The following is a 57,671-nucleotide window of genomic DNA, read 5'->3' as shown; positions in this document are numbered from 1 at the left end:
GTGCTGCGGCGGGGTACGGCGACGCGGGTGCGGTCGGTGAGGGTGGAGCGGAGCATCCGCCGGATGCCCTTCAGGTCATCGAGTCGTCGAGGGCGATGCGGAGGATGTCGACGCGGCTCTCGGGTCGTCGCTCCGGTCGACCGGAACTTCGTGGACCCGCAGTCCGTTGCGCTGCGCCAGGACCAGAAGTTCGGTGTCGAAGAACCAGGCGGTGTCCTCGACATGCGGGGAGAGTGCGCGGAATCCGTCGGTGCGAACTGCCCTGGATCCGCACTGCGCGCCCGAGAAGCGCGCCCCCGGACCGGCCGGCCCTGAGCAGCAGGTCGTAGGAGCGGGGGACGAACTCCCGCTCGGCGCCCCGGACCACGGCGGCCGGCGCCCCGGATCACGATGGCCCGGCGGTGCGGCCGGCTGCCGATCGCGAGGTTGCCGCGGCCGGACAGCAGCTGAGACACCAGCGGGCCCACCGGCGGGGCCACCCTTGTGCATCGGCACCACGATCTCGACCGACCGCTGCCGGACGACTCCCGCGTTCGTTTCGTTCATGGCCCCGACGATGGGGGCGGCGTCTGGGGGATCTCTGAGCCGTTGCTGAGCGCGGGGTGAGAATCAGTGAACTCACAGGTCGCACACAGAGGAAGCGCTCTCACGTGCTTTCCCGGGCCGGGGACGCCGGGTCCAGGGTCTCGCCGTGCCCTCGAACAGGCTCGAAACACAAGAGGTCTAGACTCTCCCCGCAATGACCTGAACTCGTGTGGTCGAGTGCGGGCGGAAACGGCCAGACCCGAAGGGTATTCGGCGTTTTGATACGGATAGATTCAGTCACCAAGCGGTATCCGGACGGCACGGTGGCGGTCGACCGGCTCTCCCTCGACATACCGGACCGTGCGATCACCGTCCTCGTCGGCCCGTCCGGCTGCGGCAAGACGACCACCCTGCGAATGATCAACCGGATGGTCGAGCCCACCGAGGGCGCGATCCTCATCGACGGCGTCGACAGCCGTCAGCAGCCGGTCAACTCGCTTCGCCGGTCCATGGGTTACGTGATCCAGAACGCCGGGCTCTTCCAGCACCGCACGATCGTCGACAACATCGCCACCGTCCCGCGGCTGCTGGGCTGGAGCAAGGACAAGGCCCGCGCGCGGGCCAGGGAGCTGATGGAACGGGTGGGGCTCGACGCCTCGTTCGCCAAGCGCTACCCCTATCAGCTCTCAGGCGGCCAGCAGCAGCGCGTCGGCGTGGCGCGGGCGCTCGCCGCGGACCCTCCGGTGCTGCTGATGGACGAGCCGTTCTCTGCCGTCGACCCGGTCGTCCGCAAGGGTCTTCAGGACGAACTGCTGCGCATCCAGGAAGAGTTGGGCAAGACCATCGTCTTCGTCACCCATGACATCGACGAGGCCGTCAAGCTCGGCACCATGGTCGCCGTGCTGCGCACCGGCGGACGGCTCGCCCAGTTCGCGCCGCCGGCCGAGCTGCTGTCCGACCCCGCCGACGCGTTCGTCGAGGACTTCCTCGGCGCCGACCGGGGCATCCGCCGCCTGTCGTTCTTCTCCTCAGCCGAACTGGAGTTGCTCACCGCCCCGATCGTCGCGGTCGACTCCACCGCCGAGCAGATCACCGCCAAGGCCACGGCCGACGTCCCCTACCTCCTCGTCACCGGCCTGGACGGCCGCCCGCTCGGCTGGAGCGAGCCGGACGCGCTGACCGCGGGACAGATCGACGCAGGCCGGCTGCTGTCGTACGGGCGGCCGTTCGTCGCCGGACAGGACTCGCTGCGCGCCGCGCTCGACTGCGCCGTCCTGTCGCCCACCGGGTGGGCCGTCGCCGTGGACACGGAGGGCCGTGCCGCCGGAGTCGTCCCGCAGGCGGCGATCGCCGAGGCGATCCGCGGCGCCCACGCGGCGGGCCGGCAGGAGCGGCGGGAACGGCAGGAAGAACAGCCCGCCGTGGAAACCGTTTCGAAGGCCGTCCGGTGAACCGCTTCTTCGACATTCCCAGTGACCTGCAGCACGACTGGCTCGGACTGATCGGGCTGCACCTGCGCGAGGCCCTGCTGCCGGTGCTGGGCGGGCTGCTGCTCGCCCTCCCGCTGGCCCAGCTGTGCGTGCGGCTGCGCTGGCTGTACCCGCCGGTGCTGTGGGTGACGACCGTGCTGTACGCCATCCCGTCCCTGGCCTTCTTCGTCGTCCTCATCGACTACACGGGGCAGACCGAGCTGACGGTGATGATCCCGCTCACCGTCTACACCCTGGTGGTGCTCGTCCCGGCGATCGTGGACGGTGTGCGCTCGGTGCCGCAGGAGACCCTCGCCGCGGCGACCGCCATGGGCCTCGGACCCGTACGCCGTTATCTGCAGGTTCAGTTGCCGATCGCGGTGCCCGCGATCATCGCCGGCCTGCGGGTCGCGACGGTGTCCAGCATCAGCCTCGTCAGCGTCGGCATGCTGATCGGCAACCAGGGCGCCCTCGGCAACCTGCTGCACGACGCGCAGATCTACAACCGCCCGGAACTGGCCTGGAACTCGGTGATCACCACGGCCGTCCTCGCGGTTCTCGTGGACGCAGCGCTGGTCCTCGTACGGCTCCTGCTGACCCCGTGGATGCCGAGCGCCGCCGGCCGACGGCGGGCCGCGCAGACGGCGCCCGTCCTGGAGGGGGCAGCCCGGTGAACGTACTGAACTTCGTCAACGCCTTCTTCGGCGACGGCGCCCACTGGCACGGCTACGACGGCATCCCCACGCGGCTGCTGGAGCACCTCCAGTACTCACTCGAGGCGCTCTTTCTCGCCGCCCTCATCGGACTGCCGGTCGGGCTCGTCACCGGCCACTACGGCAAAGGCGGAAACACCCTCACGCTGATCGCCACCGCGGGCCGGGCCCTGCCCACCTTCGGTCTCCTCGTGCTCATCACCATCACCACCGGCTTCGGCATGATGCCGGTGATGATCCCGCTGGTCGTCCTCGCCGTGCCGCCGATCCTGGTCACCACCTACGAGGCGGTGCGCTCGGTAGACCCGTCCCCGGTGGACGCTGCGCGGGGCATCGGCATGGCCGGACCGCGCATCCTGCTCCAGGTGGAGCTGCCCGTCGCGCTGCCGCCCATCCTCGGCGGACTGCGCTCGGCGGCCATCCAGATCGTGTCCACCGCCACCATCGCCGCGTACGTGGGCCTCGGCGGACTCGGCCGCTTCATCGTGGACGGCCTCTACCAGCACGACTACGAGAAGGTCGTCGGCGGCGCCACCCTCGTCGCCGGTATGGCCCTTGCGACCCTGGGCGTCTTCTGGGCTGTCGGCCGCGCGACGGTCTCGCCGGGGGTGCGACGCGCCCACTAGGACCCGTCCGCGCCGCCGGTGCCACCGGTCCTCGGCAACCAGGATCGGTGGGTTCCAGGCGCGTTGCCGAAGTCGGCACAGGGTCGGAGTTTGTCACTGTCGGTCCGGTGCCGAACGCGGCTCGAGCGGGATCGACTTCCTCGAAGACCAGCGGACGTGAAAGCGGCCTTCGTCTGATCCTGCGCTCCCGTCACGGAGCGGATCGGCGCGAAGGCCGTGATCGTGAGCTTGGTGCATCAGGGCGTCCCGAGGGCGTCCTGCGGGATGCGTTCCGCGAGGAACCGCTTTCCTCAGCCTTCCGTGCGGGCCAGCGCCTGTTCCAGGACGACGAGCAGGGCGTCCCGGACCGAGCCGCGCTCACGGGCGTCGAAGACGAGCAGCGGCACGCCGTCCGACACGTCGAGGGCCCAGCGGACCTCGTCCAGCGTGTGCGCCACCTGACCGTCGAAAGCGTTTACGGCAACGGCGAACGGGATCCGTTTGTGCTCGAAGTAGTCGACGGCGGCGTAGCAGTCGTCGAGACGCCGGGTGTCGACGATGACGAGGCCGCCGACCGCGCCCTCCACGATGTCGTCCCACATGAACCCGAACCGCTCCTGCCCGGGCGTGCCGAACAGGTACAGCTTGAGCGTCGGGTCGATGGTGATGCAGCCGAAGTCCATCGCCACCGTGGTGGTGGTCTTGCGCGGGGTGTGGCTGAGGTCGTCCACGCCCGCCGCGACCTCGGTGATGGCCGCTTCGGTGGTCAGCGGCTCGATCTCGGAGATCGAGCCGACGGCGGTGGTCTTGCCCACGCCGAAGCCGCCCGCGATCACCAGTTTCACCGGCAGCGGAGGCCGAACGGCGGCCTGTCCGGCCGAGGTGCGGACCAGCGGTTCAGTCGGTGTCACGGAGTACCCCCCGGGAGTCGGGGATGGCCCGCAGGCCATCGATAACCCTGCGCAGTACGGATGCGTCGTGGGTGATGCCGGAGTCGGGCACGTGCACCGACAGCTGTCCCGCCGCCCGCAGGTCCTCGGCCAGGACCCGCACCACGTTCAGATGCAGCCGCAGCCGTGCCGCGATCTCCGCGATGGACTGCGGCACGCGGCAGGCAGCCACGATGTCGTGCTGTTCGAAGGAGAGCCGGTGCAGGGCGTCGAGCCCGTCCGTCGTGGCGACCAGCTGGGTCTCCACGGGCATCGTCCGGCCGGACGACGCCTCACCCGGGGCGCCCGCGACCCGTCCGGCGGTGACGAGGAAGGGCCGGACGGCGGGCGCGGGCCCGACGGAGGCGACGCCGTCCTCGCCGGCCCCGTGCGGGGTGCGGCCGTCCGCCATCGGTGTTCGCTTTCTCTGCGGTGGCGCGCGGTCAGCGCGTACGTGTGGCGCCGACGCTGTTCTTCAGCTCCAGGACGAGCTGTGGGTTGAGCGCGCTGCCGGCGCGGTTGGCGAACACCGTCATCTCGTAGGCGATGTTGCCCAGCTTTGCCTCCTTGTCGGTGACCACGCCGAGCACGGCGCCGCTGCCGATCGCGGAGACCAGCACATGACCGCCTTCGAGATCGATGATGACCTTGTTCAGGCCGCCCAGGCCGTAGTTGCCGGAGGCCCCCGCGGCCAGGCTGGTGATGCCCGACACGATCGCGGCCAGCCGCTCGGAGTCGGCGTGCTCGCGCAGTTCCGACACGGCGATCAGCAGTCCGTCGGAGGACACCGCGATGGCGTCCACGACCCCTGCGGTCTCGGTGGCGAAACGGTTGAGCAGCCAGGTGAAGTCGGCTGCGGCGGCCCGCAGATCGGTGGGCGTGGCGTCTCCGGCGGGAGTCTCACCTGTCGACGTGCTCACTGCTCGGCTCCTTCCGGAAGGTGGTTCTGGTGGTGCGTGCGGTCCAGGCCCGACGGGTCGGACGTCGCTGTCCGGTCGGTCCGGTCGGTCCGGTCGGTCCGGTCGGGGTCACCGTCGGGACGGTGGTCGCGACCGTGGTCGCTGCGGCCGTCGTGCCCGCGCTCGCCGCGGTGCGCGGCCGGGTCGGCGGGACGCGGGTGTTCGCCGGTGTCGCGGTGCGCGCGCGCCACGGCCGCCTCGAACTCCTCCAGCGCACTGCGCACGGCGTCCGCGTCGGCGGGCCGGGCGGCCTGCCTCGCCGTCTGCTGCGCGGCGGCGTCCACGCCCGTTCGCAGCGTGGCGCCGCGCACCCGGCGGCGCAGGGGCCGGGCGGCTTCGGCCTCGCCGGCCGGGCCGGCCGCGAGCGGTCCGGCGCCTCGCGGCCCACCGGGCGGCGGGGACGGCGTCGATGCCGACGGCGGTGTCACGGCGTCGTGCTCGGCGGGCGTCGGCTCCGGCGCATGGGCTGCCGGAGGGGCCTTGGCCGTGTCCACGGCCCGGCGTTCCGCCGAAGGGGTGTGTGCCCGCGGCTCCGCCTCGGCGCGGGCGCCCAGCGGGCGTTCGGCCGTGCGGGGCGCGGGGATGCCCGGCGCGCCGACGCGGGTGGGCGGCTCGGCCTCGGGGGTGCGGGAGCGTGCCGCGGGGGACGCGTCGGACGCGGCTCCTCCCGGCTCGTCCCCCGTGCCCGCGGTGGTGCCGGAGCCGGAGTGGGAGTGGGTCGTGCGGTCCCCGTCGACGACGCCGGTGCCGGGGGAGCCGTCCGACTCCGTCGCCGGGGCCGGGCCACGACGGGGGACCCGGCGGGGGAGCGCGGTCGGGTCGTCCTCGCGCGCCGCCCAGGACGGGACCGAGGCGGAGGGGGACGGACCCGCCGCGGGAGCCGACGGAGCGCTCTGCCTGGCGGAGGCGGGGCGCGTCGGCGAATCCGGGGCGCCGGACCCGACGGTCGGGCCGACCTCGCTCATCGTCACCAGCAGCGTCGACGGGATCACCACCTCCGCCGTCACACCCCCGCCCGGGGTGCGGGTGAGGGTGACGTCGACGTCCCAGCGGCGGGCGAGGGCGCCGACCACGAACAGGCCGAGCACCTTCGTCGGCACGAGGTCGAGGCGCTCGCGGCGCACGAGACGCGCGTTCTCCTCGGCGAGGCGCTCCGCGCTCATGCCCAGGCCGTGGTCGGAGACGGTGACGGACGCGCCGTCGTCGTCGGAGCCGACCACCACCTCGACGGGACTGTCCTCGGGCGAGAACGAGACGGCGTTCTCCAGGAGTTCGGCGATCATCAGCGTCAGGTCGCCGATGATGTCGGGCTCCACGACGGCCTCGGTCGCGACGCGCAGCCGGACTCGCTGGAAGCCCTCGATCTGGCCGAGCGCTGCGCGTACGACGGTGGTGAGCGCGGTCGGGCCGCCGTCCAGGACGGTCTCGCGGATGCCGGCGAGCAGCATCAGGCTGTCGGCGTTGCGGCGCAGCCGGACGGCGATGTGGTCGATGGAGTAGAGGCGTTCGAGCAGCGCGGGGTCGGTCTCACCGCGCTCCACCGCGTCGATCAGGGCGAGTTGACGGGTGGTCAGGTTGCTGACGCGGCGGCCGACGTTGCCGAACATCTCGGCGACGTTGCGCCGGCTCAGCACCTGGCGCTCCAGCAGCGCGGCCGCGGTGGTCTGGACGTTGTTGAAGGCCTCGGCGAGTTCACCGATCTCGTCGTCGGCGGTGACCGGCAGTTCGCGCAGCCGGGGGGATCCGGACTCCTCGGCGTCGTCGTCGGCGACACGGGCCAGTTCGCGGCCCGCGACGTCGGCGACCTCCTGAGCGGCTCCGGTCAGCGCCAGCACCGGACGGACCACGGAGCGGCGGACCAGGACGGAGAGGGTGATCCACAGGGCGAAGCAGAGCAGCGCCAGGCTCAGCAGCAGGACCGCGCGCCACTGGGCACTGGAGGCCGCGTCGTCGGCGCGGTCGGCGATCTGGCCGATGAGCGACGCCGTGATCGCGAGCCGGGACCCGGCCTGCGCGCTGTAGTCGGGGTAGCGGGCGATGGCCGCCCGCAGCGCCTCCCGGATGTCGGCCTTCGACTCGGCCTGCAACGCGCTGGGGTCCACCGCCAGGTCGGCGTAGTGCCGGCTGATCGAGGCCTGCGAGGTGTTGTGCTCGATGCGGCCGAACTCGTCGGACTGCGCGGGGCTCGCGAACCGCTCGAACCGCGCGGCCTGGTAAGTGAACAGCTCGTAGGAGCCGACCGCGCCGGTGAACTCGATGAGCGCGTTGCTGTCGCCGGTCCCCGCCGAGAACACGCCGGTCTCGTAGGCGCCGTGGGCGGCGTCCGCGCGCAGCAGCGCGTCGAGGAGGCTGCCGGTGAAGGTCGAGGCGAGCGCGGAGTTGTGCTCCAGGCCGAGGCCCTCGATGAGGCCGTCGGCGGCGCCCGAGTACGCGGGGTCGATGTTGTCGGCGGGCAGATAGCTCTGCTCGATGGTCTGCCGCAGCCCGGCCAGTCCCTGGACCTGCCTCAGGGCCTGGGCCTCGGTGTCCGGCAGCCGGTCGCCGAAGGCGTCGACCACCTTCTGCACCTGCTCGTCGACGGCGGCCTGGGTCTGCCGGTAGCTCTCGGCGGAGGGGGCGTCGACGCCGGAGGCCGCCTCGAACCGCACGGAGAGCAGGATCGCCTGCTGGTGCTCGGCCTGCAGCCGGGCGACGAGCTGCGCGACCTGCGTGCTGTCGCGGACCAGTCGGGCGGCGCTCTCGGCGCGTTCGGACTCCTGCACCAGGTCGACGATGAGGTACGTCAGGAGCAGGGCGATCACCGCCAGCGGGATGCCGACGAGCACGTTCAGCTTGCGCTGGAAGGGCCATCGGTCGGCGAAAGCCCGCAGACCCCGGGGCGCGGACGGCGATGCCGAGGACGCCGAGCCGGCGGGCGCGTCCACCTCTTTCGTGGACACCGGGCCTCCTTCAAGAGGGTGTTGCATGCACGCAACGGGGGCATGTGCGCTGTTTCGTCTACTTTGTGCGCGCATATGTCCGTATGGCTATGACACGTGAGCGGCCCCCGTATGCCGCTGTGGCTGACGCCGACTGCTGTGGCGAACGTCAACTACGGCGACACTATCGCTAATTCGAACGGTCGAGAGCGTCGCCCCGCGTCAAGAATCCATCACGAAGAGAGAACCCCCGAGGTGCGCGGGGCGTCTCCCGGTCCACCTGCCGTCGATCACGGATCGACGCCGATCGGTAACACGGCTGCTCTTGACCGATCGAGAAGCGGATGGATTGGATCAGGACACAAGTGTTTGAGTTCTCATCAACCCCCCAGCTCGGAACGGGAACCGTGACTTCCAACGCTCACAGCAGCAGGTCCTTGAGGAACCACCCCGGCGCGGCGGCCGTCGCCCTGGCCGCGATGACGGTCCTGCTGGCGGGATGTGGTTCGCAGAGCGGTGACACCGACGACCCGCTCGCCGGCGACAAGGCGGCCGGCGACACGGTGGTCGTCGGCTCCAACAACTTCCCCGAGAGCATCCTGCTCGCCGACATCTACGGCGAGGCCCTGAAGGCCAAGGGCGTCAAGGTGTCCTACAAGCCCAACATCGGCAGCCGCGAGACCACGTACGGGCTGCTCAAGAACGGCTCCATCACCGTCCTGCCGGAGTACAACGGCTCCCTGCTGGCCTACCTGGACAAGGACGCCGCGCAGGCCTCGCTCGCGACCGTGAACGCCACGGTGAAGACGAAGCTCGACTCCAAGCTGACGCTGCTGGAGTCGTCGCCCGCCGAGGACAAGGACTCCGTCACGATCAACGCGGAGACCGCGAAGAAGTACAGCCTCACCTCGGCGTCCACGCTCGCCGACCTCAAGGACGCCGCCCCCGACCTGGTTCTCGGCGGTTCGCCCGAGTTCCAGACCAGGCAGCAGGGCATGGTCGGTCTGGAGTCGGTGTACGGGCTGAAGTTCAAGAACTTCAAGGCGCTCGACGCGGGCGGGACGCTGACCCGGGCGGCGTTGAAGAAGAACACCGTGCAGGCCGCGGACATCTTCACCACGGACCCCACCATCACAAAGGAGAAGTTCGTCGTCCTCCAGGACCCGAAGAACCTCTTCGGTTTCGCGAACGTGACGCCCCTCGTCTACAAGAGCGGCCTGTCGCAGGAGGGCGTCGACGCGCTCAACGCCGTCTCCGCCAAGCTGGACACGAAGGCGCTGCTGGACCTGGACTCCCAGGTGCAGCTGGAGAGCAAGGACCCGCTGGACGTCGCCAAGGCGTGGCTGAAGTCCGCGGGCCTGGACTGAGCCCGGCCCGACCCGTTCGAACCTACGCACTGAACCGTTGGACACGCCGGCAGACGGAACGGCCCGGGTCCCCCCGCACCGCGAGGGCACCCGGGTCGTCCTGAACGGAAACGCCCTCACGGTCGGCGAGCTGATCGCGCTCGCCGACGGTGAGGGCGTGCCCTGGGTGGCCCCCGAGGCCCGTGAGCGGGTTGTCCGCTCCTGGCGCACGGCCCGGCGGCTCGCCGCCGCCGGGCGGCTGTACGGCCGCGGCACCGGCGTGGGCGCGCAGCGCTCCATGGCGGTCGACGAGGGCGACGAGGTCGCGCACGGGCTGCGCCTGCTGCGCAGCCACGCAGGTGGTGCGGGCGACCTGCTGCCCGTCCGTCAGATCCGGGCGATGCTCGCGATCCGCGCCAACCAGCTCCTCGCCGGCGGCTCCGGCATCCAGCCGGCCTTCGTCGACGCCCTCACCGAGGCCCTGCGGCTTCGCGTGCACCCGATCGTCAACGAGTACGGGGGCGTCGGCACCGGCGACCTGACGGCGCTGGCCCAGACGGGACTCACCCTCCTCGCGGAACGGCCCTGGGCCGGCGAGGGGTTGGAAGGCACGACCGATGCGCCTGCGCTGCCCGAGACGACTGCGGTGCCTGCGATGCCTGTGGCGCCTGTGGTGCTTGCGGTGTCGGAGGCGCCTGCCGCGCTCGCGGAGTCTGCCGTCCCCGTTGCGGCGATCGCCGCGGGCGAGGCGGACGGGGACGCGGCTTCGGACGGCGGCAGCGGCACAGGGGCGACCGACGAACCGGTCGGCCCTGTGCCTGTCGTCGTGGACGCCTCCACCGGTATCGGCGCGCCCTCGGGCATCGGCGCGCCCTCGGGTACTGGCGCGCTCTCAGGTACTGGCGCGCTCTCGGGCACTGGCGCACCCGCCCCTACCGACGTCCCCGCCGAGCCCGGCGCAAGGCCCGTCGACGGCGCTCGACTCGCCTTCGTCCACTCCCCGTCGTCCGCCCCGCCGTCAGAGCCGGTGACCCGGCCCGGGCGCGCTCCCGTCGCCTTCGCGCCGGGCCACCCGCGCGCGCCGCTCCCCGGCCGCGTCCCGGTTCCCGTCGTTCTGCAGGCCGGGGACGCTCTCGCGCTGCTCAGCAGCAATGCCCTGGCGTTGGCGCAGGCGGCGCTGGCGCAGGGGGAGGCCGGGATGCTGTTGCGGGCCACGCACGCCGTGGCCGCGCTCTCGCTCGTCGCGGTGTCCGGGTCGCCGGAGGCGTACGCGGCGCCGGTGCACGCACTGCGGCCCTATCCCGGCGCCGCCCACGCGGCGGGTGAGGTGAGGCGGCTCCTCGGACTGCCCGGCCGGCCGCCGCCCCGCCCGGGCGGCCGGGTCCAGGACCCCTTCGGGTTCCGTGCCTTCCCCCAGGTGCACGGCTGCGCCCTGGACGCCTGCGAACGGCTGCGCGAGATCGTGGAGGTGGAGATCAACTGCCCGTCGGAGAATCCCCTCATGGACCCCGAGGGCGCGGCGGCCTACCACCACGGCGGGTTCTTCGCCGCCCCGCTGGGCCTCGCCCTGGACGCGGCCGGACTCGCACTGCTGCAGACCGCACAGCTCTCCGCCGCCCGCCTGGCGGCGCTCGGCGACCCCGGGCTGACCGGACTGCCCCCCTTTCTCGGGGGCGGGCCGGCGAGCAGTTCGGGCGCGATGATCCTCGAGTACACCGCCAACTCGGCGCTCGCGGAGCTGCGTTCCTGCGCGACGCCCGCGTCGGCGGGGCACGCGGTCCTGTCGCGGGGCCTGGAGGAGGCCGCCAGCTTCGCCGGTCAGGCCGCCCGCCAGGCCTTGCGCGCGGCGAACGCCTACCGCGTCGTCCTCGCCTGCGAACTCGTCGCCGCGGTGCGGGCGTTGAGGATGCTGCCCGGGTCGCCGCCGGTCGCCGCGTTCGCCGTGGCGGCGGCCGCCCTGCCCGCAGGCACGGACGACCGCCCCCTGACCGACGACGTCACGGCGGCCACCGAACTGCTGCCGCTCCTCGCGCGGTTGTGAGAGCCGCCGCAAGCGGACCGGCTCAGTACCCCACGTAGAACGTCGCGTCCTGCTTCTCCGTCGTCGTCGAGACGGGATCGATGCGCAGGACGTAGTTCGCGTGCCGGATGTAGCGGGTGGGGTTGTTGTACGAGCGGAACGACGACCAGCCGGCGTCCGCCAGTCCCGCCGTCCGGTAGAACGTCGCGTCCCCGGCGAACGTCGAGGTGCCGTCGTTGACGTCGAGTCGGAGCGCGTAGTTGTAGTGCCGCAGGTACCGGGTCGGGTAGTTCACGGACCGGAAGGAGACGCCGGCGCTGTCCGCGAGGCCCGGCACCAGGGTCCACTGCGAGTCCTTGTACGGCTCGACGGGGTACTCGTCGATCCGGCCGACGTAGTCGGAGTGCCGCACGTAACGGGCGGGGAAGTTGTAGGACTTCAGACGGTTCCAGGCCGGCGCGCCCCACTTGGCCACCAGGTTGTCGTACTGGGTCGACGTGATCGTCGTGATGCCGCAGTGCTTGGAGTTGACGGGCTGGGTGTAGGCCTTCTGGTCCAGTGCGGTCCAGGTGCCGGCCGACAGGTCCGTGGACTGCCAGGCGTAGAAGACGCCGTTGGGGGTGTAGGTGTCGCCCCACAGGTACCAGGTGCCGGAGGAGAGGGACTTGACCAGGGTCGGGGCCTCGGTGCCGCCGTGGGAGACGGCCGTGCTGAAGGGTGTGAAACTGCCGGGGTTCAGCGAGGTGGACCTGGCGCCGAGGAGGGTGCCGTTCTTCTTGAAGTAGAGGTAGTTGACGCCGTTCACGCCCACGGCCATGTCACCGTCGATCACGTCGTAGCCGGGGTCGAAGAAGACCTCGGGGGCCGAGACGGAGACGAAGTCGGTCGTGTAATTGACCATGATGACGTTGTGCCCGCTGCTGTTGACCGCGGAGTAGATGAGCGCGTACTGGCCGCGGCCCGCGTCCCAGAAGGCCTCCGGCGCCCAGCTGTGAGTGTTCATGTCGTGCAGCTTCAGCCGGTGGTATCCGGTGAAGGTGCGCAGGTCGGTGGAGTTCCAGACGTGGACGTACTGGCTGACGTAGTTCCAGTCGGTCCCCTTCAGGTCGGTGGCGAGCACCACGAAGGTGCCGTCCTGCTTGCGCAGGATGAAGGGGTCGCGCAGCCCGAGCGCGCCCTCGGTGGGGGTGACCACGGGGTTGTTCTGGTTCAGCGGCATCCAGCGCAGCCCGTCCGTGCTGACGGCCAGATGCAGGCCGTAGTCGGTGCCGTCGCCGAGATTCGTCGATTCGGTGAAATAGGCCATCACGTACGCGGAGTCGGCCGCGCGGGCGGACGGGACGCCGAGAGTGAGGGCCAGGGGGACGGAGGCGGCGGCGCCGAGGAAGAGGCGGCGCGACGGGTTGGGGGTCATGTGCGCTCCAGGGGGATGCAGCGGGGTGCCCGGATACAGCCGACATGATTCGATATTTCGAACCGAGTTCGGTGAGTCGGTCAGAAGGTAGGGGCGGGAGGGACGCAGGTCAATCACTGGGACACGCTTGGCGGTTTCCCGCCGCTTTCCTGTGCGACGCTCATGAGAAATGCCGGCGACGCCTGCGCCGCACCGGGCTATGGTCCTCACCCGTGAACAGAAGACGACAGAAAAAACTGACCGAGCGTCTGGTCAGCGCGGCCAGGTTCGAGGGCGGGAAGAACGTCGACCGACTGCTCGGAGCCGGCGCCGACCCGGCGGCGGCCGACGCCGAGGGGACGACTCCGTTGTATGCGGCCTGCGTGCAGGGCGAAGCCGACACGGCCCGCAGACTCCTGGAAGCCGGTGCGCCGCCCGACGCCGAGAGCGCCGGCCTCGGCGCCGAGGGAACTCCCCTGTGCGCGGCGGCCTGTTGGGGTTACGTCGACACCGTCCGCGTCCTCCTCGCCCATGGCGCCGATCCCCACCTCCGCGAAGACCACGGCACAGGCATGACGCCCCTGCAGTGGGCGACCGCGGGGCCCCACCCGGAGACGATCGCCGTACTGCGCGAGGCCGGAGCCCGTTGAGCGCGCCGAGGGCGATGGGCTGACTGCGCCCCCTGCCCATGAACCCTTGGGCCCTGGGCCCCTTGGCCCCTGCGTCCACTTCACCTCGGTGCTCACCGCACCCCCTGTCTCCACCGCACACCACGCACCCACTGCGTCCGTGAGCGCGCTGACGCGGACGAGACGCCCTAACCCCGCCGAGCCCCGGCCGTGACGTCGTCGATCAGATGGTCGATCAGCGCGATCAGCACCTCCCTGCACGATTCCCGCTCGCGCGCGTCGCAGAGCAGCACCGGAACGTGCGCCGGCAGCGCGAGTGACTCCCTGATGTCCTCCGTGGGATAGGGATGCAGCCCGTGGAAGCCGTTCACCGCGATGACGAACGGGATGCCCCGGCGTTCGAAGAAGTCGACGGCGGCGAAACTGCACTCGGGCCGGCGCACGTCGATGAGGACCACCGCCCCGAGCGCACCGATCGCCAGGTCGTTCCACATGAACCAGAAACGTTGCTGGCCCGGCGTGCCGAAGAGGTACAGCACCAGGTCCTCGCCCATGGTGATCCGCCCGAAGTCGAGGGCGACCGTGGTGGACCGCTTGGCCTCGATGCCCTTCAGATCGTCGACGTCCAGCCCGGCGACCGTCAGCGGCTCCTCCGTGCGCAGCGGCGCGATCTCGCTGACCGCCCCGACCATCGTGGTCTTGCCGACGCCGAAGCCTCCGGCGACGAGGATCTTCACGGTGTCGGGCGCCGCCGCCGACCCGGTGGCGGGAGCGGCGCCGTCAGATCCGGCCAAGGCCGTCCCTCACTTTCTGCAGCAGGTCCAGGTCCAGGTCCGCGGAGCCGGTGACCGAGCGGGGCGGCCGGGCCGTGATCAGGCCCGCCTCCAGCAGGTCGCAGAGCATGATGACGACCACGCTCACCGGCAGGTCGAGATGGGCCGCGAGCTCCGCCACGGCGACGGGCCGGGCGCACAGCCGCAGGATCCGGGCGTACTCCGGCTGCGGCCGCGCCACCCGGGCGGGCGGCGGCTGCACCGCGGTGACCGTCGTGATGAGCGTGAAGTCGGCGCGGCTGGGCCGGGTCCGCCCACCGGTCAGAGCGAACGGTCGGACGAGCCGGCCCGCTTCGTCGCCTCCGCTCACCTCACCCGCCGTGGGTGCGCACGGCGGGACCGACATGGGCCCGCGGCGCCGCGCTGAGGTGCTCGCCGATCTTCTTCACCAGCATGTTCATCTGGTACGCCACCACGCCGACGTCCGCGTTCTTGCCGGCCAGCACGACGAGATGGGCGCCCGGACCGGCCGAGGTGAGGATCAGGTAGGTGTGGGCCATCTCGATGAGGGCCTGGCGCACCGGGCCGCCCCGGAAGTCCATGCTGACGCCCTTGCTGAGGCTCATCAGCCCGGACGCCGTCGCCGCCAGCCGTTCGGCGTCCTCGCGCAGGAAGCCGGTGGACTTGCTGACGACCAGCCCGTCCTCGGAGAGGACCACGGCCTGGTTGACGTCGGCGACGCGGTCCACGAGACCGGTGAGCAACTGGTCGAGCTGGGTGTTCGTGCCGGGGAGGGAGGGTGTCATCGCGGTGTCCTTCATGAGCGGTCGGCGGGCGGTGTCGGGGTCTTGGCGGCGCCCGCGGCGGTGACCGGCGGGCCGGGGGCCTCCGCGGCGGTGGTCTCCGAAGGGGCGGGCGGCGGTTCGTCGGGGTCGGCGTCGGCGTGAGCCCGCAGCGTGCCGCGCTGGAATCCGGCGAGGGACGACGCGGCCCGCTCGGCCGTGAAGTCGTCCAGGACACGGTCGTCCTCGAAGGCTCCGGTGGACGTGGGGTCCTCGCGCAGTTCGCCGGCGAGGCTGGTCTGCGGGACCCGGCGCGGCAGCGGGGTGAGGCCGCCGAGGGGGGAGCCGGCCCCCGCGGGCACGCCCGCCACAGGGGAGGACGACCCGTGCTCGGGGACGGAGGCGTTGCGAACCGGGACGGAGGGCGACCGGTGTGCCGGGACGGAGGTGTTGCGTACCGGGAGGGAGGCCGTGGTCCGGCGTCCGGGCCGGTCTTCGTCCCCACCCCGGTCTTCGTCCCCGTCCGGGGTTTCGTCCCTGGCCCGGTCTTCGTCCCCGCCCGGGTCTTCGTCACCGCCCAGGTTTTCGTGCCTGCCCGGGTCTTCGGCCCGGCCAGGGTCCTCGTCGCCGCCCGGTTTCCGGGCCGCGTCCGGGGCGTTCCGGTCCCCGTTCCCGCCGCTGCCGCGCTCCGGCTCCAGGCTCTGGTCCCGGTCGCAGCCGGGGGGCGTGCTCCCGTCGGGCCGGCGGCGGCCGTGCTCGTCCTCGTTGCCGGACACGCGCCGCGCCTCACGGAGGGACTCGCCCGCCGCACCGAGGCCCTCCTGCGGCGCACCGGAGTCGCCGTGCGTCGCGCCGGCAGCCTCGGTCGCCGCGCCGGTGGACTCCTGCGGATCCTCGCCGACGGCTTCCCGCGCACCGTCGCGCCCCTCCCGCGTCGCGTACGGCGCGCCTTGTCCGGGAGGTGGGACCTCGGACACGCCCCGGCCGAAGCCGACGCCGGCCGCGGCGTCGGCCGCGGGTCCGACGGGCGTCGCTGCGCGGGATATCCCGGCAGCCGGGTCCTCGGCGTCCGGGGACTCGCGGACCACGACCTCGTGCGGCAGCAGCACGATCGCGGTGGTGCCGCCGTACGGCGAGGAGCGCAGGGTCACGCCGATGCCGTGCCGGGTCGCCAGCCGGGCGATCACGAACATGCCCAGCCGCAGGTCGTCCGCGAGCGCCACCACGTCGAACTGGGGAGGGACCGCCAACTGCGCGTTGAACGAGGCGTAGTCCTCCTGCGACATGCCGAGGCCGCGGTCCTCGACCTCGATCGCGAGCCCCCTGGCGACCAGGGTGGCCCGCACCCCGACCGGCCCGGGCGCCGGCGAGTAGGAGGTCGCGTTGTCGATGAGTTCGGCGAGCAGATGGATCACGTCCGCCACGGCCGGCGGCGTGATGCACACCTCTTCCTCCGTGTGCACCTCCACCCGCTGGTACTCGGCGACCTCCCCGACGGCGCTGCGCAGGATGTCGATCAGCGCCACCGGCTCGGACCAGCTGCGTCCGGGCCGGCCGCCGCTGATGATGACGAGGTTCTCCTCGTAGCGACGCAACTGGCTTGCTGTGGAGTCCAGTTCGTACAGACCGGCGAGGACGTCCGGGTCCTGGTGCCGGCGTTCCAACGCGTCGAGTTTGCTGAGCTGGAGGTTGACCAGGTTCTGGCTCTGCCGGGCGATGCCGAGAATGACCTTCTCGAAGCCGCGCCGGGTGTCGGCGAGTTCCACCGCGGTGAGCACGGCGGTGCGCTGCGCCGTGTTGAACGCCTTGGCCACCTGGCCGAGTTCGTCGCCGCCGTAGTCCAGCGGCGGGGTCTCCGCGTCCACGTCGACGGTCTCCCCGCGATCCAGCCGGGCCACCACGTCCGGGAGCCGCTCGTGCGCGAGTCCCAGCGTGGCGATGCGCAGTCCGCGCAACCGCCGGGAGAGCGAGCGGGTTATCCGCCAGGACATGCCGACGCACAGCAGCAGGGCGACGAGACCGCCGGCGCTCAGCGAAGCGGCCGTGATCAGCAGTCCGCGCGCTTCGTCCGCGCTGCGCTGCAGCAGGTGCGCGGTCTGCTGCCGGATCAGCTTCTCGTACTGGGCGGAGACGTCGATGAGGGCGGCGCGCCATTCCTTCTGCACGTCCGGCAGCGCGATGTCGCCGTTCTCGCTCTGCCGGGCGCGGGCCGCGAGCACCTTGTTCTCGACGGCCTCCAGGGTCTGCCACTGGTAACTCGTCAGGATCTCTTCGGTCTGCGTCTTCGCGGCGCCGGTCAGCGAGGGCACGATCTGGTCCTGCACGAGCCAGCGCCGGCTGTTCACCAACTGCGCGAACTCGGCCCACGCCTTGTCGTCCATCCGGCCCGCGGGACCGGCCAGCGTCAGGTTGAGGTCCTCCTCGGAGACCAGCTCGGCCGCGTGCTCGAGGGCGACGAGCGGTCCGGCCTGCGAGGTGAGGTCTCCGTCGTCGACCTGGGACAGCTCCTGGAAGGCGTGGATCTGGTCGTCGATGATCGAGGTGTACTGGTCCAGTGCCTGCGCGGCGGTGATGTCGACCGGGGCGTCCACCTGACCACGGTAGTACTCGAGACTGCCCACGGAGGCGACGACCGAGTAAAGCCGGTCCCGCACGCGGGCCGGCGCCCGCTGGATGTCGTCCGCGCGGGCGACCAGTTTGGCGACCGCCACGTCCGTCTTCCCGCGCTGCGCCTCCAGTGCGGCCCGGGATCCGGCCGGCCCCGAGGCCAGCCACACGGCCGACAGACTGCGTTCCTGCTGCAGCGCGAGGGTCGCCTCGGTGCCCATGGCGCCGGTGGAGCGGCTGAGTTCGGTCTGCTCGCGCAGTCGCAGACCCTCCGAGAACATCTGCGTCGTCGTCACACCCCACATGGCGGCCAGGGTGACGCTGGGCACCAGCGCGAGGAGGAACAGCGAGAGACGTATGGAGCCGAGACGGCGGCGCCGGGCACCTGTCCGTGGAGACATAGTCGTCCTAGGGCGATCAGCGGGGGAGGGGGGCGGTCGAAGACGGGTCAGCGGGTTCCGGCGGCGGCCAGGCGGGCGACGTCGGAGACGTTGGTCTTCGTGACGAAGGCCGGGCCCGTCAGAACGGGCGCGACACCGCCGCCGCTGACGTTGCCGTTGGTCTTGTGGAGCCACAGCGCGTCCACGGCCAGATACCCCTGCAGGTAGGGCTGCTGGTCGACCGCGAACTGCACGCGGCCGTCGCGGACTGCGGTGACCAGGTCCTTGTCGAGGTCGAAGGTGGCGACCTCGGCCTTGCTGTCGGCCTTGCCGGCCGCCTGTACCGCGGCGAGCGCGAACTGCGCGCCGAGCGTGATGACCTCGTCGATGTCGGGGTCCTGCCGCAGCCGGGTCGTCAGCGCGTCGGTCATGGCGTCCATGTCCGTCCCGTCGGCGTAGAGCATCTGGGTCTCGCCGTCGAAGGTCTTCTTCACGCCCGCGCAGCGCGCCTCCAGCGCGACGTTGCCCTGCTCGTGGATGACGCACAGGGCGTGTCTCACGCGCAGAGCGTCGAGCTTGTCGCCGACCGCGCGGCCCGCGACGCTCTCGTCCTGGCCGAAGTATTCGAGGACCCCGAGCGAACGCCAGGCGTCGATGCCGGAGTTGAAGCCGACGACAGGTATGCCGGCCGCCTTGGCCTCGGCCACCGGACTCCTCATGGCCTGTGGCTTGGCCAGGGTCACCGCGATGCCGTCGACGTGGTCGCGGACCGCGTCCCGCACCAGTTCGGCCTGCCCGGCGGGGTCGGAGTCGCTGGCGTAGGTCAGGTCGATGCCGTCCTTGGCGGCCGCGGCCTGCGCGCCCTTGCGCACCAGTTCCCAGAACGGGTCCTTCTCTGCGCCGTGGGTGACCAGGGCGACCTTGATCCGGCCGCCCGTGCCGTTCGCACCGTCCGCGTCCGTGCCGGACGACGCGTCGGCGGTGCAGCCGGCGAGCAGGAGGCAGCAGGCCGCGGCGAGGGCGGCCAGACGCAGGGATCCGCGGGGACACGGAACGACGGGAGCGGGGACGGGAGTGTTCATGGGGGGCTGCACCTCGCTGTGCGGCAGAGCAGGAGGACGGGGCGAGCGCCGCCGGAACGCAGGGGTTGCACCGACGGAGGACATGCGTTGGCTCGGAGCCAACCGTGTGTGACCACTGGTAGTCAAGTGAGCACCCACCAGGTGTGAACAGCCGCTGCCGCATTGTGATCCGGAACGCGGTGGACCGGGGCGTCCGGACGTAAGTGCGCAGGTGAGTTGACCGTTGGTCAGTCCAGGCGGAATCCGTTCCCGAGCGCCGCCGCCCCGTCGCTCCGCACGTCACGCACTCCCGGGCAGGCGTGATCTCCTCGCGGCGCGGCGAGCCGGGCCCCGGCGTGCGGCGGCCCGACACCCGACGTGCGGTGCGCAGTTCTCGTTGCCGAGTGTTGCCGATTGCCGAGTGCCGAGAGCGGACGCCCTCCGGGTGCCGTGTCCCGGGTGCGGGTGAGCGCGGCCGGGACCGTGTCGGCATGGACGCCGGGGGCCGTCGCACGACCGGCGGGGCCGGCGCGCACGACCGGCGGGTTCGGCACACGACCGGCGGGGCCGGAGGCGGCCTGCAGTGCGCAGGTCGTCCCGGCCCCGCCGGTGAGGTGAGGTGCGGCCGTCGTCAGGCGGTCTTGCCCGCGTCGGGCAGCGGTCCGCTCTTCAGGAACGTCTCCGTCGTCGACGGCCCCTGGTTCTGCGCGCGCCGCTTGCGGCGGCTCACGCGAGGCTCCTGGTCGGGCAGCCAGCCGAAGGCCACCGAACTGCCGAGGACGCCCAGCAGCAGGCCCACGACGAAGCCGCCGATGTTGGAGGTGAGCCAGGTGCCCAGGGAGAGCAGGATGGCGATGATCGAGTAGAACAGCCGCTGAGCCGGGTTGAACAGGATCAGCAGGCCGCAGAGCACCATCAGGGTGGGCAGGAGGTAACCCGCCAGACCCTGCATGCCGACATGCAGGATGACCGGGAGCGGAGCCTTCATGGTCACCAGGATCTCGGCGCCGCCCAGGACGAGCATCAGGCCGCCCGCGAAGGGCCGGCGGCCTCTCCATGCGCGGAAGCGGTCCCGCCACTGGGTGAAGGTCATTACTTACAGCCCTCGCTGGAGAAGCTCATCTTCAGTCCGGGAAGCTTGAAGACGGCGGCGGTGGCCGCGTAGTTGTGCTGGTACAGGTTCTTGATGACGACCGTGTCGGCCTGCTGGCCGTAGACGCCCGCGGGACCCTGGATCGGGACCTTGTCGAAGGTGCTCGAGTCGCGGCCGATCTCGATGTTGGTCATCTCGGCGTCACCCGAGACCTCGTCGGAGTCGATGGCCAGGTTCTTCACGCTCACCGGGCTGGAGCCCCCGCCGGCCCGGAGGACCAGCTGGATGCCGCCGAGGTCGACGCTCTGGCACATGTTGGTGATCTTGCCGCTCTTCACGACCGAGGTGATGACCAGGACCTGGCCACCGGTGTCACCCTGGTTGGGGCTGTTCTCGATCATGTTGTCGAGTGCGCCGAACTGCGCGAAACCCTCACCGTCGAGTCGGTCGGCGGTCACCACGAACGGCATCCCGGAGATCGCGAACTGCACGCCCAGGGCGCCCTGAGCGGTGAGGACCGCGAGCCCCGCGGCGACGAAGGTGGCGGGCACCGCCATGACGGCGGCCCGGCGCAGCCGGACCCGGCCGCGTCTCTCTGCGGAACCGCTTTCGGGGTTCTCGGGGGTGTTGTCGACGGACGAACTGATGTCCGGGGACGAGGCCATTTCTGCTCCCATGCGCTAAGTCGTGCGGGTTGGGCTTCAGCGGCACGTTGTCCTGGCGCGGACAGCGGCTGCTGCGCACGCCCCCTCGCAACTCCCGGAAGCCGCAAGGGCTTTCTCGTTACGCAGCAGTAGCCTTCGAGGAAGTTACCGATGGTTACACCGACGGGTCAAGGGAGATGTGGAAAAAGAGTGTTCATTATGTGCCATCCCTCGACCGGGTGCATCGCCGACGGGTTTCGTATACCTCCGTCAGGCCCCAACTTTGTTTCTTGGTCTTGACGTTGACTGACCATCAGGTCTACAACTGCCCTGGCCCAGCCCGGATCCGTGGCGCCGGATCCGCAGCGCGACCTCGTTCGCGCTCCCGGACTCATTTCAGCCAGTACGGGCCCTCGGTCCCGCGCTCGATCCCTTCATGGCCGCCGGCACGGCCGCTTCCCCCAGCGGCCCGCGACCGGCGGCCCTCTCCCGCCCGGCCCGTGCGGAGTCACTCACCAGTGACCTCCGGACGGTCACCGGCCGCCTGCCGTTGCCGGTCCGTCGCGTACGGAGAAGGCGTCACGGGCCGGCAGCGGTGGACGCCTCCCGGCGTCCCCCCACGTCGTCACCAACGACACGCCGGTTCACACCCACCGAGCAACTCCCCCCAGTACAGCCCCACTTCCGAAAGAGGCACTCGAATGCGCACCCGCTCCCGCTCCCTCCTCGCCCTCGCCGGAACCGTCGCCGCGCTCTCCCTCACGGCCGTCACCCCGGCCTCCGCCGCGGGCGCCGTGCTGACGACGCCGACGGGCGACGTCGCCGTCGGCGACGTCCTCAACGCCTCCCTGGCCAGCGGCACGGCCGCCACCCTCTACTCCAGCGCGACCGGCACCAGCGGCCTGTCCTGCGCCGCGTCCGGGTTCACCGCCACCGTCACCGACAACCCCACCGCGCCCGGCACCGCGACCGAGGCGCTCAGCGCGCACACGTTCGGCAGCTGCACCACCAACGTCTTCGGCGTGCTCGGCGTCACCAGCATCACGGTCAACGCGCTGCCCTACACCAGCAGCGTGTCCTCCGACGGCACCGTCGTCGTGACCCCGGCGTCCGGCTCCGTCATCCAGACCACGGTCGTGCTGCGCACCCTGCTCGGCAGCATCAACTGCGTCTACCAGGCGCCCAGCCTGTCCGGCACCGCGAGCAACACCGACAACAGCATCTCCTTCGTCAACCAGCAGTTCACCAAGTCGTCCGGCTCGTCGCTCTGTTTCGCCAACGGCTTCTTCACCGCGAAGTACGCCCCGGTGACCGACGGGGGCCAGGCCGTCAACGTCAACTGACGAACTGACGTGAACCACTGAACGCCGTGCGACCCGCGTCTCAACGCCGACGCAGGCGCACGGCCAGGGCGGCGCCGCCGGTGAGCAACAGCACCGTCGCGGCGCCGCCCGCCAGCATGGGCGCGGACGGCCCGGACCCATCCGTGTCCGAGGCCACCGGGGTGCTCTGCGGCGCCGCGGCGGCCTCGGCCGGCGTGGCGCCGGTGGCGGCCGACGCCGACGGGCCGGCGGAGACGGGGCTCGCCGTCGGCGTCGGACTCGAGGACGCCGTCCGCGTCGCCGCAGTGGCGGTCGCCCCGGTCGCGGGCGTGCTGCCCGCCTTCCCTTCCGCAACCGCTTGTGGGAACACCACGTCCGAGCACGAGTAGTACGTGTCGGGCGTGCTGCTGTTCTGCCAGATCGTGTACAGCACCTGACGTCCCGTCCGGTCGGCGGGCAGCTTCGCGGTGAAACGGTAGGCGCCGTTCGTCAGCGCCGGGTTCCTCACCTGCGCGAACGGACGCTCCGGCAGATCGGACCAGGTAAGCGGTTTCGACGGGTCGTACCCCGGCTTGGTCAGGTACAGCTTGAACGTGCCCTCGTGCGCGATCGTCGAGGCGTACGTCATCCGCAGCGTGCCCCCCGGCTTCAGCCGCGTGGACGGCCAGTCGGCGCGGGCCAGGTCCAGCCCCCGGTAGGCGGCGAGCCCCCCGCTGCACAACTGCCCGTCGGGGACGGTCTGCCGGTCACGGCCGTTCACATCGGCCACGCGCAGGTTGTCCCAGGCGGCGAAGGACGTGCCGCCCGCCCTGACGGCCGCCCGGCAGGCCGCCGAACCGGCGTCGGCGCCGCCCTCGGGCGAGCAGGCGTACACCCGGCTGACGGGGTCGGTCGGCGCGCCGTGCGCCTGGGCCGGCGCGGCGGCCCACAGGCCCAGCAGGAGCGGCCCTGCGACGGCGGTGGCCAGCGCTGCGGTGCGGTGTGCGGTCGTGCGGGGCATCGGGGACGTCTCCTCGGCCGGCGCGGGAACGGTCTGCCGTCAGTACGGGAACGCGACCGCCGGCGTTCAACCCGCCCGCACAGGTCCCCATTGGCCTGTACCACCAGGTTCCCATTGGCCTGCACCACCCACGCCAAATCGGTCGATCACCGGCCGATGGCGCGCGCCGCGGGGGAGCGGTCGGACGGGTCGAGGGTTTCCCCTGTATCCGCATGACTGTTCCTTTGCCTATCGTTCGTTCACAGCCGAACTACAGGTGACCCCGAGCGGATCGGCTTCCCCGCGCCCGGCCGGCCTTCTGCGCTGCTCTTCGATTCACCCCCCGCCGATTCACCCCTGCCGCTTCGACGCCGAAGCGAATCGACCGCCGCTCCGCCCTGTCCGGGGCCGGCCACCGAAAGGCACGCTCTTGCGCACCTCACCTGCCTTGAGACGGAAGCTCATATCCGTCGCCGCGGTCTCCGCGGCTCTGCTGACCGCCGCCTCGACCGCCTCGGCCGTCGCCGTCCAGGAAACCGCTTCCGCGGCCTCCGGCATCCCCGCGGCGCAGACCGAGGCCGCTCCCGGCGCCCCCGCAGAGCGCCTCATCGTCGGCTACAAGTCCGGCGTCGCCGAGGCCACGTCGAACCCGGCAGCCGAGGCCGACGCCGCCGCCAAGGGCAAGGAGGCCGGCGAGGACGTCGACTTCCAGCGCCGCCTCGGCACCGGCGCCGCCCTGGTCGACCTGGGCGAGGACCTCACGAAGGCGGACGTCGCCGACGTCGTCGCCCGCTACAAGGCCGACCCCCAGGTCGCCTACGTGGTCCCGGACCGCCTGAACAAGCCCCAGGCCGTCGACCCGAACGACACCGAGTACGCCAAGCAGTGGGACCTCTTCGAGTCCACGGCCGGCATGAACGTGCCCGGCGCCTGGGGCACTTCGACGGGCGCCGGCGTGACCGTCGCCGTCATCGACACCGGTTACGTCGCGCACTCGGACCTCGCCGCGAACATCGTCGGCGGCTACGACTTCGTCTCGGACACAGCCGTCTCCGTCGACGGCGACGGACGCGACGCCAACCCGGCCGACCCGGGCGACTGGTACAACGCCAACGACTGCGGCGCGGGCATCCCCGCCAGCACCTCCTCCTGGCACGGCACGCACGTGGCCGGCACCATCGCCGCCGTCGCGAACAACGGCAAGGGCGTCGCCGGCATCGCCTACGGCGCCAAGATCTCCCCGCTCCGCGTGCTCGGCAAGTGCGGCGGTTACGACTCCGACATCATCGACGCCATCACCTGGGCGTCCGGCGGAACCGTTTCCGGTGTTCCCGCCAACTCCAACGTCGCCAAGGTCATCAACATGAGCCTCGGCGGCGACGGAGCCTGCTCCTCGGCGACCCAGAGCGCCATCACCGGGGCTGTGAACCGCGGCACCACCGTCGTCGTGGCCGCGGGCAACGAGAGTGACAACGTCGCGAACCACAACCCGGGCAACTGCAACAACGTCATCTCGGTCGCCGCGACCAACCGAAGCGGCGCCAAGGCGTCCTACTCCAACTTCGGCTCCCTCGTGGACATCTCGGCGCCCGGCGGCCAGACCAGCACCGGCACCGCGAACGGCATCCTGTCCACGCTGAACTCCGGCACGAAGACGCCGTCCAGCGAGTCGTACGCCTACTACCAGGGCACCAGCATGGCCACCCCGCACATCGCGGGCCTGGTCGCGCTCATGAAGTCCGCGAACCCCTCGCTGACCCCGGCGCAGATCGAGACGGCCATCAAGAGCAACGCCCGTCCCCTTCCCGGCGCCTGCTCCGGCGGCTGTGGCGCGGGTCTGGCCGACGCGGCCAAGACGGTGCAGGCGGTGAGCGGCACCGGCGGCGGCTCCACGGGGGGCACCGTCTTCTCCAACACGAGCGCGCTCTCGATCCCGGACAACGGCTCCGCCGTCGAGTCCTCGATCGCGGTCACCGGCCGCACGGGCAACGCTCCGTCCGCCCTTCAGGTCGGCGTCGACATCACCCACACCTACCGCGGTGACCTGGTGATCGACCTCGTCGCGCCCGACGGCACGGCCTACCGGCTGAAGGCGGCCAGCTCCTCCGACTCGGCGGACGACGTGGTGACCACCTACACGGTGAACGCGTCCAGCGAGACCGCCAACGGCACGTGGAAGCTGCGCGTTCAGGACACGGCCGCACAGGACACGGGCAAGCTCAACAGCTGGAAGCTGACCTTCTAGGAGCGGCGTCCGCCGTCGCCGTGGGCGACGAACGGACCCAGGGGCGGGCCGGCCGGTGTGGGAGACACCGGCCGGCCCGCCCTGCTTCCTGTTTCCGCCGGCTTTCTGTTTCCACGCCGCTTTCTGTCTTCCGCGCCGCAGTCTGTTACTGCGGTGCGTTCTGTTTCCGCACCTGTTTCCCGCTTCGCAACCGGTTTCCGGCCTGTTGCGGGGAGCGGGTGCGCGCCCGATGATGCGGGCACCGTCTTGCGCCGTCGACGGCCCTTCCGGAGGGAGGTGACACGTGTATGCCCTCCCTCCACCTGCCCGACCGTCGTGAAACAGCGTCAGAAACCGCGCACCCCGTCTTTTTTGATCGTCACCCCGACCGTGCCTCAGGTGTCTCCGCTGTGGCAGGCTGTTGCCTGCAAGGCCCTTCACCAGGGGCAAGTAGGGGGCGCACAAGGGGAGTCGACCCCGTGTACGCGCCCTGCCGGCTCACTCGCAGGGTGAGCTATGGTGTACACGGAGTAAGAAAAAACGGCATGACCCGTTCTTTACCGGCCCGGGGGAGTCCAGTCGATGGCGAGGCAGTTACGCGCCGAACAGACCCGCACCACGATCATCACGGCTGCCGCCGACCTGTTCGACCGGTACGGCTACGAGTCCACCAGCCTCAGTGACATCGTCGAGCACGCCCATGTCACCAAGGGAGCCCTCTACTTCCACTTCGCGGCGAAGGAGGACCTGGCGCACGCCATCATGGAGCTGCAGTCCAAGGCCGCCCGCCGGATCGCCGGCGAGATCGACGACCGCGGCGGCACCTCCCTCGAAGCCCTGATGCGCCTGACGTTCGGGCTGACACGGCTCTCCGTCGAGGGGCCGATCGCCCGTGCCGGCCTGCGCCTCGCCACCGGCGGAGTCGCGGTCCGGCCCCCGCTGCCGCACCCCTTCACGGAGTTGCTGGACCTGATCTCCCGACGCCTCGGCGGCGCGGTGAAGGAGTCCGACATCCACGCCGACGTCGACCTCGACGCCGTCGCCCACTCGCTGGTGTGCTTCTTCGTCGGCACCCGTGTCGTCGGCCGATCCCGCGAACCCACCGGCCGGCTGCCCCGCCGGATGGCCGAGATGTGGCACGTCCTCATCCGGGGCCTGGTACCGGTACCGCGTCGCCCGCGCTATGTGAGCCTCGCCGCCCGACTCGAGCGGGAGACCATGGCGGCCGTGTGACGGCCCTCGCCGCGGTGGGCGGGGCGAGGGGCGGATGATCGCTGCGGGCTTGCCGGACGCGGCGGGCGGGCGGGAGGTCGGGGGCCGCCGGACGCGGCGGGCGGGTGATCTCCCGGCTGCCTGAGGTGACGGGCGGGCGGTCGCGGGCTGCCGGACGGGACGGGCAGGCGATCTCGGGCGGTCGGAGGCGGCGGAGGGTGTGGCCGCCGGGTGCGGCGCGGGGCTCCGCGATACGGTGAACCGCATGCCCCAAGCTGCCGCTCCGCCCGTGATCCTCGGCAACGAGCCGGGCTCGTTCCCCCACAGCGTCCTGGCCGAACGGCATCCGGCGATCATCCGGCAGGTGAGGGAGGCCTTCCCCTACGGCCCCGCCCTCCACCGGAGCCTGGACGCGCTGCTGGCCGCCTGCACCGACGGCGTGATCGACCCGCTGCCCCCGGACGCGCACGACCGTGACAGGTGGCGCGTCTGGGGCCTCGACGCGCACACGGGCAGTTCCTGGTTCGACGTGCCGTGGCTGTGGTCGGAGAGCTACTTCTACCGTCGACTTCTCGAAGCGGTCGGCTACTTCGGCCCCGGGCCGTGGCAGGGCATCGACCCGTTCCGCCCGTTCAAGCTGGCCGAGCTCGAGGCGCCCGAGACCGACGAGGAACTGGCCGCGCTCGACGCCCTCGAGGGCCGTCCGGTCGAGGAACAGGCCCGCGCCCTGCTGCATGGGTCCCTCTGGGGCAACCGCGCCGACCTCGGCTTCCGGCTCTCCGACGCCGGGGCCGAGCAGCGTGCCGCCGTGCCGGGACTCGTCGCCGACGACAGCGAGCGCTTCTGGAAACTCCTGCCGCAGGCCGGGGCGGACAGCGGTATCGGCTTCGGAACCGGTTTCCGCAGCGGCAGCGGCAGCGGCAGCGGCATGGGAACCGTGTGCCTCGTCGCAGACAACGCCGGACGTGAACTGGTGCCCGACCTGCTCCTGGCCGCCCACCTGCTCGAACACCGGCGGTGCGGGCGGGTCGTCCTGCACGTCAAGCCGTACCCGTACTACGTCTCGGACGCCACGACCGCCGACGTCGTCGACGCGGTGCGGAAGCTGTCGGGGGCGCCGGGAGCTGCCGCCGAACACGGCCGCCGGCTGTGGCGGGCCATGGCGGAGGGCACTCTCACGGTCCGGGCGCACCCGTTCTCCGCCGCCCCGCTGCCTTACGCGCGGATGCCGGACGACCTGCGGGCCGAGTTCGCCGCGGCCACGCTGACGATCGTGAAGGGCGACCTCAACTACCGTCGGCTGGTGGGCGACAGCCGCTGGGCTCCCACCACCCCCTTCGCCGACGTCACCGCGTACTTCCCCGGCCCGGTCGCGGCGCTGCGCACGCTGAAGTCAGACGTGATCACGGGTCTCGACGCCGGTACAGAGGCCGCCCTGGTCGAGGCCGAGGGGCAGCGCTGGCGCACCGGCGGCACGCACGCGCTGATCCAGGTGCGTGGCTGAGGCGACGACGGCCCGACGGACCGCTCGACGGACGGCCCCTTGTCTCCTTCCCGCACCAGCACTCCGTGCCTGAACCAGGTGCCCGCACTCCGTGCCCGACCCAGGTGCCCGAACTCCGTGGCCCGAACGCCGGGCTTGGCACGTTCCCGCGCCCGAACTCCGTGGCCCGAACGCCGGGCCTGGCGCGTTCCCGCGTCCGAACTCCGTGTCCGGCGCGGCGAGATCATCAGGGGAGCGTGCCGGCGTGCGGAGCGCCGGGCACGAGAGGCGGCGGACGGTGCGCGGACGGGGGTGCGGCGCAGGCCGGTTCCCCTCGCGTTGCCCGCTTCGCGCCGATTCACGCGATGGTGTGATCATCCGTCGCCCCGCGGATGGCCGTTCGGACCCCCGGGTAGGGCCCGGCCATGACGCAACCGTTCGAACTCCCGCACTTCTACATGCCGCACCCCGCGCGGCTGAACCCGCACGTCGACGACGCGCGGGCGCACTCCACGCAGTGGGCGCGGGACATGGGCATGCTGGAGGGGTCCGGGATCTGGGACCGGGCCGACCTGGAGGCGCACGACTACGGCCTGCTCTGCGCCTACACCCACCCCGACTGCGACGGGCCCGCTCTCTCGCTGATCACCGACTGGTATGTGTGGGTGTTCTTCTTCGACGACCACTTCCTCGACATGTTCAAGCGCACCCCGGACCGCGCCGCGGGCAAGGCCCATCTGGACCGGCTACCGCTGTTCATGCCGCTCGACCTGGCGACGCCCGTTCCCGAGCCGCGCAACCCGGTGGAGGCCGGGCTGAAGGACCTGTGGGCGCGCACGGTGCCGGCCATGTCGCAGGACTGGCGTCGGCGCTTCTCCGTGGCCACGGAGCACCTGCTCAACGAGTCGATGTGGGAGCTGTCCAACATCGACGAGGGGCGGATCGCCAACCCCGTCGAGTACATCGAGATGCGCCGCAAGGTGGGCGGAGCGCCCTGGTCTGCGGGGCTCGTGGAGTACGCGACCGCCGAGGTCCCCGCCGCCGTCGCCGGGACCAGGCCGCTTCGGGTGCTGATGGAGACGTTCTCGGACGCCGTGCACCTGCGCAACGACCTGTTCTCCTACCAGCGCGAGGTCGAGGACGAGGGAGAGAACAGCAACGGCGTGCTCGTGCTGGAGACGTTCTTCGGCTGCACCACCCAGGAGGCCGCCGACACCGTCAACGACATCCTCACCTCCCGGCTCCACCAGTTCGAGCACACCGCGTTCACCGAAGTCCCCGCGCTCGCCCTGGACAAGGGGCTCGGCCCTGACGCGGTGGCCGCCGTCGCCGCCTACACCAAGGGCCTGCAGGACTGGCAGTCCGGCGGCCACGAATGGCACATGCGCTCCAGCCGCTACATGAACGAGGGAGCCTCGTCCCCCGCCCCCTGGCAGAAGCTGACCGGCCCCGGCACCTCGGCCGCCGACATCGGCGCGCTGCTGGCCTCCGCCGCCGCCGAACGCCTGCGCGCCTACACGCACGTGCCCTTCCAGAAGGTCGGCCCGTCGCGACTGCCCGACTTCCACATGCCGTTCGCGGTCGGGCTCAGCCCGCACCTGGACGCCTGCCGCCCGCGCCTGGTGGCGTGGGCGCACCGGACGGGCATGCTGGAGGAGGGTGTCTGGGACGAGGACAAGCTCGCCTCCTGCGACCTCGCCCTGTGCTCGGCAGGCCTCGATCCGGACGCCACCGCGGAGGCGCTCGACCTCAGCTCCCAGTGGCTCGCCTGGGGCACCTACGGCGACGACTACTACCCGCTCGTCTTCGGCAACCGCCGTGACCTCGCGGCAGCCCGCCTCACCACGGCCCGCCTGTCGGCCTGCATGCCCGTCGACGGCGAGCCCGTCCCGGTCGTGCCCGTGGACGCGATGGAACGCGGCCTGATCGACCTCTGGGCGCGCACCACCTGCGACATGACCCCGGGGCAGCGGCGCACCCTGCGCGACGCGGTCGACGCCATGACCGAGGCCTGGCTGTGGGAGCTGTGCAACCAGCTGCAGAACCGCGTTCCGGACCCGGTCGACTATCTGGAGATGCGCCGCGCCACCTTCGGCTCCGAGCTCACCCTGAGCCTGTGCCGCATGGGCCAGGGCCCCGCCGTACCGCCGGAGGTCTACCGCAGCGGGGTCGTACGCGCGCTGGAGAACGCGGCGATGGACTACGCGTGCCTCACCAACGACGTCTTCTCGTACCAGAAGGAGATCGAGTACGAGGGCGAGGTGCACAACGCGATCCTCGTCGTGCAGAACTTCTTCGGCTGTGACTACCCCGCCGCGCTCGGCGTCGTCCACGACCTCATGACCCGGCGTATGCAGCAGTTCGAGCACATCGTCGCGCACGAACTGCCCGTCCTCTGCGACGACTTCGGGCTCTCCTCAAAAGCCCGCTCGGCGATCGGGGACTATGTGAGCGACCTGCAGAACTGGCTGGCGGGCATCCTGAACTGGCATCGCGAGGTCGACCGGTACAAGGCCGGATACCTGGCCCGCCGCACCCACGGCTTCCTGCCCGACCTCGCGCCGCCCTCGCCGCTCCCGCAGTTCTCGGTCTCCTGACTCACCGCCTGGCCGCGTGCCCGACCGCGGCCCGTGCCAGCGCCCGCACGACCGGGTGCGGGCGCGAGCCGTCGCCGGACAGCTCCGGCTGGAAGAGGGAGGCCAGGAAGAAGGGGTGGTCCGCGAGCTCGGCGACCCGGGGCAGGCCCTGCTCGTCGTGGCCGGAGAAGCGCAGGCCGTGGGAGCGCAGGACGTCCAGATGACGGGACGGCCCGTACGCGCAGAAGTAGCGCTCCACCGTGCGCTCCGAGCCGATCACCGTGTGGGCGAGCGAACCCGGCTCGAGCGCCACCGTCCCCTCGTGGCCCACCAGCGAGCAGGCCAGCGGCTCGATGAGCGGGTCGTCGGCGTCGGGATCGTTCTCGGCGTGCGCCGCGCGCGGCAGCCCGCAGACCGTGCGGGCGTACTCCAGGAGCGCGTGCTGGAAGCCGCCGCAGGTGCCGAGGAACGGGATGCCCTCCTCGCGCGCCGTGCGGATCGCCGACAGGACGCCCGCCTCGCTCCGGTAGGGGCTGCCCGGGACCACCCACACCGCGTCGAAGCCTCGCACCGCGTGCTCGGCCTCCGCCTCCTGCGAGGGGATCCAGTAGGCGTCCAGGACCAGCCGGTCCCGGGAGGCCAGGGCGTCCAGCAGAAGCGGTATCCGTGTATGGGACACGACGTTGGAGGAGCGGTCGCCCACCAGGGCGACCCGGGCGGTCCGAGCTGCGATGTCGGTCATGCGCCTCATCCTGGGCGGCCCCGCCGGTTCACGTCCAACGATGATTCCTGCACGGTCGATAAGCAGAGCTGATGCACCAGGAGATCATGGGCGCATGGACCCGCACCTCCTGCGCACCTTCGTCACCGTCGCGCGGCTCGCCTCCTTCTCCGACGCCGCCCGGGAACTCGGCTACACCCAGTCCGCCGTCTCCCAGCACATCGCGGCTCTCGAGCAGGACATCGGGTCGCCGCTGTTCACCCGCCGTCCGGTCGCCCCCACGCCAGCCGGCGAGCGTCTCCTCGAACACGCGGCGCCGCTGCTGCTGCGCCTCGCCGCCGCCCGCGCGGACGTCGTCCGGCTGGCCGCCGCGCCCTCCCACGGGCTGACGCTGGCCGTCTCGCCCACCGCGCTCGGCCCCGCCGCCCTCGCCGCGCTCCCGGCCGGCGGAGTGACGCTGCGCGTGCTCGGTCGTGACCACGTCGTCGCCGCCGTCGCCGAGGGCACGGCCGACCTGGGGCTCGTCGACGGCCTGGCCGCGCCCAGCGACCCGCTGCGGCTGCCCGACGTGGCGCCGCTGACCACGCGCGGCGTCGGCGAGGAGCCCGTCAGCGTCCTGCTGCCCGCCGCTCATCCGCTCGCCCGCCGCAGCGGTCTGCGGCTCGGCGACCTCGTCGACGCGCGCTGGCTGGACGCACCCGAAGCCGGGCTGCCGCTGGCCCAGCTGCGTGCCGCGGCCGGCGGCGGCCACGGCTTCCGCGCCGCCCTGCGTTACGACGGCTGCGACGTCAGGCTGTTGATCGCCCTCGCCGCCGCCGGCCACGGCCTGACCCTGCTGCCCCGTTCGGCCGCCGCGGGAGCCCCGGGGGCGGTCGCCGTCCCGGTCGTCGAGCCGAGGGTCGTGCACCGGGTCGAGATCGTGCACGCCGCGGCGCCGCCCGGCGGCGCGGCCCGAGCCCTGCTGGAGGCGCTGGCCACGCGCGCGTGAGCGCGGAAGACCTGGACGTCGTCCTCGGGACGGGTTCGCGGCGTCCCGCGCGTGAGACGCAGAAGCCGCGGACGGTGTCGTGGGAGTGGGTTCGCGCGCCACCCGCGCGCGTGACGCGTGACGCGCGGTCCCCGTGCCCCGCGCGGTCCCCGTGCCCCGCGCGGGGGTCCGAGCCTCTTCCGAACCCGGGTCAGTCTCACTCGTTCGTGGCTCGTGGCGCGCGGGTGCGCCGGGTAGAGCACCAGCCGGAGGCGATCCATGGAACAGACAGCGTTGCGTCCCAAGCCCCTGCCGGGCCAGGACCCAGACGGAGCCGCCCTGCCGAGCGGCCCGGGCCACCGTCCGCACGCCGCACGCAGCCGAGGACGACGTCCCACGACCCTGGTGGCCGGTCTCTTCGCCGGCACGGTCCTCGTCCTGTCCGGCGTCGGCCTGGGCGCCGTGGGGGCGACCGTGATCGGCATGAGCAGGCTGGCGGAGCTGCAGCGGCAGGCGGTGCCAGGGGGACGGGCAGGGCCCCAGGAGCAGGCCGGGCCGGAGGGGCCGGTGGGTTCGGTGGGTTCGGTGGGGCCGTCGGGTCGGCCGCAGGCGTCGCCGGGCCGTGCCCGGGACGCGGGGACGGCGACGCGGTCCGGGCCGGGCGGAGCGCCGGCCCGGGGCCGGGCCGGCGCGGCCGCGTCCTCCGGCGCGTCCGCAGGGGCCGGGACGTCCGCCGGGGCCGGGGCGTCCTCGCGTGCCGAGGAGGCGAGCCTGGGGCTCGAGGCGGTGGACGCCGGGAGGACGGGCGCCGAGATCGTCGCCGTCCACGTCCCCGGTCCCGGTTTCACGGCCGGTCTGGTCCGCGGCGACGTCCTGCTGACGTTCGGCGGCGCCGAGATCGGCTCGGCTACCGATCTCGCCCGCGCGGTCGACCGGGCGCGCCCCGGGGCGGCGGTCGAGGTGACGGTCCGCCATCGCGGCGGCGGGCACCGGAAGGTGAGGGTCGTCCCCGGGATCGTCACCTGACGCGGCCCGGGACGGCCGCCAGGGCCCGCGGGCCGTCGACGCGCCACGCGCGCGTACGCTCCCGCAGACCGGTGGCGCCCGCCGTCGGTGCTGCGCCACCATGAACGCCATGCCGACCTCCCTCCTGGCCTTCCTGGCCTTCCTGGGCGCCTGCACCCTCGTCGCGGCCTCGCCCGGACCCAGCACCGTCCTGATCGTGAAGCAGTCGCTGCGCAGCCGCCGCTCCGGCTTCCTGACGGTGCTGGGCAACGAGACCGGGGTGTTCGTCTGGGGCGTGGTCGCCGCCTTCGGACTGACGGCCCTGCTGACGGCCTCCCAGGCGGCCTACGCCGTCCTGCGCTTCGCCGGCGCGGCCGTGCTCGTCTGGTTCGGCGTCCAGGCGCTGCGGCAGGCCCGCAGGACGAAGCAGGCCCACGGCTTCGACGAGGGCGGCTTCGACGACGACGCCGACGGCGACGACGGCGAAAGCCGGGGGAGGGCGGAACGGGGCGGCTGGGCCGCCTACCGGGGCGGCCTGCTGCTGAATCTCGCCAACCCCAAGGCGGCCGTCTTCGCCCTGTCCTTCCTGCCGCAGTTCGTGCCCGAGGGAGCCCCGCACCTGCCCGCGATGGTCGGGCTCGCCGCGATCTGGGCGGTCTACGAGGTCGGCTACTACAGCGTGTACGTGTGGTTCGTGGGCCGGATGAAGCGCGTGCTCTCACGGGCGGGAGCGCGCCGTCGCCTGGAGCAGGTCTCCGGCGGGGTGCTGCTGCTCCTCGGCCTGCGCCTGGCCCTGGACGGCTGACCTGGGCGGGCCCGTCCGTCCGAAACCCCTGTCGACCGGCTCGCGCGACCCCCGCCGGACGGGCAGGATGCTGCCCGTGGTCATCTCGCCGGCGTCACCTCGTCCGTCACCCGTCCACAGCCGCATCGACATCAGCATTCACCGTCACCTGATTCACCTCATTCACCTCAGTCTTCACGTCCCTCCTGGGAGGCCCGGATGACCGGCACCGCCCCCGCGCCCTTCACCGCCGACGACTACCGGGCCCGTATGGAGCGCGCCGCGCGGGAGGCCGCCGACGCCGGACTCGCCGGACTCCTCGTGGCGCCCGGACCCGACCTCGTCTGGCTCACCGGCTACGCGCCGACCGCCGTCACCGAACGGCTCACCCTGCTCGTCCTCGCCGCCGGCCGGGACCCGGTCCTCGTGGTGCCGGCCCTCGAGGCCCCCGACGCCGCGAAGGCGGCCGGCGCCCCCGGGCTCACACTGCGGGACTGGACCGACGGCAAGGACCCCTACGCCGCCACCGCCGCCCTCCTCGAGGACCGAGGGCGGTTCGGGATCAGCGACAACGCCTGGGCCATGCACCTGCTGGCCCTGCAGAACGCGCTGCCCGCCACCTCCTACACCTCCCTCACCGAGGCCCTGCCCATGCTGCGCGCCGTCAAGGACGCCGCCGAGCTGGAGCTGATGGCGGCGGCCGGCGCGGCCGCGGACCGGGTGTTCGAGGAGATCCGCCAGGTTCCCTTCGGCGGGCGCAGGGAGACGGAGGTCGGCGCCGAGCTCGCCGCGCTCCTGCGCCGGTTCGGCCACTCCCAGGTCGACTTCACCATCGTCGCCTCGGGGCCGAACGGCGCCAACCCGCACCACGAGGTCGGCGACCGCGTCATCGAGCACGGCGACATGGTGGTCCTCGACTTCGGCGGCCTCAAGGACGGCTACGGCTCCGACACCTCCCGCACCGTGCACGTCGGCGAGCCCACCGACGAGGAACGCCGGGTGCACGACCTGGTGCGCGAGGCGCAGGAAGCCGGTTTCCGGGCGGTCCGGCCCGGCGTGGCCTGCCAGGAGGTCGACCGGGCCGCCCGCGCGGTCATCGCCGCCGCCGGCTACGGCGCCCACTTCATCCACCGCACCGGCCACGGCATCGGCGTCACCACCCACGAGCCGCCGTACATGATCGAGGGCGAGGAGCAGCCCCTCGTGCCCGGCATGTGCTTCTCCGTGGAGCCCGGCGTGTACCTGCCCGGCCGGTTCGGCGTGCGCATCGAGGACATCGTCACCGTCACCGAGGACGGCGGCCGACGCCTCAACGACACCACCCGTGAGCTGGTCATAGTGGACTGAGCCGCCCCCAGGAGTCCCCGGCACCCACCCGAACGGCAACGGCGCGATCATGACCCAGGCACCGACACCCACCGCGGACACCGTCCGCCGACTGGTCCGTGCGCTCCTCGAGGAGAACGGGGCGAGCGGCCCCGGACCGGAGGTGCGGCCCGTCTCCGAGGGCGGCGCGCCCACCACCTGGTGGGTCGGCGCCCGCCATGTGCTGCGGCTCGCCCCCGACCGCGAGGCGAGCGTGCGCCGCCGCCGCGAACTGCGGCTGCGCGACCTCGTCCGGCAGCACGTCCCGATCGCCGTCCCGGCCGGTGTCGCGCACGGCGAGTGGTCCCCGGGGCTGGCCTACACCCTCGACGCCAGGCTGCCCGGCGGCACGGCCGAGGAGCACGACGTGTCGGCCGTCGGCGAGGCCGACCTCGCCGGACTGCTCAGCGGGCTGCGCGAGGTGCCGGCCCGCCAGGCGGACGCGCTCGGCGTGCCGCGGGCCGCCCCGCGTTCCCTGGAGGCGCTGCGCAGGATGACCGTGGCCGCCGCCGAACGCCTCGGCCGCGCCGACGAGTTCGACCCCGCCCGGCTGCACCAGCTCACTCCGGCGGGCGCCGCCCAGCTCGCCGCCCAGGCCGCCCCTGCGGTCCTCGTCCACCACGCGCTGCGCGGCGAGCACCTCGTGGTGAGCGCCGACGGCCGGGTGCGCGGCGTCCTCGACTGGACCGACGCGGTCCTCGGGGACCCCGCAGAGGACATCGCCGGCCTGGCCCTCGCCGTCGGCGCCGGGGCCGCCGTGCGGGCCGCCACCCTCGCCGGCTACGGCGCCCGCCCCTGCCTGCGCGGGCTGTGGCTCGCCCGCTGCGACACCGTCGTCCACCTCGCCCAGCGCCTCCAGGGCCGCGGGACCGGCCCGCGGGACGCCGACGCCCTCGCCCTCCCGCGGACCCGGCTGCAGCGCGCCTGGGAGGCGATCCTGCTGGAGCGGGTCACGGAGTTCCGCGAGGACGGAGACGGCGCCGACGGGCCGGAGGAGGACGAGTAGAGCGGCGGACGGCGGACGGCGGACGGGGACGGGGCAGACACTCACGGGCCGCCCCCGGCCCCGCCCCCGCATCCCAGACCCGCCCCCGCCCCGCACTCACCGGCCCGCCGGTCTCACTCCTGCTCCAGGACCACGCAGGCCTCCCCGGGCAGATGCAGCAGGCCGTCCGGACCCGGGACGTCCACCGGCTCCCAGGCGGCCAGCACGCGCGCGGGGCGCGGACCCAGCGGGATGGCGGCGGGCTCCTTGCCGAGGTTCACGGCCACCCGGACGTCGCCGCGCCGGAAGGCCAGCCAGCGTTCCCCGACGTCATGGGCGACCTTGATGTCGGCCAGATCGGGATCGGTGAGGTCGGGCTGGGCATGCCGCAGGGCGATCAGCTCGCGGTACCAGGCCAGCACGCGCGCGTGCGGCTCGCGCCGCGGCTCGGACCAGTCCAGGCAGGAGCGCTCGCGGGTCGCCGGGTCCTGCGGGTCGGGCACGTCCTCCTCGGCCCAGCCGTGGGCCGCGAACTCCCGCCGCCGGCCCCGTCGCACGGCCTCGGCGAGTTCCGGGTCGGTGTGGTCGGTGAAGTACTGCCAGGGCGTGCCCGCCGCCCACTCCTCGCCCATGAACAGCATCGGCGTGAACGGCGCGGTCAGCGTCAGCGCCGCCGCGCACGCCAGCAGCCCCGGCGAGAGGGACGCCGAGAGACGGTCGCCCTGGGCGCGGTTGCCGACCTGGTCGTGGGTCTGGCCGTACCCGAGCAGCCGGTGCGCGGGCACCCGGGCCCGGTCCAGCGGGCGGCCGTGGCGCCGGCCCCGGAAGCCGGAGTGGACGCCGTCGTGGAAGTAGCCGCCGGTCAGGGTCTTGGCGAGGGCGGCGAACGGGTCGCGCGCGAAGTCGGCGTAGTAGCCCTGGGACTCGCCGGTGAGCGCGGTGTGCAGGGCGTGGTGGAAGTCGTCGTTCCACTGCGCGTGCAGGCCCAGGCCGCCCTGCCGGCGGGGGGTGATGAGCCGCGGGTCGTTCACATCGGACTCGGCGATCAGGAACAGCGGGCGGCCCGACTCGGCGGCGAGGGCGTCCACCGCCGCCGACAGTTCCTCGAGGAAGGAGTACGCGCGCGTGTCCGCCAGCGCGTGCACCGCGTCCAGACGCAGGCCGTCGAGCCGGTAGTCGCGCAGCCAGGCGAGCGCGCTGCCCACCAGGTAGGCGCGCACCTCGTCGGAACCGGGGGCGTCCAGGTTCACGGCGGCGCCCCACGGCGTGTGGTGCGTCTCGGTGAAGTACGGGCCGAAGGAGGGCAGGTGGTTGCCGGACGGGCCCAGATGGTTGTGCACCACGTCCAGGACGACGCCCAGACCGAGCGCATGGGCCCGGTCGACGAACCGCTTCAGGCCCTCGGGGCCGCCGTACGGCTCGTGCACCGCCCACGGGGACACCCCGTCGTACCCCCAGCCGTGCCGGCCCGGGAACGGACACAGAGGCATCAACTCCACGTGGGTGATGCCGAGTTCCGCGAGATGCCCGAGCCGCTCGGCGGCCGCGTCCAGCGTCCCCTCGGGGGTGTAGGTGCCCACGTGCAGCTCGTAGAGGACGGCGCCGGGCAGGGGGCGTCCGGACCACTGCGTGCGCCACTGGTACAGGCTCTGGTCGACGACGGCGCTCAGCCCGTCAGGACCGTCCGGCTGGCGGCGCGAGCGGGGATCGGGCCGGACCGGGCCGTCGTCCACCGCGAAGCCGTACCGGGCGCCGTCCTCGGCCTCCGCCTGGCCCGTCCACCACCCCGCACGCTCCGGATCGCGCTCCAACGCGCGCGTGGCGCCGTTGCATCGCAGCGTCACGCGTTCGGCCTGCGGTGCCCACACCTCGAACTGCACGGACGGCTCCCCTTCGTCTGCTCACCGTGATGTAGCCCGTCCCGTCCATCGTGCTCCACCGGAGATCGATCCGGCCCGGGAACACTCCCATTGGCGCCCCACCCTTGCGGGGGGCGTTCTTCCGTCTTCTGGACACCCGGAGCCCGCTGACCGACAATCACCACCGTGACGTCGTCCTTCGAGTTCAACACGTACCCCGCGCGGCTGTCCGACGCGGAGCGCGACCGGGCGCTGAAGGTGCTGCGCGACGGCGTCGCCCTGGGGCGCCTGTCGCACGACACGTTCATCCGGCGCATGGAGCTGGCGCTCGCCGCCCGACGCCCGGACGAGCTCGCCGTCCTCACCGCCGACCTGTCCGAGGAGAACCGCTTCTCGCGGGTCGTCTTCGGCGCGGTCGAGGCGGTCTCCGGCTTCACCGTGCGACTGCGCCGCGCCTGGCAGGCCGAGCGGCTGCCCAAGCTGCTGCTGCCGCACCCGGGCACCGCGCACGCGCTGCGCATCGGCCGCGACCCCGTGAACGGTCTGCGGCTGACCCACGAGAGCGTCTCGCGGGTGCACGCCGAACTCATCCGCCAGGGCGGGGTGTGGGTGCTGCGCGACCTCGGCTCCACGAACGGCACGACCGTCAACGGACGGCGCGTCATCGGCGCGGCCGTGGTGCGCGAGGGCGACCAGGTCGCCTTCGGCCGCACGGGGTTCCGTCTCTCGGCGAACTGAAGCCGCTCAAGTCCCGTGCTCTGACGCGGTGTTGACGTACCCCGGACCGATGACCCACTGTGCGTACACCAGATACGCCCGGTGAATCGACGGCGCCCCTGTGGAGGTGTGCCCTGCCGCCCCTCCACCGCTACCCGACCGTGGACGAACTCGCGGCCCGCGCGGCCGCGCTCGCCGTCCGCAGCTCCGGGGACGTCCGGCTGCGCCGCGTCGGGGTCTCCCGCGCGGGCACACCGCTGTGGCTGCTCTCCGTCGGCCGGGGCACGCGTCAGGCCCTCGTCGTCGCGGGGCCGCACGCCAACGAGCCCGTGGGCGGGGCCACCGTGCTGCGGCTGGCCGAGCGGGTCCTGGCCGACCCGCGGCTCACGGCGGGCGCGGACGCCACCTGGAACCTGCTGCTCTGTCTCGACCCGGACGGCCTGCGCCGCAACGAAGGCTGGCTGACCGGCCCTTACACCCTCGGCCGCTACTTCCGGCACTTCTTCCGGCCCGGCTTCCTCGAACAGCCCGAGTGGCTGCCCGACGGCGCGGACGGCGCCGCCCTCCCGGAGACCCGTGCGCTGCTCCGGCTCCAGGACGAACTGAAACCCTTCTTCCAGTGCTCGCTGCACGGCGTCGACGTCGGCGGGGCCTTCGTGGAACTCACCCGCGACCTGCCCGGACTGTGCCGGCGCGTCGCCCACGCCGCCGCCCGCCTCGGCATCCCCCTCGAGCTCGGTCCGTACGACACCCTGTACTGGCCGCGCCTCGGGCCGGCCGTCTACCGGATCCCGCCGCCCTGCCCGCGCGACCTCGCCGCGGCCATCACCGAGGCCGCCGTCGAGTCCACCTGGTACCACCCGCAGCGGCACGGCACGGTCACCGCGGTCGTCGAGGCGCCCATGTGGGGCGTCGCCGCCGTGGCGGACGGCTCCCCGCCCGCCGACCGGGAGGGGGCGCTGCGCACCGTCAGCCACGCCCTGCGCCACGACGCGCGGGTGCTGGAACGCATCCTCGCGCGCGTGCGGCCCCACCTCGACGGTGTGCCCGACGCCGCCCGTCTGCTCGCCCCGGTCGACGACTACCTGCTGGTCTGCCCCGGCCTCGCGGACGCCTGGGACCCCGACACCGCCGATCCGCTCCGCCCGCTGCCGCCGCTGAGCACGGCCCATCTGACGGCCCTGCGGATCGCCGGCGGGCGGATCGCCGTACGCACGGCCGGCCTGCTCCACCAGCTCGTCACCGGCGCCGGACGCGACCCGGCCGGGGTGCTGCCGGAGCTGGACGCGCTCATCGACGCGTGGTGCGCCGGCTTCTGGGACGGCTGCGGGGCGCGCTGGATCCCGGTGGCGCGTCAGGCCGAGTACCAGGCACGGGTCGTCCTCGCCGCGTTCCATCTGGCCGGTGCCCGTTCGGGTGAGTCGGACTGGGGTTCCCAGCCCGTCGTGCCGATGCACCGGGAATGAAGCACTCCCTCACCCATCTCCGGCCGGCCCGGGCGGTACGGCGCGTCCTGCCCGCCGCGGCCGCCCTCCTCCTCGCCGCCGGCGCCGCCCCGGCGGCCCTGGCCGCCTCCCACGACGACCTCCCCGGCAACTGGCTCCAGCTCACCGTCACCCGCGGCGACGCCCGCTCCAGCGACACGCGCGGCACCCTGCTGCTGTGCGACCCGCCGCAGGGCCACTCGCGGGCCGCGGAGGCCTGCGACGCCCTGGCCCGGTCCGGCGGCGACGTCGAGGCCGTCCCGCGCGACGGCAGCCGCGTCTGCCCGCTCGTCTACGCCCCGGTGACGGTCCGCGCCCAGGGACGCTGGAACGGCCGCCCGGTCGACTACACCCACACCTACAGCAACGACTGCGAGCGGGAGGCGCTGACCGGCCCGGTCTTCGCTCTGGACGACGAACAGGTGCCCGAGGTCTGACCATCGGCCCGTGTCGGCCCGGCTCGGCGCGGCCCGGCCCGGCCCCGGGAGCCCCGCGCTCCCGGGGCCGACCGGTTCGCGGGTCCGACCGCCGTCGGACCGCACCGGCCCCTGGACCGCACCGGCCCTCGCCGTGTCCTGCGGCCGTCCGCGGCTACGCCGCGCGGTCCCGGGCGTGCAGGGCCGCCGCGACGACCGTCCGGGACTGGTGCTCGACCTGGTGCTCCAGGGGGACCCAGCGGGCGTGGAAACGGTCGGCGAAGGCGTCGCTCCAGGTCGCGACGAGGTGCTCCAGGCGCGGGGCCGCGTCGTCGTCGTACTCCTGGAGGACCCGCCACAGCATCGCGGCCGCCCGCAGCGGCAGCCGGCGGGCGAACGCGTCCACGCTGCCGACGTACGCCATCGTCGTGTCGGCCGGCGGGGTGTGGGTCCAGTCCGCGGCCAGCCCGGGCACCAGCTCCAGCGCCCATCTCGCCGCCCGCAGCAGCGGCCCGTCGACGCCCTCCAGCCGCGGCAGCACCTCGACGAGCACCCGCTCCACCTCCGTCGCGTCCCGCAGCAGCCGCCGCGCCAGCCGCCGGATCGCCGCGGCCGGGGCGGGATGCGGGGCGGGGTCGTCCACCATGTCGCTCGCCCACATCGGCACCTCCACCACCGCCGTCAGACCGCCGTAGCGGTGGGCGTGGTACCAGGTGCTGTGCCGGGCGTCGTCCGGCATGCTCGGGTAGGCGGCCTCCGCTCCGGCGGCGGGCATCACGTGCACGCCGGGCCCGGACGCCGGCCACCCCGCCGCGTCGGAGGCGCCCGTCTCGACCGGGATGTGCAGCTGTGCGGCGGACTTGGCGAAGGGCTCGGCCAGCCCCGGAATGTCCTTCGTCAACTGCACCCAGCTGCCGCCCAGGTCGGTCCCGTGCAGGGTGACCTGGAGGTAGGGGCGCAACTCGTCGATGAGGCGGGTCAGCGCGCGCGTCTCGGGCGGAAGACGGTCCGGCGGCAGGACCGCCGGGGACCACTCCGGCTGCTCCGGGCCCGCCGGACGGAAGAACCCCAGGTGGTACTCCAACAGACTGCGGGGCGCCGGGGTGACGTGCAGACTCGCCCCGTCGGGGTCCGCGCACAGCAGGAAGTGCCAGGACGTGCCGTCGCGCAGCTCTCGCTCGTACAGCACCCGTTCGGCGAGCGCCAGCAGCGTGCACCCGCCGGTCGGCTCGTTGGCGTGGGCGCCCGCGACGACCAGCACGGCCCGCCGGGCATGCCCCACGGACAGCAGGTGCAGCGGCCGGCCCGCACGGGAGACCCCCACCTGTCGCAGCGTGCACGTGCCGGGCTGGCGCGCGGCCAGAGCCCGGGCAGAAGAGGTCAATTCGGTCACCGTGGGGTAGCGCAGCTCCGGCAGGAGACTCACCCCCGTATTCGTCCGCCCGGCCTTCGCCTCCGCAGTACCCCACGGTCTCTGTCAACTGTCAAGAACGCCTGCGGGCAGGCTCCAGGGGCGCTCGAAGCGCGGGTCGGCGGAGCGGCGCGGGCCGACGCCACGGCGGGGAGCACGGGCGTTCGACGCCCGCACGGACACCCGCACGGACACCCGCACGGACACCCGCTCGGACGCCCGCGCCCTTCGTCGTCGCCCGGCCCCCGATTCCGCCGTCGGGCCGCTCGCCCACTCCACCCGGCCGCCCGCCGTGAGAGCCGCCCGATCCTGCGCCGGAGCCCCGGCACGCCGCGTCAGCCGACCCTTTCCAGCAGCGCCACCGGCAGCCGTTCGAACAGCTCGGCCACGCGCGCGTGGCCGCTGAACTCGCGCTCCCCGGCCAGCGCGTCGACCCAGCGCCCCGGCGGCAGCGCCAGCCGCGTCTCCCGCCAGCCGCCCGCCTCCGCCAGTCGCAACGAGAGCCGGGTGACGGCCGTGACCGCCCGGCCGGAGCGCGCGAACGCCAGACAGTGCTCCGCCGCCGCCCCTTCGGCGGGCAGCGGCTCGTACGTCGCCGACTCCCCGAAGACCTCCGGACGCCGCCGGCGCAGCCACAGCGCCGCCTCGGTCACGGCCGCCTTGGTGTCGGGGTCCTCGGGCGGGAAGTGCACCGGGCGCCGGTTGTCCGGGTCGACCAGCGTCCGGGACTCGCACTCGGCGCCCTGGTAGACGTCCGGCACGCCCGGCATCGTCAGATGCACCAGCGCAGTGCCGAGCACGTTCGCCCGGATGTGCGGCGCCAACGCGCCGCGCAGCGCGGCCACCCGCTCGCCGGGCGGCCCGCACGGCCCCGCCGCCGTGAACGCGGCCACCGCGTCCTCGTACGACGGCTCCTGCTCCGTCCAGCTCGTGTACAGGCCCGCCTCGCGCGCGTGCTTGAGCAGCGCCTCCTGGACGCGTTCCGGGGCCGCCGGGCCGAGCCCGAAGACCGTCTGCCAGGCCGCCCACGCCAGCTGCCCGTCCACCGCCTCCCGTTGCGCGCCGGCGACCTCCTCCAGGACGTCGGACCAGCGCTCCGGACACTCGGTGAGCACGGCGAGCGCGGCGCGCACGTCGGCGCTGCGCTTGGTGTCGTGCGTCGACACGACGGTCCCGGTGGCCGGCCAGTCGCGCTGCACGCGCGCGCAGTACGCGTGGAAGGCGGCCGGCGACACCCCCGGGGAGCCGGGGTCGCCGCCCACCTCGTTCGCCGCGGGCAGCGGCACGTACCGGTAGAACGCCGTGTCCTCCACCGACTTGGCGCGCAGCGCGGACGACGTCTGCGCGAAGCGCGCCCGCAACTCCGCCCCCGCCCGGTCCTCCCCGCCGAGCACCAGCCCTCGCACCACGTCGACCGCGCCCGCCTCCTCCGGCACCGTGAACGTCTGCCGGGCCTCCTCCGCCGCCGCCTCGGTGACGACGGCCGCCGGGTCGCCCGAGGCGTAGGGCCGGTAGACCTCCATACGGACCAGCAGCTCCACCAGCGCCTGGCGCAGCGCCCACGGCGCCCGGTCGCGCAGGGCGGGGTCGGACGACGCGGCGCACACCCGGGAGACCGTCCGCGTCAGCCGGTCCGTCTCGGCCGCCAGCTCGTGCGCGAGCACCTTGCGGGCCGCCCGCCGCACGGTCGCCGCCCAGTCGCCGCCCCGGTCCGTCCGCGGGGCCGCGAAGCGCCGGTAGCGGGTCAGCAGCTCCCCGGCCCCCACGGGGTCCGTGAACAGGCCGTCGACGCGGCGCAGGGCGTCGTAGCCGGTGGTGCCGGCGACCGGCCAGGAGTCCGGCAGCCGCTCCCCGTCCGCGAGGATCTTCTCGACGACCGTCCACCGGCCGCCGCTCGCCTCGTGCAGCCGCTCCAGGTAGCCGTCCGGGTCGGCGAGGCCGTCCGGATGGTCCACGCGCAGGCCGTCGAGCACGCCCTCGTGGAGCAGCCGCAGGATCGTGCCGTGGGTGGCCTCGAACACCACCGGGTCCTCCACGCGCACCCCGATGAGCTCCGAGATGCTGAAGAAGCGGCGGTAGTTCAGCTCGGTGCGGGCCAGCCGCCACCAGGCGAGGCGGTACCACTGGGCGTCCAGCAACTGCGGCAGCGGCAGCCCGTCGGTGCCTTCGCGCAGCGGGAAGGCGTGCTCGTGGTAGCGCAGGACGTCGCCGTCCACCCGCAGGTGCTCCAGTTCCCCGCCGACGGGGCCGCCGAGCACCGGCAGCAGGATCCGGCCGTCCTGCGCCTCCCGGTCGACGTCGAACCAGCGCGCGTAAGGCGAGCCGGGGCCCTCCCGCAGCACCTCCCACAGGGGGCGGTTGTGGCGCGGGGACATCGCCATGTGGTTCGGCACGATGTCCACGACCAGGCCGAGACCGTGCTCCCGCGCGGTGCGCGCCAGCGCCCGCAGCCCCTCCTCACCGCCCAGCTCCTCACGCACGCGCGTGGGGTCCGTGACGTCGTAGCCGTGCAGGGAGCCCGGCACGGCCTCCAGGACGGGGGAGAGGTGCAGATGCGAGACGCCGAGCGAGGCCAGGTACGGCACGGCCGCCGCCGCGGCCCCGAAGGGGAACCCGGGCTGCAGCTGCAGCCGGTAGGTCGCCGTGGGCGGCACGGGAACGGGGGCGTCACGTCGCTCAGGGGTCATGACACCCTACGTACCCGCCCCGCCGGGTTTCGTGTCACCGCCTCCCCCTACCGGTGCGGATCGGGTCCGTCCTTCCGCCGGCCTCTCGCCCGCTCCGGCGCCGGCCCGTCGCCGCTCCCGTCCCGGCCCGTCGCCGCTCCCGGGCAAGCCGGGAGCGGCCTATGTCGGCCTCTGCAGCACCTTCATGCTCCGGTCGGGCAGCGTCAGCCGGGCTCCCGCCTGCACCTTGGGACCCGCTCCCTCCGCCACGGACGCCGGGTCCGCCGTGTCCACCACCACCTGCCACTGCCGCCCGTGGTCGACCGGCACCACGAACTCCAGAGTCTTGGCGGTGGCGTTGAACATCAGCAGGAAGGAGTCGTCGCTGATCCGTTCGCCGCGCGGACCCGGCTCGGAGATCGCGTTGCCGTTGAGGAACACCGACAGCGCCGACGCCTGCGCCCGGTCCCAGTCCCGCTGCGCCATCTCCGCCCCGCCGGGCGTGAACCAGGCGATGTCCGACAGCTCGTCGTGGGTGCCCTCCACCGGCCGGCCGTGGAAGAAGCGGCGCCGCCGGAAGACCGGATGCTCCTTGCGCAGCCGCACCAACGCGCGCGTGAAGTCCAGCAGCTCGCTGCCGTCCTGCGGCCACTCGACCCAGGCCAGCTCGCTGTCCTGGCAGTAGGCGTTGTTGTTGCCCTTCTGGGTGCGCCCGAACTCGTCCCCGTGGCTGAGCATCGGCACGCCCTGGGAGAGCATCAGCGTGGCGACGAAGTTGCGCATCTGCCGGGCCCGCAGCGCCAGCACCCCGGGGTCGTCGGTGTCGCCCTCCACGCCGCAGTTCCAGGACCGGTTGTGGCTCTCGCCGTCCCGGTTGTCCTCCCCGTTGGCCTCGTTGTGCTTGTCGTTGTAGGAGACCAGGTCGTGCAGAGTGAACCCGTCGTGGCAGGTGACGAAGTTGATGGAGGCCAGCGGGCGCCGTCCGTCGTCCTGGTAGAGGTCGGACGAGCCGGTCAGCCGGGAGGCGAACTCGCCCACCGCGCGCGCCTCGCCCCGCCACACGTCCCGCACGGTGTCGCGGTACTTGCCGTTCCACTCGGTCCACAGCGGCGGGAAGTTCCCCACCTGGTAGCCGCCCTCGCCCACGTCCCACGGCTCCGCGATCAGCTTCACCTGGGACACCACCGGGTCCTGCTGGACCAGGTCGAAGAACGACGACAGCCGGTCCACCTCGTGGAACTGGCGCGCCAGAGTCGCCGCGAGGTCGAAGCGGAACCCGTCGACATGCATCTCCAGGACCCAGTACCGCAACGAGTCCATGATCATCTGAAGCACGTGCGGAGACCGCATGAGCAGCGAGTTCCCGGTGCCGGTGGTGTCCGTGTAGTACCGGGGGTCGTCCGCCAGACGGTAGTAGGACGGGTTGTCGATGCCCCGGAAGGACAGCGTCGGGCCCAGGTGGTTGCCCTCGGCGGTGTGGTTGTAGACCACGTCGAGGATGACCTCGATGCCCGCCTCGTGCAGCGCCCGCACCGCCGACTTGAACTCCAGCACCTGCTGCCCGCGGTCGCCCCAGGAGGCGTACGCGTTGTGCGGGGCGAAGAAGCCGATCGTGTTGTAGCCCCAGTAGTTGTTCAGCCCCATGTCGACCAGCCGGTGGTCGTTGACGAACTGGTGCACCGGCATCAGCTCCAGGGCCGTGACCCCGAGCTCCGTCAGGTGTTCGAGGACCGCCGGATGGGCCAGCGCCGCATAGGTGCCGCGCAGCTCCTCCGGCAGCCCGGGATGGCGCATCGTCAGACCCTTGACGTGGGCCTCGTAGATCACCGTCTGGTGGTAGTCGGTGCGCGGCCTGCGGTCGTCACCCCAGTCGAAGTACGGGTTGACCACCACCGACGTCATCGTGTGCGGCGCCGAGTCGAGGTCGTTGCGCCGCTCGGGCGCGCCGAAGTGGTAGCCGTACACCTCCTCGCCCCACCGGATCGCGCCGCCGACCGCCTTCGCATAGGGGTCGAGCAGCAGCTTCGCCGAGTTGCAGCGCTGCCCCCGACCGGGGTCGTAGGGGCCGTGCACCCGGAAGCCGTACCGCTGCCCCGGCATGACGCCCGGCACGTACGCGTGCCGGACGAACGCGTCGCTCTCCCGTAGTTCCACCGCCGTCTCCGAGCCGTCGTCGTGCAGCAGACACAGCTCTACTCGGTCCGCGGCCTCCGTGAAGACCGCGAAGTTCGTGCCGGCGCCGTCGTACGTGGCACCGAGGGGATACGCCTCTCCAGGCCAGACCTGCATGGATACGACTCTTTCAGGTGTGCCGCCGCGGCGGGGTCGCCTTGCCGCCCGAGTCTCCCGGAATCTGAGGGAACCACCCGTGACTTACGCCCCTCTTACCCAATGACCGGTGCATGCGGAGACAAACGAGCGCCGCATGCCGAACCAGTGGGGCAGACGTACTCCCGGGCAACAGGGGGAGTAGGGGGAGATTGTGCGCACGACGGTGCGCCGCCACCTGGGCAAGGTGGTGGCGGGAACGGCCATAGCGGTGGCCGCGACAGCCGTGATGGTCGGGATCACCCTCCCGGGCACGGCGGGGGCGGACGACACGGGAGGCGGCAAGAACGCACAGAGTGCCGGGCAGGCGGCCGACGGACGGCAGGGGGACACGGCGGCGGTGCGGCCCGGCGTCGTCGAGGATGCGCCCGCCGAGGGCGCGAAGGGCACCGGGCGCGACCCGCTGACCGACGACGAGATCGCGCGCGTCGAGAAGATCGCGCTCAACCAGCAGCCGCTCACCGCCGCGAAGGACGTGGACGGTGACCGCGGCCCCCAGCGCCTCGGCGTGGACCTCGCCGACCCCGAGGCCGCCGAGGTGGACGACCCCGACGCGCCCCGGCGCGCGGAAGTGTCGTTCTACGACTACAGAACCGACACGCTCGTCACCAAGACCGTCAACCTCGCCACCGGCAAGGTCGAGGCCACCGGCTCCCAGCACGGCGTCCAGCCGCCGCTCGGCACCGCCGAGCAGAACGAGGCGGCCGCCCTGCTGATCGCCGACCCGCTGGGCGCCGGCCTCAAGGCCGACTTCAAGGACGCCACCGGCAAGGCCCTCACCTCCCCCGACCAGCTGCAGCTCGCCGGCATGGTGTACCGGGCGGTGCCGGGCGCGGGCCCGGCCGCCCTCGCCGAGTGCGGCGAACACCGCTGCGTACGGCTGCTGTCGAAGGTCAGGAACGGACCGTGGATCGACACCCGAAGCCTGGTGATCGACCTCAGCGCCCGCAAGGTGGCCCGCATCACCGGCTGAGCCGGCCCCGCACCGTCCCGAACCGACGCGTGGGCCCCCTGCCGGTCCACGCCCTCCCGTCCATCCGTTTGTCGCCCCGCCTGCCTCCTGCAGAGGGATGCAAAGGAGTCATGTCGTCATGCGCGTTCCGTTTCTGAAGCGCGGCCCACGGTCGCAGGGCGTCGCCCGCACCGGCGCGGCCGTCGGCCTCTGTGTGGCGACGCTCGCCGCCGGCGCGGTCGCCGGCGCCGGCCCGGCCGCCGCCCGGCCGAAGGCCGCCCCCGCGGCCGCCGCCGACTGCAGCGCCGCCTACCGCATCGAACAGAAGCTCTCCACCGGCACCACCTGGCGCATGTGCTGGCGCTTCGAGGCCAAGTCCGGGCTCGTCCTCGAGAAGGTCTCCTACCAGCCGCCCGGCGAGGCCAAGCCGATCCGTGTCCTCAACAGCGCCAAGATCGCCCAGATCCATGTGCCCTACGACGACGGCAAGAACGAGTACAACGACATCACCGACTACAACTTCGGCTCGGGCCTGGTCAACATGACCCCCGCCGAGTGCCCCGGCGGCACCATCCGGACGGTGAAAGTCCCCGACTCGTTCACCGGGAGCCCGAACGTCAAGGGCCTGTGCACGACGACCCGTTCGCGCGGCCACGCCTACCGCATGCAGGCCGACACGGGCAACAAGGTCTTCCAGGCCCAGGGCAAGGACCTGCTGGTCTACACCGTCAACAAGGTCGGCTGGTACGAGTACATCACCGAGTGGCGCTTCTCCGACGACGGCGCGATCAACATGAACGTCGGCGCCACGGGCAGCCTCTCGCCCTTCGACTACGACGCGGGCGACGGCCGCGGCTGGCCTCTGGGCAAGGGCGCCAAGGCCTACGCCACCAGCCACAACCACAACGTGTTCTGGCGGCTCGACTTCGGTCTGGACGGCTCCTCGACCGGCAAGGTGGAACAGTACGACTCGGTGGTCAGCCCGCCCGCCGGCGCACAGCAGGGCCCGACCACCAAGACCACCCGCACCGCGGTCACCAAGGAACTCGCGGGCGACGCGGCGAACCTGCGCTGGTGGCGGGTGGTCAGCGCGACCGGCAAGAACAAGGACGGCCACGCCCGCTCCTACGAGTTCGTCCCCGGCGCCACGTCCAAGTACTCGGGACGCCCCTTCACCCGGCACGACGTCTACTTCACGCAGTACAACAAGTGCGAGCAGTACGCCAGCAACAACGTGCGCGACTGCGGCAGCCCGCTGCACGGGTACTCGGTCGACAAGTGGGTGAACGGCCAGGCCCTCACCCACCCCGTGGCCTGGGTGAACGTGGGCTTCCACCATGTCGCCCGCGACGAGGACCAGCAGCCCATGCCGGTCCACTGGCAGGGCTTCTCACTCGCTCCGAGGGACGTCACCGCCATGAATCCGCTCACTCCCTCCGCCCTCGCGGGACAGAACGGACAGCCGAACAACGGTAGTTGAGAAACGACCTGTCCATCCGGCTGCACCGCCCGCCGCTCGCGGAGTACCCTTCCTTGATCGTTGGGACGGGGAGTGCTCGGGGGAGCGGAAGGCGGTGCGCGGGTGGGCTCGGGAGGGCTGGAGCTGCCCCCTGGTGACGAGGGTCACGAGGGGGGCTCCGCAGACGTCCCGCCCGGCACGGTGTCCCTGGCCCGGCCGATGGAGACGAACGCCATCGGACCGGAGCTGGACTGGGACACCGAAGCCTGGCGGGAGGTGCGCACCCGAGCCCAGCGGGCCGGGCGGGCCTACATCTGGCTGAACCTCGTCGAGCAGCGGCTGCGCACCGTCGTGGCCGCCGTGCTGCGCCCCATCTACGAACCCGTCCACGGCGACGAGTGGGTGGTCGCCGCGGCCGGTCCCGCCGGCCAGGAATGGGTGCAGCGCGCCGTCGCGGTACGCGAAGTCAGCCGCCGCAAGGGCTACTTGCTCGACCCGGCCGACGACAACGTGATCTCTTTCCTCACCCTGCCCCAGCTGCGCGAGCTGATGGTGCAGCACTGGCCCTGCTTCGAGCCGTACTTCGACGACCGCCGCGACGTCGAACTCGCCCTGGACGAGCTGGAGGTGACCCGTAACGTCGTCTCCCGCAACCGGGCGCTCTCCGAGGCCGTCCTGAACCAGGCCGAACGGGCCTCCGCGCGCCTGCTGGAGATGCTCGGCACCAGCGGCGACGTGCCCTCCGCGCGCCGGCTGCCGGTCGACGCCGTCGAGGATCTGGTCGGCGACCGGTACGCGGACGTGGTCGCCGTCCACTCCGACCGGGTCCGGCTGCTGCGCCAGTTCCCCGCCGAGGACATCTTCGACGGCTCGCGCCGGATCGACGCCATCGGCATCGGCCTCAACCTGCTCGTGCAGAACTTCTCCGGCCGCCGCCTGGTCCGCCTCGCGGAGGGCGGCGCCCGCATCCGGCTGCTCTTCCTCAATCCCGCCTCCAGCTCCGTCAAGCGCCGTGAACGCGAACTCGGGATGAAACGCGGCGAGTTGAGCCGGTCCGTGGAGATGAACATCCTGCACATGCGCCGGGTCCGGTCCCGGCTGCGCGATCCCGGCGCCTTCCAGATCCAGGTGTACGACGAGACGCCCCGCTTCACCGCCTACCTCGTCGACGGCGACGGCACCGACGGCATCGCGGTGATCCAGTCCTATCTGCGGCGTATGCGCGGCATGGAGGCGCCGGTGCTGGTGCTGCGGGGCGGCAGCCGGGTGGTCAAGCCCGGCGAGGCGGACGAAGTCGGACTCTTCCCGGCATATCGCGAGGAGTTCGAGCTGGCCTGGGCGGACTCGCGGCCGGTGTCCTGAAACGTCCGGTTCTCTCCCCGGCAAGCGGAGTGCGCTCCTTCGATTGTCAGTGGGGCGTGGGAAGGTGGGGACCACTGGGGGAAGCACCACCGAGAAGGGGGGCCGACATGGCCTGGCACCAGGAGCTGCTGATCGGCTTCGACCTGGAGACCACCGGGACGGACCCGCGTGAGGCGCGCATCGTCACGGCAGCCGTGATCGAGGTCAGGGACGGGCAGGTCCTGGGGCATCGCGAGTGGCTGGCGGACCCGGGCGTCGAGATCCCGGCGGACGCGGTGGCGGTGCACGGGATCAGCAACGAGCGGGCGGCCGCCGACGGCGCGCCGGCCGACCGGGTCGCGGACGCGATAGCCGACGTCCTCGTGGGCTACTGGCGCACCGGGGTACCGGTCGTCGCCTACAACGCCGCCTTCGATCTCACGCTGCTCTCGGCCGAACTACGCCGCCACGAGCTGCCCTCGCTGCGCGAACGCCTCGGCGGCCTCGACCCCGCGCCGGTGGTCGACCCGTACACCATCGACCGCTCGGTCGACCGCTACCGGCGCGGCAAGCGCAACCTCGAAGCAGTGTGCGCCGAGTACGGCGTCCGCCTCGACTCCGCGCACGACGCCTCCGCCGACGCCCTCGCCGCCGCCCGGCTGGCCGGGGCGATAGCGGCCCGCCACCCCAAGGTCGCGGGCCTCGGCCCGGCGGAGCTGCACCGCCGTCAGATCGAGTGGTACGCCGACTGGGCGACGGACTTCCAGAGTTTCCTGCGCCGCAAGGGCGACGCGGAAGCGGTGGTGGACGGGTCCTGGCCGGTGCGGGAGCCGATCGACAGCCCCAGCGTGTGAGCTGCGCCCGGGCGGGCCGGGCCGGTCATGCCGCCGCCCTTGCCGGGCGTCGGCGCCCCCGGTGAGGGGAGCGGGAGCGTCCATGGCGGGGCCTCGTTCCCGCAAGGGCTGCCGTCCTCAGAACGGGTACCACCGCACCGCCTCGTCCCCCTCGCGCAGCGACGCCACCCGGCGCCGGAACTCCGCCGCGGCCTCGGGGTTCGCCGGCGCATGCTGCGCGACCCAGGCGCAGCTCGCGGTCTCGCGCGCGCCCCGCAGCACCGCACAGCCCTCCCACTCCCGCACATCCCACCCGTAGGCCTCGGTGAAGGCGTCGTAGGCCTCGGCGGGCAGACCGTACCGGTCGCGGGAGAGCGCCATGACGACGAGGTCGTGCTCGCGCAGATCGGCGGAGAAGGTCTCCAGGTCGACCAGGACCGGACCGTCGGGGCCGATGTGCACATTGCGCGCCAGCGCGTCGCCGTGGATCGGGCCGGGCCGCAGCCGCGGGGTGAGAGCGCAGGCGGCCTCGGCGAAGCCGTCGCGCCGCGCGCGCAGAAAGGCCGCGTCCGCCGGGTCGATCGCCTCGCCCGCGAGTCGCAGCCAGCGTTCGACTCCCGACAGCAGATCCCGCGGGGGCAGCGCGAAGGCGGGGGCGGGCAGGGCGTGCACCAGACGCAGCAGGGCGGCCAGGTCGCGTGGCCCGGCCGGCCGCACCGGGTCCGGCAGCCGGTGCCACACCGTCACCGGATGCCCCTCGACCAGCAGCGGCTTCGGCTCGGCCGCCCGCACCGCGGGCACGCCCGCCTCGGCCAGCCAGGCTGCGACGTCCAGCTCGCGCCGGGCCCGTTCGAGGAGTTCCGCGTCCCGGCCCACCTTCACCGCCAGGCCGCCGGCGGCGAACACCGCGTTCTCCCCCAGGGCGAGCAGCCGCGCGTCCGCCGCCGGTCCGGGCAGCACGCCCGCCGCGGCCAGTACGTCCCGCGCCCGTGCCTCGTCCATCGTCCGCCTCCCTCTCGTCGCCCGTCCGGCCTGCAGACGGCCTGCAGACGGCCTGATCCGGCCGTCCGACGGTCAGTGTCCCCTTCGTGCAGTGTCGCATTCGGGCAGGTCGGGGCCGCTCGTGCGGTCCCTGCTCAGGCGGGCGCGTCGACCCGGCCGCGCTGGGCGAGGTGCCCGGCTCCGTCGAGGTACGGTCCTGGATCCCGCAGCCGGCGGTGCTGCGGCAGGCCGACCTGTTCGTCACCCACGCGGACGCGGCGGCAGCCAGGACGGAACGGCCACGGCCACGCCGATGATCGCCGTACCGCAAGCCGTGGACCGGTTCGGCAACGCGGACGTCCTCCAGGGGTGCGGCGTGGCCCGGCGGCTCGACACGGCGGACACCACGGCCGAGGCGGCCCTGCGCGAGGCCGCCCTCGCACTCGTCGACGATCCCGGGGTCGCCCGCCGGCTCAAGGAGGCCCAGGCGGAGACCACGGCGGAAGGCGGCACACCGCAGGCGGCCGACCTCGTCGAGGCGGAACCCGACAGGACGCGCGGCTGAACCAGACACGAGGAAGGGCCCGTTCGACTCCCTCGGAAGTCGAACGGGCCCTCAGGGCTGACGCCGTGCGGGAACGGCCCAGGTCGTCAGACCCCCACCGGCCGCCCCTCGTCGTCCCGCGCCACCGGCGCGACCGCCTCCGGCGACTCGTCGTGCGTCAGGTCCGGCAGCCAGTGCAGCCACTTCGGCAGGTACCAGTTGCGCTCGCCGAGCAGCGCCATCACGGCCGGCAGCAGCACACCGCGGATGATCGTCGCGTCGATCAGGACCGCCGCCGCGAGGCCCACGCCCATCTGCTTCATCGACTGCATGGACAGCGTGCCGAAGATCGCGAACACGGCGACCATGATGACCGCGGCGCTGGTGACGACGCCCGCCGTGGTGACCACGCCGTGCTCGATGGCCTCGTTCGTCGTACGCCCCCGCAGCCGCGCCTCGCGGATCCGGGAGACCACGAACACGTGGTAGTCCATCGACAGCCCGAACAGGATCACGAACAGGAACAGCGGCAGCCAGGTGATGATCGCGCCGACGCCCTCCGCGCCCACCACCGACGCGCCCCAGCCGTGCTGGAACACCGCGACGAGGATGCCGTAGGCGGCGCCCACCGACAGCAGGTTGAGCACGATCGAGGTGATCGCGACCGTCAGCGAGCGGAACGACAGCAGCATCAGCAGGAAGGCGAAGACCACGACGAACGCGAAGACCGGGGTGACCGCTCCGGCCAGCTGGTCGTTGAAGTCCTGCGAACCGGCCACCTGTCCGGTGATGGGCGCCTGGACGCCGTCCACCGTGCCGAGCGTTGCGGGCCGCACCTCGTCGCGCAGCTTCGCAAGGCTCGCACCCGCCTTGTCCAGGTCGGAGCCGCCGACCAGCGGGACGTACACATACGCGATGTTCTGGGCGTCGTGCAGCTTGATCTCGACCGGACCCCGGGAGGCCCCCGAACTCACGGCCTGCTCCTTGAACGCCTGGAGCGCGGCCTTCACGTCGCCGGAGTTGATGTCGTCCGCCTTGACGATCACCTCGGCCGGCTCGGAGCCGCCCGGGAAGGCGTCGTTGACCCGGTTGTACGTCTGCACGATGGGCAGCGAGTCGCCGAACTCCTGGTCCAGGGTGAGGTTCTGGGTCTTCATGCCGACCGCCGGAGCGGCGATCGCGAGCAGCGCGCCGGCCGCGACGACCAGCGAGACGCCGGGCTTGGCGAGGACGACCTTCAGCACGGCGCTCCAGAACCGGCTGCCCTCCGTGGCACGGCCGCCCTTGCCGTTCCTGCGGCGCTTGTCGGGGTGCAGGAACGGGATCCTGCCCTTCTCCACCCGGTGGCCGAGCAGCGAGAGCAGCGCCGGCAGCACCGTCACCGAACCGACCATGGCGACCGCGACCACCATCAAAGAGGCCAGACCCATCGCCTCGAACGTGGCGAGCCCCGTGAACAGCATGCCCGCCATCGCCACGCACACGGTGACGCCGGAGACGATCACCGCGCGGCCGCTGGTCGCCGCGGCGATCCTGAGAGCGGTTTCCGGATCACGTCCCGCGGCCCGCTCCTCGCGTTCCCGGCGGAGGTAGAACAGGCAGTAGTCGACGCCCACGGCCAGACCGACCAGCAGCATCACCGAGCTCGCGGTGTCGTCCATCGGCTGGAAGTGGCTGACGATGCTCATCAGACCCATCGTCGCCATGATCGCGGTGACCGCGAGGGCCACCGGCAGCAGCGCCGCCACCAGCGCGCCGAAGGCGATCAGCAGGATGCCCAGCGCCACCGGCACCGCGGAGTACTCGGCCTGCTGGAAGTCGTCGCCGAACGCGTCGTCGAACGTCTTCATCATGCTGGCGCCGCCGATCTCCTCGATCCGCAGCGAGGAGTGCTCCTTCTGCACGTCCGCGACGGCGTCGAGAACCGGCTCGACCCGCTCGCCCGCGGTGTCGGAGTCGCCGCGCATGTCGAACTGCACCAGCGCGCTGCGGCCGTCCTTGGAGATCGTCTGCGTGTCGTAGGGCGAGGTCACGTCGGTGGCCTCACCGGTCTTGCCGACGGCGGCGACGACCGCGCTGACGGCGGCCTTGAACTCCGGGTCGGTGGCCTTGAGGGAGCCGCTCCTCGCCTGGATGAGCACGGTCTCGCTGGCCGGCTCCTCGATCCCGGCGTCCTCGATGATCTTGGCGGCCGTGTGGGTCTCGCCGCCGAGCTGGTCGCTCTCCTTGACCTCGACCGTGCCGGCCGCCGATCCGATCCCCATGGCCAGAACGACGAACAGCACCCAGATGCCCACGGCGGCCCATCGGTGCCGGGCGCTCCAACCGCCTGCCCGCGCGGCGAAGCCCCGCACCCTTGTATCTCCGTTCCCCATGACGGGCCTGCCCTCTTGTGATGCGGTGGAAGCCCCCTGCCGCCACCTTCCTATTCGAAGGTATGGCCTGGATAAACCCCGCTCGTCGTGCTGCCCGGTGAGGTGCCGGGCACGAGAGTCCTCCCCTCGGACCGCGGCCTCTCACCGCTGAGTAGGACAGTGACCCCTTACACCTATCGACGGATCTCGGGGGCGGCGATCAGGGTGCAGTCGCCGGTGAAGACCTCAATTGTCGTTTCGAAAGTTTGCTCAACACGTCACAGGCCTGTGGAGAAGTCCGTCAGGGGTTGCTCCGCCGGCCATCGATCGGCAAGAGTTTCGCCCGGCCCTTCGTCCGGGCCGCGGCCGTCGTGCTCACCCCCACGGGGCACGGCGGCCGCATAGGCTGAGCGGATGACGACGACGTACGCGGCCCTGCTGCGCGGCATCAACGTGGGCGGCAACCGGAAGCTCCCCATGGCCGAACTGCGCACCCTGCTCGAGGAGCTCGGCCACGGCGACGTGCGCACCTACCTCCAGAGCGGCCAGGCCGTCTTCTCCAGCACCCGCGGGGACGAGGAAAGCCTCGCCGCCGGACTCACGGCCGCGATCGAGAAACACTTCGGCTTCGCCGTGGACGTGCTCGTGCGCGACCACGCCTACCTTCGCGCCGTCGCCGACGCCTGCCCGTTCCCGGCCGCAGACCTGGAGGCCAAGCAGCTCCACGCCACCTACTTCTCCGGGCCCGTCGACGAGGAGCGCTTCGCCGGCATCGACCGCGCCGCCCTCCTTCCCGAGGAATTCCGCCTCGGCGACCGCGCCCTGTACCTGTACACCCCCGTCGGCCTCGGCCGCTCCAGACTCGCCGAGCAGCTCGCAAGGCCCCGCGTGAACAAGGGGCTGATCGCCACCACCCGCAACTGGAACACCGTCCTCAAGCTGGTGGAGATGACACGGCCGTGACCCGGGGCCGACGGCGGCCGTGACCGGGCGCGGACTGCGATCGTGATCGGGCGTCGACTGCGGTCGTGATCGGGCGCGGATTGCGGTCGTGACCGGGCGCGTCAGGGACGGCGGGCCTTCCCCTTCGTGGCCGGACCAGGCGCGCACTCGGCTCGTGCGGCCCGCATCCGGCTCGCGTGCGGCCCGCATCCGGTGTGGGCCGGGTCGTCGGCACGGCGTGGACAGGGACGGCAGGCCGGGACAGGGTCACCGTGGCGTGCCGTGGCCCTGGGGGTGACCGTGGCCGCGGCTGTCGCCCCGGGGGGGGTGTCTCTATGTCTTTCGTCAAGGACGTAGTGCCGGGTTTGGTGCTGTTTGGGATGGTCATGCGGCGAGGGTGATGGTGGGGGTGCGGGACTCATAGAAGGTGCCGTCTCGGAGCATGGCGAACAGGACGCTGATGCGTTGGCGGGCGAGTCTCAGGAGTGCCTGGGTGTGGGTTTTGCCGCAGGCGCGTTGCCGGTCGTAGTAGGTGCGGGAGGCGGGGTCGGCGTTCATGCAGGCGAAGGCGGAGAGGAACATTGCGCGCTTCAGCTGCCGGTTTCCGCCTCGTGGCGCATGTTCGCCATGAATCGAGGTTCCTGAGGACCTGGTCGTAGGGGCGAGGCCGGCGTATGAAGCGAGGTGGGCGGCGCTGGGAAAGCTGGTGCCGTCGCCAATGGTGACCAGCAGGACGGCTGCGGTCCTGACTCCGACTCCCGGCATCGAGGTCAGGACCGGGTGAAGAGGGTGGGCCTCCAGCAGGGTGCTGATCTGGGATTCGAGTGTTCGGCGCTGGTCGTGGACTGCGGCGAGCGAGGCGGCCAGGGACGGGATCACGATGTCGAGGGTGCCGGTTCCCGGAACCACGACGGT

General features: G+C 72.5%; 46 protein-coding genes and 1 pseudogene (1 of these 47 running past the window's edge). 25 read left to right on the top strand and 22 right to left on the bottom strand.

The genetic code is table 11. The features are described from left to right. Positions 1-56, bottom strand: the start of a protein-coding gene (locus ACN6LD_RS16770; RefSeq protein ID WP_445043571.1) for a hypothetical protein. Its footprint begins 85 nt before the window's first position; only the first 56 of its 141 coding nucleotides appear in the window; the start codon lies at positions 54-56; its stop codon lies off the left edge, out of view. A gap of 747 nt (positions 57-803) precedes the next feature. Between ACN6LD_RS16770 and ACN6LD_RS16765 the strand changes: the two genes are divergently transcribed. From ACN6LD_RS16765 to ACN6LD_RS16755, 3 genes are read left to right on the top strand one after another with little or no spacing between them, the layout of a single operon-like run. Further along, on the top strand, positions 804-1,976 hold the full coding sequence (locus tag ACN6LD_RS16765) for an ABC transporter ATP-binding protein (RefSeq protein ID WP_445043570.1): 1,173 nt from the start codon (positions 804-806) through the stop codon (positions 1,974-1,976). Then, entirely contained in the window at positions 1,973-2,668 is a 696-nt protein-coding gene (locus ACN6LD_RS16760) for an ABC transporter permease (RefSeq protein ID WP_445043569.1), read from the top strand. The genes ACN6LD_RS16765 and ACN6LD_RS16760 overlap by 4 nt, the downstream gene beginning before the upstream one ends. Next, the gene (locus tag ACN6LD_RS16755) at positions 2,665-3,333 is read left to right on the top strand and encodes an ABC transporter permease (protein ID WP_445043568.1); all 669 of its coding nucleotides are present in this window, start codon (positions 2,665-2,667) and stop codon (positions 3,331-3,333) included. The genes ACN6LD_RS16760 and ACN6LD_RS16755 overlap by 4 nt, the downstream gene beginning before the upstream one ends. A gap of 290 nt (positions 3,334-3,623) precedes the next feature. Here the strand turns inward: ACN6LD_RS16755 and ACN6LD_RS16750 are convergent, their stop codons facing one another. Genes ACN6LD_RS16750 through ACN6LD_RS16735 form a run of 4 tightly spaced genes read right to left on the bottom strand, consistent with a single transcriptional unit; the run spans position 3,624 to position 8,139 of the window. After that, positions 3,624-4,223: a GTP-binding protein gene (locus tag ACN6LD_RS16750; RefSeq protein ID WP_306948553.1), complete on the bottom strand. Its 600-nt coding sequence runs from the start codon at positions 4,221-4,223 to the stop codon at positions 3,624-3,626. Next, entirely contained in the window at positions 4,210-4,653 is a 444-nt protein-coding gene (locus ACN6LD_RS16745) for a DUF742 domain-containing protein (RefSeq protein ID WP_319192116.1), read from the bottom strand. Before ACN6LD_RS16745 ends, ACN6LD_RS16750 begins: the two co-directional genes overlap by 14 nt. 31 nt (positions 4,654-4,684) lie before the next feature. Next, positions 4,685-5,161 carry a roadblock/LC7 domain-containing protein gene (locus ACN6LD_RS16740; protein ID WP_057575808.1) on the bottom strand — a complete coding sequence of 159 codons (477 nt, stop codon included), beginning with the start codon at positions 5,159-5,161 and terminating at the stop codon, positions 4,685-4,687. Beyond that, positions 5,158-8,139, bottom strand: a complete 2,982-nt coding sequence (locus ACN6LD_RS16735) for an ATP-binding protein (protein ID WP_445043567.1) — start codon at positions 8,137-8,139, stop codon at positions 5,158-5,160. The genes ACN6LD_RS16740 and ACN6LD_RS16735 overlap by 4 nt, the downstream gene beginning before the upstream one ends. A gap of 386 nt (positions 8,140-8,525) precedes the next feature. On the opposite strand from ACN6LD_RS16735, the gene ACN6LD_RS16730 reads away from it, so the two are divergent. Together ACN6LD_RS16730 and ACN6LD_RS16725 are read left to right on the top strand one after the other, a co-directional pair. Further along, positions 8,526-9,485: an ABC transporter substrate-binding protein gene (locus ACN6LD_RS16730; RefSeq protein WP_319192118.1), complete on the top strand. Its 960-nt coding sequence runs from the start codon at positions 8,526-8,528 to the stop codon at positions 9,483-9,485. 37 nt (positions 9,486-9,522) lie between these two features. Beyond that, positions 9,523-11,505 (top strand): aromatic amino acid lyase, encoded by a 1,983-nt coding sequence (locus tag ACN6LD_RS16725; protein ID WP_445043566.1) that lies wholly within the window; start codon positions 9,523-9,525, stop codon positions 11,503-11,505. Between the two features lie 22 nt (positions 11,506-11,527). Here the strand turns inward: ACN6LD_RS16725 and ACN6LD_RS16720 are convergent, their stop codons facing one another. Beyond that, on the bottom strand, positions 11,528-12,898 hold the full coding sequence (locus ACN6LD_RS16720) for a glycoside hydrolase family 43 protein (RefSeq protein WP_445043565.1): 1,371 nt from the start codon (positions 12,896-12,898) through the stop codon (positions 11,528-11,530). A gap of 212 nt (positions 12,899-13,110) precedes the next feature. Here ACN6LD_RS16720 and ACN6LD_RS16715 point away from each other — a divergent pair, with 212 nt between their 5' ends. Next, the gene (locus ACN6LD_RS16715; RefSeq protein ID WP_445043564.1) at positions 13,111-13,527 is read left to right on the top strand and encodes an ankyrin repeat domain-containing protein; all 417 of its coding nucleotides are present in this window, start codon (positions 13,111-13,113) and stop codon (positions 13,525-13,527) included. A 167-nt stretch (positions 13,528-13,694) separates the two neighbouring features. Here ACN6LD_RS16715 and ACN6LD_RS16710 read toward each other — a convergent pair whose 3' ends face one another. The 7 genes from ACN6LD_RS16710 to ACN6LD_RS16680 form a co-directional block, all read right to left on the bottom strand. Further along, entirely contained in the window at positions 13,695-14,300 is a 606-nt protein-coding gene (locus tag ACN6LD_RS16710) for a GTP-binding protein (protein ID WP_319192123.1), read from the bottom strand. After that, complete coding sequence (locus tag ACN6LD_RS16705) at positions 14,287-14,649, bottom strand: DUF742 domain-containing protein (protein WP_266726060.1); 363 nt, start codon at positions 14,647-14,649, stop codon at positions 14,287-14,289. The genes ACN6LD_RS16710 and ACN6LD_RS16705 overlap by 14 nt, the downstream gene beginning before the upstream one ends. Position 14,650: 1 nt before the next feature. Then, complete coding sequence (locus ACN6LD_RS16700; RefSeq protein ID WP_206779589.1) at positions 14,651-15,085, bottom strand: roadblock/LC7 domain-containing protein; 435 nt, start codon at positions 15,083-15,085, stop codon at positions 14,651-14,653. A gap of 11 nt (positions 15,086-15,096) precedes the next feature. Continuing rightward, positions 15,097-18,069: a nitrate- and nitrite sensing domain-containing protein gene (locus ACN6LD_RS16695; protein WP_445043563.1), complete on the bottom strand. Its 2,973-nt coding sequence runs from the start codon at positions 18,067-18,069 to the stop codon at positions 15,097-15,099. A gap of 47 nt (positions 18,070-18,116) precedes the next feature. Continuing rightward, positions 18,117-19,130 (bottom strand): substrate-binding domain-containing protein, encoded by a 1,014-nt coding sequence (locus ACN6LD_RS16690; RefSeq protein WP_319192128.1) that lies wholly within the window; start codon positions 19,128-19,130, stop codon positions 18,117-18,119. Positions 19,131-19,740: 610 nt separating this feature from the next. After that, positions 19,741-20,202 carry a DUF6114 domain-containing protein gene (locus tag ACN6LD_RS16685; protein WP_445043562.1) on the bottom strand — a complete coding sequence of 154 codons (462 nt, stop codon included), beginning with the start codon at positions 20,200-20,202 and terminating at the stop codon, positions 19,741-19,743. Continuing rightward, positions 20,202-20,867, bottom strand: a complete 666-nt coding sequence (locus ACN6LD_RS16680; RefSeq protein ID WP_319192140.1) for a DUF6230 family protein — start codon at positions 20,865-20,867, stop codon at positions 20,202-20,204. The genes ACN6LD_RS16685 and ACN6LD_RS16680 overlap by 1 nt, the downstream gene beginning before the upstream one ends. A 680-nt stretch (positions 20,868-21,547) precedes the next feature. On the opposite strand from ACN6LD_RS16680, the gene ACN6LD_RS16675 reads away from it, so the two are divergent. Then, a complete protein-coding gene (locus ACN6LD_RS16675) occupies positions 21,548-22,189 on the top strand; it encodes a Tat pathway signal sequence domain protein (protein WP_319192132.1) in 642 nt (213 codons plus the stop codon). A 40-nt stretch (positions 22,190-22,229) separates the two neighbouring features. Here the strand turns inward: ACN6LD_RS16675 and ACN6LD_RS16670 are convergent, their stop codons facing one another. Further along, entirely contained in the window at positions 22,230-23,168 is a 939-nt protein-coding gene (locus tag ACN6LD_RS16670; protein ID WP_319192134.1) for a lytic polysaccharide monooxygenase, read from the bottom strand. A 409-nt stretch (positions 23,169-23,577) separates the two neighbouring features. On the opposite strand from ACN6LD_RS16670, the gene ACN6LD_RS16665 reads away from it, so the two are divergent. From ACN6LD_RS16665 to cyc2, 4 genes are all read left to right on the top strand, one after another. Beyond that, complete coding sequence (locus ACN6LD_RS16665; protein ID WP_319192136.1) at positions 23,578-25,392, top strand: S8 family peptidase; 1,815 nt, start codon at positions 23,578-23,580, stop codon at positions 25,390-25,392. Between the two features lie 561 nt (positions 25,393-25,953). Beyond that, positions 25,954-26,604 carry a ScbR family autoregulator-binding transcription factor gene (locus tag ACN6LD_RS16660; RefSeq protein WP_319192138.1) on the top strand — a complete coding sequence of 217 codons (651 nt, stop codon included), beginning with the start codon at positions 25,954-25,956 and terminating at the stop codon, positions 26,602-26,604. A gap of 244 nt (positions 26,605-26,848) precedes the next feature. After that, positions 26,849-28,087, top strand: a complete 1,239-nt coding sequence (locus ACN6LD_RS16655; protein WP_445043561.1) for a damage-control phosphatase ARMT1 family protein — start codon at positions 26,849-26,851, stop codon at positions 28,085-28,087. A 404-nt stretch (positions 28,088-28,491) separates the two neighbouring features. Beyond that, positions 28,492-30,663: a germacradienol/geosmin synthase Cyc2 gene (gene cyc2, locus ACN6LD_RS16650; RefSeq protein ID WP_445043560.1), complete on the top strand. Its 2,172-nt coding sequence runs from the start codon at positions 28,492-28,494 to the stop codon at positions 30,661-30,663. A 1-nt stretch (position 30,664) separates the two neighbouring features. Here the strand turns inward: cyc2 and ACN6LD_RS16645 are convergent, their stop codons facing one another. Then, complete coding sequence (locus ACN6LD_RS16645; protein ID WP_445043559.1) at positions 30,665-31,384, bottom strand: CTP synthase C-terminal region-related (seleno)protein; 720 nt, start codon at positions 31,382-31,384, stop codon at positions 30,665-30,667. A 94-nt stretch (positions 31,385-31,478) separates the two neighbouring features. Between ACN6LD_RS16645 and ACN6LD_RS16640 the strand changes: the two genes are divergently transcribed. The 5 genes from ACN6LD_RS16640 to ACN6LD_RS16620 all read left to right on the top strand — a co-directional run bounded on the left by ACN6LD_RS16640 (position 31,479) and on the right by ACN6LD_RS16620 (position 36,490). Further along, positions 31,479-32,351: a LysR family transcriptional regulator gene (locus ACN6LD_RS16640; RefSeq protein ID WP_445043558.1), complete on the top strand. Its 873-nt coding sequence runs from the start codon at positions 31,479-31,481 to the stop codon at positions 32,349-32,351. 258 nt (positions 32,352-32,609) lie between these two features. Next, entirely contained in the window at positions 32,610-33,356 is a 747-nt protein-coding gene (locus ACN6LD_RS16635) for a PDZ domain-containing protein (protein WP_445043557.1), read from the top strand. A gap of 109 nt (positions 33,357-33,465) precedes the next feature. Then, the gene (locus ACN6LD_RS16630; protein ID WP_445043556.1) at positions 33,466-34,140 is read left to right on the top strand and encodes a LysE family translocator; all 675 of its coding nucleotides are present in this window, start codon (positions 33,466-33,468) and stop codon (positions 34,138-34,140) included. A gap of 198 nt (positions 34,141-34,338) precedes the next feature. After that, positions 34,339-35,466 (top strand): aminopeptidase P family protein, encoded by a 1,128-nt coding sequence (locus tag ACN6LD_RS16625; protein ID WP_445043555.1) that lies wholly within the window; start codon positions 34,339-34,341, stop codon positions 35,464-35,466. A gap of 49 nt (positions 35,467-35,515) precedes the next feature. Continuing rightward, positions 35,516-36,490: an aminoglycoside phosphotransferase family protein gene (locus tag ACN6LD_RS16620; protein WP_319196590.1), complete on the top strand. Its 975-nt coding sequence runs from the start codon at positions 35,516-35,518 to the stop codon at positions 36,488-36,490. Positions 36,491-36,603: 113 nt separating this feature from the next. Here the strand turns inward: ACN6LD_RS16620 and treZ are convergent, their stop codons facing one another. Beyond that, a complete protein-coding gene (gene treZ / locus ACN6LD_RS16615; protein ID WP_445043554.1) occupies positions 36,604-38,349 on the bottom strand; it encodes a malto-oligosyltrehalose trehalohydrolase in 1,746 nt (581 codons plus the stop codon). A gap of 165 nt (positions 38,350-38,514) precedes the next feature. Between treZ and ACN6LD_RS16610 the strand changes: the two genes are divergently transcribed. From ACN6LD_RS16610 to ACN6LD_RS16600, 3 genes are all read left to right on the top strand, one after another. Continuing rightward, the gene (locus tag ACN6LD_RS16610) at positions 38,515-39,066 is read left to right on the top strand and encodes a DUF1707 and FHA domain-containing protein (protein WP_057575862.1); all 552 of its coding nucleotides are present in this window, start codon (positions 38,515-38,517) and stop codon (positions 39,064-39,066) included. Positions 39,067-39,164: 98 nt separating this feature from the next. Further along, entirely contained in the window at positions 39,165-40,511 is a 1,347-nt protein-coding gene (locus ACN6LD_RS16605) for a M14 family zinc carboxypeptidase (protein ID WP_319197270.1), read from the top strand. Further along, a complete protein-coding gene (locus ACN6LD_RS16600; RefSeq protein ID WP_319197267.1) occupies positions 40,508-40,966 on the top strand; it encodes an SSI family serine proteinase inhibitor in 459 nt (152 codons plus the stop codon). The genes ACN6LD_RS16605 and ACN6LD_RS16600 overlap by 4 nt, the downstream gene beginning before the upstream one ends. 154 nt (positions 40,967-41,120) lie before the next feature. On the opposite strand, the gene ACN6LD_RS16595 is transcribed toward ACN6LD_RS16600, so the two are convergent. The 3 genes from ACN6LD_RS16595 to glgX all read right to left on the bottom strand — a co-directional run bounded on the left by ACN6LD_RS16595 (position 41,121) and on the right by glgX (position 47,311). Further along, positions 41,121-42,371, bottom strand: a complete 1,251-nt coding sequence (locus ACN6LD_RS16595) for a M14 family zinc carboxypeptidase (protein WP_319197269.1) — start codon at positions 42,369-42,371, stop codon at positions 41,121-41,123. Between the two features lie 320 nt (positions 42,372-42,691). Next, a complete protein-coding gene (treY, locus tag ACN6LD_RS16590) occupies positions 42,692-45,043 on the bottom strand; it encodes a malto-oligosyltrehalose synthase (RefSeq protein ID WP_445043553.1) in 2,352 nt (783 codons plus the stop codon). Positions 45,044-45,202: 159 nt separating this feature from the next. Further along, a complete protein-coding gene (glgX, locus tag ACN6LD_RS16585; RefSeq protein WP_319188910.1) occupies positions 45,203-47,311 on the bottom strand; it encodes a glycogen debranching protein GlgX in 2,109 nt (702 codons plus the stop codon). 193 nt (positions 47,312-47,504) lie between these two features. Between glgX and ACN6LD_RS16580 the strand changes: the two genes are divergently transcribed. The 4 genes from ACN6LD_RS16580 to ACN6LD_RS16565 all read left to right on the top strand — a co-directional run bounded on the left by ACN6LD_RS16580 (position 47,505) and on the right by ACN6LD_RS16565 (position 51,956). Continuing rightward, positions 47,505-48,323 carry a Tat pathway signal sequence domain protein gene (locus tag ACN6LD_RS16580; protein ID WP_445043552.1) on the top strand — a complete coding sequence of 273 codons (819 nt, stop codon included), beginning with the start codon at positions 47,505-47,507 and terminating at the stop codon, positions 48,321-48,323. 118 nt (positions 48,324-48,441) lie between these two features. After that, positions 48,442-49,782, top strand: a complete 1,341-nt coding sequence (locus ACN6LD_RS16575) for a copper amine oxidase (protein WP_319188913.1) — start codon at positions 48,442-48,444, stop codon at positions 49,780-49,782. 102 nt (positions 49,783-49,884) lie between these two features. Further along, positions 49,885-51,123, top strand: a complete 1,239-nt coding sequence (locus ACN6LD_RS16570) for an SAV2148 family HEPN domain-containing protein (RefSeq protein ID WP_445043551.1) — start codon at positions 49,885-49,887, stop codon at positions 51,121-51,123. Between the two features lie 107 nt (positions 51,124-51,230). Next, complete coding sequence (locus tag ACN6LD_RS16565) at positions 51,231-51,956, top strand: 3'-5' exonuclease (RefSeq protein ID WP_445043550.1); 726 nt, start codon at positions 51,231-51,233, stop codon at positions 51,954-51,956. 117 nt (positions 51,957-52,073) lie between these two features. Here the strand turns inward: ACN6LD_RS16565 and ACN6LD_RS16560 are convergent, their stop codons facing one another. Then, complete coding sequence (locus tag ACN6LD_RS16560) at positions 52,074-52,937, bottom strand: phosphotransferase enzyme family protein (RefSeq protein ID WP_319188918.1); 864 nt, start codon at positions 52,935-52,937, stop codon at positions 52,074-52,076. Between the two features lie 137 nt (positions 52,938-53,074). On the opposite strand from ACN6LD_RS16560, the pseudogene ACN6LD_RS16555 reads away from it, so the two are divergent. Next, a pseudogene (locus tag ACN6LD_RS16555) lies at positions 53,075-53,481 on the top strand (nucleotide disphospho-sugar-binding domain-containing protein); the annotation flags it as partial. A gap of 86 nt (positions 53,482-53,567) precedes the next feature. Here ACN6LD_RS16555 and ACN6LD_RS16550 read toward each other — a convergent pair. Then, positions 53,568-55,835 (bottom strand): MMPL family transporter, encoded by a 2,268-nt coding sequence (locus tag ACN6LD_RS16550; RefSeq protein WP_445043549.1) that lies wholly within the window; start codon positions 55,833-55,835, stop codon positions 53,568-53,570. A 393-nt stretch (positions 55,836-56,228) separates the two neighbouring features. Between ACN6LD_RS16550 and ACN6LD_RS16545 the strand changes: the two genes are divergently transcribed. Then, positions 56,229-56,777, top strand: coding sequence for a DUF1697 domain-containing protein (locus tag ACN6LD_RS16545; RefSeq protein WP_445043548.1), 549 nt, complete (start codon positions 56,229-56,231; stop codon positions 56,775-56,777). 363 nt (positions 56,778-57,140) lie between these two features. Here ACN6LD_RS16545 and ACN6LD_RS16540 read toward each other — a convergent pair. After that, positions 57,141-57,671: transposase (locus ACN6LD_RS16540; RefSeq protein ID WP_445043547.1), on the bottom strand; the 531-nt coding region annotated here is incomplete at its 5' end.

The sequence above is a fragment of the Streptomyces sp. SAS_272 genome, assembly GCF_052543235.1.
This window is presented reverse-complemented; position numbering and strand designations above follow the sequence as displayed.

Coding starts and splice junctions, on each gene's coding strand:
- ACN6LD_RS16745 (WP_319192116.1), bottom strand. CDS start 4,653: ATGGCGGACGGCCGCACCCCGCACGGGGCCGGCGAGGACGGCGTCGCC.
- ACN6LD_RS16720 (WP_445043565.1), bottom strand. CDS start 12,898: ATGACCCCCAACCCGTCGCGCCGCCTCTTCCTCGGCGCCGCCGCCTCC.
- ACN6LD_RS16700 (WP_206779589.1), bottom strand. CDS start 15,085: ATGACACCCTCCCTCCCCGGCACGAACACCCAGCTCGACCAGTTGCTC.
- ACN6LD_RS16695 (WP_445043563.1), bottom strand. CDS start 18,069: ATGTCTCCACGGACAGGTGCCCGGCGCCGCCGTCTCGGCTCCATACGT.
- ACN6LD_RS16690 (WP_319192128.1), bottom strand. CDS start 19,130: ATGAACACTCCCGTCCCCGCTCCCGTCGTTCCGTGTCCCCGCGGATCC.
- ACN6LD_RS16685 (WP_445043562.1), bottom strand. CDS start 20,202: ATGACCTTCACCCAGTGGCGGGACCGCTTCCGCGCATGGAGAGGCCGC.
- ACN6LD_RS16680 (WP_319192140.1), bottom strand. CDS start 20,867: ATGGCCTCGTCCCCGGACATCAGTTCGTCCGTCGACAACACCCCCGAG.
- ACN6LD_RS16675 (WP_319192132.1), top strand. CDS start 21,548: ATGCGCACCCGCTCCCGCTCCCTCCTCGCCCTCGCCGGAACCGTCGCC.
- ACN6LD_RS16670 (WP_319192134.1), bottom strand. CDS start 23,168: ATGCCCCGCACGACCGCACACCGCACCGCAGCGCTGGCCACCGCCGTC.
- ACN6LD_RS16660 (WP_319192138.1), top strand. CDS start 25,954: ATGGCGAGGCAGTTACGCGCCGAACAGACCCGCACCACGATCATCACG.
- ACN6LD_RS16655 (WP_445043561.1), top strand. CDS start 26,849: ATGCCCCAAGCTGCCGCTCCGCCCGTGATCCTCGGCAACGAGCCGGGC.
- cyc2 (WP_445043560.1), top strand. CDS start 28,492: ATGACGCAACCGTTCGAACTCCCGCACTTCTACATGCCGCACCCCGCG.
- ACN6LD_RS16645 (WP_445043559.1), bottom strand. CDS start 31,384: ATGACCGACATCGCAGCTCGGACCGCCCGGGTCGCCCTGGTGGGCGAC.
- ACN6LD_RS16640 (WP_445043558.1), top strand. CDS start 31,479: ATGGACCCGCACCTCCTGCGCACCTTCGTCACCGTCGCGCGGCTCGCC.
- ACN6LD_RS16635 (WP_445043557.1), top strand. CDS start 32,610: ATGGAACAGACAGCGTTGCGTCCCAAGCCCCTGCCGGGCCAGGACCCA.
- ACN6LD_RS16630 (WP_445043556.1), top strand. CDS start 33,466: ATGCCGACCTCCCTCCTGGCCTTCCTGGCCTTCCTGGGCGCCTGCACC.
- ACN6LD_RS16625 (WP_445043555.1), top strand. CDS start 34,339: ATGACCGGCACCGCCCCCGCGCCCTTCACCGCCGACGACTACCGGGCC.
- ACN6LD_RS16620 (WP_319196590.1), top strand. CDS start 35,516: ATGACCCAGGCACCGACACCCACCGCGGACACCGTCCGCCGACTGGTC.
- ACN6LD_RS16600 (WP_319197267.1), top strand. CDS start 40,508: ATGAAGCACTCCCTCACCCATCTCCGGCCGGCCCGGGCGGTACGGCGC.
- treY (WP_445043553.1), bottom strand. CDS start 45,043: ATGACCCCTGAGCGACGTGACGCCCCCGTTCCCGTGCCGCCCACGGCG.
- glgX (WP_319188910.1), bottom strand. CDS start 47,311: ATGCAGGTCTGGCCTGGAGAGGCGTATCCCCTCGGTGCCACGTACGAC.
- ACN6LD_RS16575 (WP_319188913.1), top strand. CDS start 48,442: ATGCGCGTTCCGTTTCTGAAGCGCGGCCCACGGTCGCAGGGCGTCGCC.
- ACN6LD_RS16565 (WP_445043550.1), top strand. CDS start 51,231: ATGGCCTGGCACCAGGAGCTGCTGATCGGCTTCGACCTGGAGACCACC.
- ACN6LD_RS16560 (WP_319188918.1), bottom strand. CDS start 52,937: ATGGACGAGGCACGGGCGCGGGACGTACTGGCCGCGGCGGGCGTGCTG.
- ACN6LD_RS16550 (WP_445043549.1), bottom strand. CDS start 55,835: ATGGGGAACGGAGATACAAGGGTGCGGGGCTTCGCCGCGCGGGCAGGC.
- ACN6LD_RS16545 (WP_445043548.1), top strand. CDS start 56,229: ATGACGACGACGTACGCGGCCCTGCTGCGCGGCATCAACGTGGGCGGC.